We start from the raw sequence: 57,671 nt of genomic DNA on the forward strand, positions 1-57,671 counted from the left end.
ACACAACCAAAAATTTATATAATTAACTGGAATACAGATTACTAAAAACAAATTATAAAATCAAAAATTACATATTTATAAATTATATTAACTAGAAATTAATTATATTATAATGGACACAAAACTTTTCAACAATCTTGAAATAAATGTTGAAAAATATCAATTTTGTATAATTAAACATTTTCATCAATTTAAATTATGACAGCCAATTTTAGATAAACAATATTTTTAGCCCCCTTATTTTCATAATTCCATTATCATATTAATTTGAAATTGGTATAATATCCTGGATTTAATAATGACAAAATTAAACCTCTACAGATTCTTTAAGATTTAGTAACATATGTTATTCATTTTTAATTATATCTTGTGAAAATTAAACTTAATTTTTTAGGGTATTTATTTTTAAAATTTCACTTTTACTATGGCTATAAATACAAAAGAGTTTTTTAATAGAGATTTATCTTGGTTACGTTTTAATCACCGGGTATTACAAGAAGCTAGTGATATTAGAAATCCGCTATATGAAAGACTTAAGTTTTTGGCTATTTTCTCATCAAACTTAGATGAGTTTTTCAAAGTTCGAGTGTCTGATATTCGAAAAATAAAAGAGTTAGATAAACCTTTACGTAAAAAACTAATTACAAAGCCTAACAAATTACTCTCTAAAATTAAATCACAGGTAAATAAGCAACAAGAAGAATTCGGAGCTATCTTTTTTAATGAGATTTTACCTGAACTAGCAAAACATAACATTCATTTGCTTAAAATTGAAGATTTAGATAGTCAACAAATAAGTTTTATAATAGCATATTATGAAAGTATTAAGCACCAGTTTAAAATAATAAAAAATGAAGATTTTAAAACGCTTGAAAATGAGGTGCTATATCTTGTAGGCTCTAGTACTAAAGGAGATTTAATAGGTTTGAAAATTATAGAAGATATTTCTCGTTTTGTTGAAATACCTAATAAAAAAGGTGAAAACAACTTCATTTTTATCGACGATGTGCTACGTTTTGCCTTAAAAGAAAATTTTGAATCTGAATTTTATGCCCTTAAAATTTCAAGAGATGCAGGACTCTATATTGACAGTGAATATTCTGGAGATTTACTTGAAAAAATAAAAAATGCATTACCTAACAGAGAAACAGGTCAAGTGACTAGGGCATTAATTGATCAATTAATGCCTAATGATTTAATCTCCAAATTGGAAAAAACATTAGATATTAATGAGACTGATTTAGTAAAAGGTGGGCGTTATCATAATTTTAAAGACTTATTTGCTTTTCCTGAGGTAGAAAATGATGTATTGTATTTTAAAAACTTACCTCCTATTAAAAATGAGCGTTTTACAAATAAATCTTCTGTTTTTGAAGTTATTGAGCAAAAAGACCAATTATTAAGTTTCCCCTACGAATCATTTAATGACGTAATTACCTTATTAGAAACTGCAGCGACAGATAAAACTGTAACTAAAATTAAAATTACACTATATCGTGTTGCGACAGATTCATCAGTATCAAAAGCTATTTTAAAAGCTATTAAAAATGGTAAAGAAGTTTTTGTTTTTATAGAAACTAAAGCTCGTTTTGATGAACAAAACAACATAAAATGGGGTAAATTATTGCAAGATAATGGTGCAAATGTAAAATATAGTTATGCTGGTATAAAAGTACATTCAAAAATATTTTACATTGAAAAAATAGAAAATGACACTTTAAAAAGTTATGCATATATCGGGAGTGGTAATTTTAATGAAAAAACATCTAAAATATATACTGATTTTGGTTTGATGACTGCAAACCCTAAGATTACTTCAGAAATAGCTCAGGTTTTTCAAGTTTTAGAAGGTAATTTAATTATTCCTAAAACTAAACACTTATTGGTGTCTCCATTTACAACACGAAGCACTTTTACAAAACTTGTTGAAAATGAAATCGAAAATTCAAAATCAGGCAAGGAGGCTTATATCGTTTTAAAATTAAACAGTCTACAAGATGATAAAATGATTCAACTTTTATATAAAGCCAACAATGCTGGTGTAAAAATTCGCTTATTAGTGAGGGGTATTTGTTGCTTGGTTCCTGGTATTAAAAACCAAAGTGAGCATATTTTTGTGACCAGTATTGTCGATCGTTTTTTAGAACATAGTAGAGTATATATTTTCGCAAATGGTGGGCAAGAAAAATTATATTTTGGTTCTGCTGATTGGATGACTAGAAATCTTGATTATAGAATTGAGGTTATTACTCCAATTTTAGATGCTACTATATTTCAACAAATTAAAAACCAGTTAGAAATTCAATTAAACGATAATGCCAAAGCTCGAATAATTGATCATTTGCAAACGAACACTTATATTAATACTACAATTAAAGCCTCAGAAAGTTCACAACACATAATTTACAGGAGCTTACTTTAGTTTATAAAAGAATGTCAACCTAAAATTGTATCAAAAATATAACGTCAGACTACTTAGGTTACATGCTATTGGGTTAATTTAGTGTTGAGTAAAGCACATTACTTAATTTGAAATAGCAGATATTTGTTGGTTGAAATGAAGAAGAAACAAAAACGCATTTTTAGGCGAGTTTTAAGGATTTTTGCAGTTTTACTATTACTATTTATAGGTATTATTTTATTTATAAGAAGTCAGTGGGGGCAAGATATCATTGTAACCAAAGTTATAAAGTACGTTTCTGACAAAACAAATACTGAAATACGAATTGATAAACTCTTCGTTACATTTTCAGGGAATCTATATTTAGAAGGTCTTTATCTTGAAGATACAAAAGGTGACACATTAGTTTATTCAAAGACTTTAGAAGCTAATGTACCTTTTATGCCAATAATTACCGGTACTAGCGTTAGTTTAAATTCATTAACCTGGGAAGGCTTGAAAGCTAATGTTACTAGAGAAGAAGGTACGGAAGATTTTAATTTTAGTTTTTTAGTGAATGCATTTGCTACACAAGATACCGTACCAACTACTACAGAAAGTGAACCATTAAACCTTTCAATTGGTGATATAATTTTAAGTGATTTTGATATTACCTATAAAGATGATTTTTTAGGAATTGAAAGTGCCGTTAAATTGGGTACGTTTGAGGTAGTTTTTGATGAGCTTGATCTTGAAAAAATGCGCTATGTAATTGATGATATTGAATTACAAAATACAACTATCAATTACAAACAAACAAAACCTTTTATTACCACCGAAGATACCACTACCACACAACTGCCTTATATAGAAATTGGTGATGTAGAATTTAAAAATGTAAAAGCAGATTACAACTCAGTAATTGATAAACAAATTGCTAATGTTACAATTGGAAATTTCAATTTACAGTTAAATAAAGCAGATTTAGAAACTAATACTTTTGAGATTGATAGATTAGCCTTAAACAATTCCAACATTAGTTTTAAAGCTGAAGCACCCGCTACAATTACCAATGATTCTATAGCAACCGAAACCACTTCACCTTTTGAGTGGCCAGCATATAAATTTACACTTAATGAGTTAAACTTTGAGAATAATAATCTTAATTACCAAGCAGGAAACACACCAGCTGAAGTAGGTACATTCAATGCAAATGCTATTGAAATTTCTAACTTTAACTTAAAAACTTCTGACCTATCTTATGAAGCAGGGAAAGCTGCACTTTCATTAGAAACTTTTTCTTTTAAAGAAAAAAGCGGATTCATGTTAAAAGATTTTGCTTTTAATGCTAATTTAGAAGATACAGAAGCTACAATTACAGACTTAAAACTAAAAACAAATAATAGTGAGCTTTATGGTAAAGCTTCTCTTAAATACAATGCTCTCCAGCAGTTAATTGATGCACCTGAAAATTCTTTTTTTAATATTGAACTGCCAAAGTTTGCTATAAATATTTCCGATGCTTTTATTTTTCAACCCGATTTAAAGAACAATGAAAATATAGCTAAAACAGCTGAAAATAATATTACGGGAAATGTAACAGCTTCAGGAAGTTTAAAGGCTGTTCAAATACCCGATTTAATTATTAATTGGGGTGAAAACACACAAGTTTTAGCACAAGGTGAGCTAGGTAATTTAACGCAACCGGACTCTTTATCTTTTAATTTTAAAACTATCAAAGCCACATCAAACCGAAAAGATATCTTAAATTTTATTCATGAAGAAGACTTAGGTGTTTCAGTACCTAACACAATAAATTTAAATGCTATTGCTAGTGGAACAGCTACTGATGCTACTGGAGAAATACAAGTGAAAATACCTGAAGGAACTGCAAAAATCACAGGCAATTTTAAAAATACAAATCAAATTGCCTTTGGTGGAAATTTAAAAATAGACTCGCTTCAATTAAACAAATTACTTAAAAATGATCAACTAGGCGCTCTTTCATTTACTATGGATGTTTCAGGAAGTGGATCAAGTGTAAATACTTTAAATGCAAAATTAGCTACAGATTTTAGACAGTTAGAATTTAAAAAATATGACTTTTCAAACTTAAAATTAGATGGTGAAATTGTAAATGGAAAAGGAGCTATAAATCTAAATTTTAAAGACAAAAACTTAAACCTTAATGCAGACACCAATATTAATCTTGATTCTACTGCTTCTGCTATAAAATTAAATTTAAATATTATTGGTGCAGATTTATATGCTTTAGGAGTTACAAATGAAAATATTAAAATTGCTTCGCAACTAAATACAGAATTTAGTGGGAATGCCGATGACTTCACATTAAATGCTACAATTAAAGAAACTATAGCGGTATTAAATAATGAACAGTACCGAATGGGCGAATTAAATTTGGCCAGCAAAATTGATACTAGTAGTACCAAATTTGAAGTTAGTAGTAGATTCTTAAATGGTAATTTAAAAGCTAATAGTTCTATTAATAAACTTAATACCGCACTACAACAACAATTTAAATATTATTTTTCAGATTCTATCGTGGAAAATGAAACGACAAATCCTATTGTTTTAAATATGGATTTTAAACTAAGGCCTACTCCTATCCTAACTGAAGTATTCTTAAGAGATGTAGAGCGTTTAGATACAATTTCAATTTCAGCTGATTTCAATTCTATAACTAAAAACCTGAATGCATCGTTGATTTTACCATCTGCAATGTATAATGGCAGTTCGGTTGATAGCTTGCAAGTAAGTGTTAATGGTAGTGCAAATGATTTAAATTTTATAGCTAGTTTAAATAGTCTTTCCTCCGATCCTATTTTAATTAAGAAAACAGTTTTTGAAGGAGTTTTAAAAAATAATGCAATGGACCTAGATTTTACATCGTATGATGATGATCAGAAACTATTGCACATAGCATCAGAACTAATATTAGCAAAAGATACCACTAAACTGCATATTAACCCATCAGAACTAATTTTTAATAAGAAACAATGGAATATATATGAAGACAATAATATTTACATTGGAGAAAATATTCTAGATTTTAATAATGTAACTTTCTCTAATAACACCCAAGAACTAACTTTAAGTAACGCTATTGAAGGAATTGATAAAGAACACTTTGGTGTTGAATTTAATAATTTTAAACTGCAGACTTTCCTTAGTTTATTAAATCCAGAAGAAGCGCTAGCATCTGGTTTGGTTGATGGTAGTTTTGTAGTAGAAAATCCTTTTGGGGCAACAGGTATTATTGCTGATTTTAGTATCAATAAGCTAAATGCTTTACAAACACCTTTAGGGAACTTAAACCTAAAAGCCAATTCTGTTAGTAACACTGGTTATAACTTTGATATGGCCTTAAAAGATGGTAATATTGATTTGGACCTAACTGGTGATTATACAGCTGATGCTACTGGCGCCAAATTAAATTTAGATTTAGCGCTTAACAAATTAGGCTTAAAAGTATTAGAATCTTTTACAGATAATGCTGTTACTGACACTTCCGGTTCTATTTCTGGAAATGTAAGTTTAAGTGGCACTACAACAGATCCAATTTATGAAGGAAATTTTGCTTTCAATGACACCAAATTTAAAATCTCGGAATTAAATTCTGTTTTCAAAATTTCAAATAAAAATTTAAAAGTTGATAACTCAGGATTGTATTTAAATAATTTTACAATTAACGACAACAACAATAATAGCTTTTCTGTTGATGGAACTATAAAAACTGCTGATATTACAAACCCTACATTCAATTTAAGCTTAAATGCAAATGCTTTTCAAGTCATGAATTCTACTGAAGAAGACAATGAATTATTTTATGGTAAAGCAAGTATGGATGCTGATATTCTGGTTAAAGGCGATTTAAACCTGCCAATTGTTACTGGCAAATTTAAAATTGGTGAACTTACTGATATTACTTATGTGGTTCCTGAATCACAACTAGATATTGAAGAGCGTGATGGAGTTGTAATATTTGTAAACCAAAAAAATCCTGATGCAATACTTACCCGAAAAGAGGAAGAAGAATCATCATCAATATTAAAAGGATACAAGGTAAACACTATTCTACAAGTTGATAATAATGCCGTTTTTAATGTCATTATTGATAAAAAAACGGGTGATAATCTTCAAGTATCCGGTGAGGCTGATTTAAATTTTGGTATGAATGCTGTTGGAACAATGAGTTTATCTGGTCGTTATGAATTAAATAAAGGCCATTATGAGACTATTTTATACAATGTAGTAAAACGCAAATTCTCAATTAAAGAAGGAAGTACGATTACCTGGAATGGTAGTCCAACGGATGCTGACCTTGATGTTACGGCAATTTATAATGTTGATGCATCGGCCACTAATTTAATGAGTAGTTTAACATCTAGTGAAGATTCGAGTGTATCGAGTAAATACCAGCAAGTGCTTTCATTTATGGTGTATTTAAATGTTGAAGGAGAAATACTAGCTCCTGAAATATCTTTTAGCTTAGATATGGCTGAAGAAGACCAAAGCGCAATTAGTGGCACAGTTTACGAACAAGTGCAACAGCTAAATGAACAAGAATCAGAATTAAACAAACAAGTTTTTTCACTATTAACATTAAACCGTTTCTTCCCAAGTTCAGGCAGTGATGGTAGTAGTGGCGGTACCGCAACAATAGCACGTAGTAATGTGAGCAAAGTTTTATCAAGCCAATTAAATACCTTTTCAGATAAGTTATTGGGTAACTCTGGTTTTCAATTAGGTTTTGATTTTGACAGTTATACCGATTACACAGGTGATAACCCTGAAGATAGAACACAACTAAACATAAATGCACAGAAAAAATTATTTAACAATAGATTAATTGTTACCGCAGGCAGTACCGTTGACGTAGAAGGTAGTGCACAAACTGAAGATGAGGAAACACCCATAATAGGTAATGTGAGTTTAGAATATTTATTATCTGAAGATGGTAGGTATCGTTTAAAAGGTTTTCGCAAAAATGAATATGAAAACATTATTGACGGGCAACTAATTATTACAGGAGTCGCTTTAATTTTTAACAAAGAATTCAATAGTTTTAGTGAGTTATTTAACCCCTTAAAAGAAGATAAAAAAGAACAATACAAAGATAAAAGTGATACTGAAGATAATAATGAATAATCATCTAATTTTAAATTGATTATCTTATAAAACATATAAATTGAAAAAATATTTTAAATATAATTATATCGCAGGCCTATTCTTATTATTGGGTGCTTACTCTTGTGGTGTATCAAAATACCTACCTGAAGGAGAAGTTTTTTATACGGGCGCTTCAATAAATCTTGAAGCGGAAGAAGACACTTTAAAAACAACAAAAATTAAAGAAGAGCTACAATATTTAATACCAACACAACCAAATTCTAAATTCTTGGGCATTCGTTTAGGTTTATATTATCATTATAAGGCACAGCAAGAAAAGCCTGGTTTTTTAAATAAATGGTTGAATAAAAAATTCGGAGAAGAACCTGTATATTTATCTGAAATTAATCCGCCACGTGTTCAAGAATTAATGCGAAACCGATTAGAAAACAGAGGTTTTTTCTATAGTAACGTAAATTCTGAAATAACTACTACTCCTAAATACGGAAGCATTGAATATACAGCGAAACTACCTGAACCTTATCGCTTAGAAAAATTAGAGCTTAAAAATGATTCACTTCTTATCTATTCTGAAATTAGACAAATTTTAGAAAAAACACCAATTAAGTCTGGTAGTAGATTTGATTTGGCTTTATTAAAATACGAACGAGAACGCATTGACAATCAATTAAAACAAAAAGGATATTATAATTTTAATTCAGATTTCTTAATTTTTGAAGCTGACACTAATAAATACAAAACCCCAAAATTTGATTTATTACTTCGTTTAAAAAACAGTACTCCAAAAAAATCAACTATACCCTACACAATTGATTCAATTACTGTTTACCCTAAATATACCGTTGAAGATACTACCGCCGTTACTGAAAATACAGTTGTAAATGGAATAAATTTTATTCAGGAAAACGAATTTTTTAAACCGAAAAGATTAGAGCCTTATATTCTTTTTAAGAAAGGAGAAAAATATAATGCGAATACTGCCAAACTTACAAGTAATAGATTCTCATCAATAGGAAGTTACAAATACGTAAACATTCAATTTAAAGAAAAAGATACTGCGGCTGCTTTAGATGAAATTGGTTCGTTAGATATGGACATTTTTCTATCACCATTAACAAAAAGATCTGCTCGAATTGAATTACAAGGCTTAACTAAATCAAATGGGTTTACAGGTCCAGGAGTGTCTCTTTCATACAGTAACAGGAATGTTTTGGGTGGTGGTGAAACATTGAGTATTACGGGTAATTTCTCTTATGAAATGCAATTATCAGGCAGCAATAATAATACTAGTATTGGTGGTGGTTTAACAACAGATTTAGTTTTCCCTAGGTTAGTGCCTTTTTCTCCAAGTTTGTTTAAAGACAATGTTCCTAAAACTAAAATTAGCTTAGGTTTTGAGTTTTTAAATAGAACTGACTTATATACTTTAACTTCACTCTCAAGCACTTTTGGTTACTTATGGAATGAAAATAAATATGTATATCATGAGCTCAACCCTATAAGTATTAATTATGTAAGCTTAAGTGATACTACTGAAGAATTTGAAGAGATATTAGATGAAAACTCATATTTAGAAAGCAGTTTTGAACAGCAATTTATTGCAGGACTTACCTATAAATTTACTTTTAATGAGTTGGTTGATGAAGGTAAAACAAACCCAATTTATTTCTCTACCAATTTTGATATAGCTGGTAATGCTTTAAACCTTTTAAGTGGTGGTAATGATAAGGCTTTTGGTTTAGACTATGCACAATACGCAAAAATAGATGCAGACTTTAGGTTTTATCACAGATGGAAAAATGACAACACTTTTATTGCTCGTGCGTATGGAGGCTTGGGAGTACCTTACGGTAACTCAAGTACATTACCTTATGCTAAACAGTTTTTCTCTGGTGGCGCATATAGTGTTCGAGCATTTCAAATTAGATCATTAGGTCCTGGTACTTTTTTTACAGAAGATGATGATACTAGTTCGTATTACGACCAATCTGGTAATTTAAAATTAGAAGCAAACTTAGAATATCGTTTCCCAATTGTTCCCTACTTGAAAGGTGCTCTTTTTGCTGATGTCGGTAATATCTGGCTTACTTATGATGTAGATATATCAGAAGATGATGACGAAGATGATATTGCTTTTCTTGAAGAATTAAGTAGTAAAGGTAAATTTAGTAGTAATTGGGCCAAAGAACTGGGTGCTGGTGTAGGTTTCGGATTAAGAGTAGATATACAAAGTTTTGTTATTCGTTTAGATTTAGCTTCCCCGTTTAGAGTACCATATTATGATGAAGGTGAACGTAGTAGAATTCCATTTTTTGATGGTGGAGATGATAATTTAATGTTCAATTTTGCAATAGGGTATCCTTTTTAAAAAAGCATCATTTATTGACAACTATTAATTCTGTGAAAACAATAAAACACTGACTATCAGTTAAATTAACATTATACGAGACAAGATCATTTTGCAATCACATCAATATACTATTGATTTTCGTATTTACATTTAAAGGCAAATATTTCCAATATAATTTATTAAACTGTTTCTCATTTTTTTTTAAGTTAATTTTTCTCTTAGATAATGTACAGTCGCCTTAACTGTAGTCTTTCTGATAAATAGCTCAAACTAGAGTTTAAGCTAATTAGTTTTTGAACAATTTTTCCAATATTAAATTTGCTACATCTTAAATAACAATCAGCAAAAGCATAAATTTCAGGAACTTCTTTATAATTGCTAAGTAGGTAAATACTCTTGTTTATTTTCATTTACAACCTAAAGTTCCATAAAAATCGCCTTTATATTTCCTTGATCCTTTAAAGGCTCCTAACGTATATTAGGAGTCTCGTAAATTTCTTTATCAAGCAGTTCTATTACAGTATTTTTTATGAAGCTACGCACTTCCTGAATACACTAGAATATTTAATAAAACGAAGAGAAGAATTTAAATTTTACTAAAAAATATTTACAATTTAAATGAGCTTAAAATTCATAGCAATTGTTTAATACCTATAATATATTTCTATTATAAAATGAAAATCAATAGAAGTATCCTTTTTTCTTATTGAGTTAAACCAAGCTGTATTCATTCTATAATTTTGAATCATAAAAAAATATACTATGGATTTAAATATAAAAGGAAAAACAGCTTTAATCACTGGAGGTGATTCTGGTATTGGTTTAGAATCAGCAAAATTTTTAGCCCGTGAAGGCGTAAATATCGTTTTATCTGATAGAGAAGGAAATAAAGATTTAGAAAATGCTGTTAAGCAGGTAGAAAAAGAATGTACAGGTAATGCTAAAGTTATGGGTATTCCTGCTGATATATCTAAAAACGACGAGGTATTAGCACTAGCATCTAAAATTGATACAGAATTTGGTGGTGCGCATATAATTTTTCACTCTGCAGGTGCTCGTGGTGCAGCAGGTGATTTTTTAGAATTAACTGATGACGACTGGTCTAAAACTATTGATGTTGATTTAATGGGTGCTGTACGTATAGCACGTGCGTTTATACCACAAATGCAAAAATTAAAATGGGGTAGAATGTTAATGGTTGCCTCAGAAAATGCTTTTCAACCATATGTGGAGGAAAGTCCATACAACGCTTGTAAAGCAGCAATTATAAACTTATCAAAATGTTTATCAAGAGGGTATTCTAAAGAGAATATTTTATTCAATACAATTTCACCGGCATTTATTGAAACGCCGATGACTGACGCTATGATGGAAGAATTGGCTGAAAAAAGAGATTGCACTGTTGAGGAAGCAGTACAATGGTTTGTAAAAAATAATAGACCACATATTGCTATGCAACGTAGAGGGAAAACTGAAGAAGTTGCTTCAGTAATTGCATTTTTATGTTCAGAACATGCTAGTTATGTAAATGGAACAAATATAAGAGTTGATGGTGGTGCTGTAGAATCTGCTTTTGGATAGAAATTAATCTATATAAGTATTGATTGAGCAGACAAGATTACAATCTTTTATGAGCATTCTTTTAAAACCGACAGCAAGTTCTTGACTTTCAAAAATTAACGCTTCTGTAATGCTATCACTTAAAATAAGCTGTTTTAAGAGGTATTCAACAACATATTTATTGTCAGATGTTAACAGTACGTATTTTATGTTAGTCAAAGCCTTAAAACGTATTTAGTAATAGGCAAATATAACTAACTCGTAAATAATACCTAACTTTTTATTTTAACTTTTGTTGAATGGTATTTTTATTAGAGGAATGCTCTTAATCGCTCACAAGCTTGCTCTGCGGTAATGTCTCGTTGCGGTGTACCAAACATTTCATACCCAACCATAAATTTTTTCACTGTTGCACTACGTAATAAAGGAGGGTAAAAACTCATATGCCAATGCCAATGTTTGTTAGATTCATTGTTTGTAGGCGCTTGATGAATTCCACTTGAATATGGAAAAGAACACTCAAACAACTTATCATAAGCTTTTGTTATTTTTGAAATTGCATCAGCAAATGTATTAGCTTGTTTTTCTGACAATTCTGAAATTGACTTTAAATGCTGTTTTGGAGCTATCATCGTCTCAAAAGGCCAAACAGCCCAGTAAGGAGTCAACACCAAAAAATCTTCATTTTCATATACAATTCTTTCCTGTTTTTGTAGCTCTTGAATTAAATAATCACCCAACAAACTAGTTTTTTTGTTCTTATAATATTCAAGTTGATGACTGTCTTTTTTTTGAACTTCATTTGGTAAAGTAGACTGACTCCATATTTGACCATGAGGATGCGGATTACTACACCCCATTACGGCACCTTTGTTTTCAAATATCTGTACGTAATTAATATGTTCATTAGCGCCTAAAAGTTGGTATTCTTTTTGCCATGTTTGCACCACTTTTTCAATTGCGAAGACACTCATATCCGCTAAACTTTTTGAATGATTAGGACTAAAGCAAATTACCTTGCAAATACCCTTTTCGCTTTCTGCTTTAAATAAACCATCTTCTATTTCAAATGTTTTAGAGTCTTTTTGCAATGCAGCAAAATCATTCGTAAAAACGAATACATCATCATAATTAGGATTCACTTCACCATTGATTCTGGTATTTCCAGCACATAAATAACAATTTGGATCGTAACTATGCCTTTTCTCGTTTGATATAGTCTCTTTTTGACCTTGCCATGGGCGTTTTGCTCTGTGTGGAGAAACTAAAACCCACTCCCCCGTTAGTATATTAAATCGCTTATGTGAATAATCTTGTAAATCAGTATTCATTGTATAATTATTGATTTATTATAAATTTATTAAGTGAGTTCCTTTAGATAATTTTACACTGTAAAAACTACAATCTTTTTCAAACACATTCTTAAAAGCATCTGCTATATATGATTTAAATAAAGGTATTTCAGTATTCAGAATTAAATTAATAGTACAACCACCAAAACCACCACCCATCATACGAGCGCCTAAAATATTATTATTCCCTTTTGTTTTATCCACTAAATAATCTAGTTCTTTACAACTAACTTTGTATTGTAAACTCAACCCTTTGTGAGATTGATAAAGTAACTCTCCAAGTGTATTTAAATCACGCTTCGCTATTGCTTTTGAAAACAATTGAACACGATTATTTTCCTCTATAATATATAAAGCTTTTTGATAATCTTCTTCTGAAAGTTTATTTTTAATACGATTTAAATCTTCTATAGTAGCATCTCGTAAGGCATCAACATTTAATATTTGAGCTACATTTTCACAAACCTGTCTCCTATCATTATATGCACTTTCTGCCAATTCGTGTTTTACGTTTGAATTTATTAAAAGAAGTTCATACTCTTTAAAATCTATCTCAAAAGTAGAAGAATCTATATACCTACAATCAAGTAATAAGGCACTATTTTCAACACCAAACATACTAGCATATTGATCCATAATTCCACATTTTACAGCAGCATAATTATGCTCTGCTTTTTGAGAAATTAAAATCATTTCTTTTTTTGAAAGTTGCAAATTATACAACTCATTTAAAGCATAAACTACACTATTCTCCAACGCTGCAGAAGATGATAAGCCTGCTCCACTAGGAATATCACCTGAGAATAATATATCAAAATTACCAAGCTTAAATCCTTTTTTTATAATTTCAGCAACTACACCTAAAATATAATTACGCCAATTACCATTTTGAATTGTTGAAATACTATTTAAATTAAACTCATACAATTCATTCATATCATTAGCGAAAACTTGACATGAACCATTATCACTCTTCTGAATAGCTAAATAAATACCTTTATTAATAGCTGCAGGAAAAACAAAACCGTCATTATAATCCGTATGCTCACCTATTAAGTTTATTCTACCTGGAGAAAAAATTAAAATGGGTTCATTCGTAAATCTTTCTTGAAAATCTTCTTGAACTTTTACAATTAATTTTTTATCCATTTTACTGCTACTATAAAATTAAAATTATACGATAGTACTTGAATAGTGTAGCAAATATCTAAATTATAAATAGTAGAGACTAATAGAATATTTTATTTTTTCATTGTTAATAATTTATTGCACATGCATAGCATATAAACCTACGAGTGCTATTATTTTTACACACTTTTGAAAAAAATATGGAACTACTTAAAGTTGGAGATAAAGTTTATAATACAAAACAAAATGGGTTTAATGATTTTGTCCGCTATTCTTTTTCTGAAGTTGTTAGAGTTACAAAAACTTTAGCTGTTTTAAAAAATGGAATACGCTTAGTAAACCGTCCTGAAATCTCTTATATAACTGAGTCAATTGGATTTTCTGTATCAAGACAAAGAGGTGTTCATTGGCACTTGGTTTCATTACAAGCTATAAGAAACGCACAAATTGAAAATGAAAAAATTAGAGCTCACGATTGGTTTGAATCTAAAGAATTCTCTTTAAAAGAAAAGCAATTTATCTATAAAATGTTTAAAGATTTAAAAGATAAGAACTAATATTTTTTTTGCTAAAACACAAAAGGTTATTTTTATAAAGCATAAGGTTAAAAATTACAAAAAAATGGGTGTTACTTTATTTAATTTATCAGGAAAAATTGCTTTGGTAACAGGTAGTACTCATGGTTTAGGTATGGCTATGGCCAAAGGCTTAGGTAAAGCTGGAGCAACTCTTATTATAAATGGAAATTCGTCACAAGAAAAAATTGAAAAAGCATTAGAAACTTATAAGTCTGAAGGTATAAAAGCTTATGGGTATAAATTTGATGTTACTGATGAGAAAGAAGTAATAGAAGCTATCACTAAAATTGAAAAAGAAGTTGGTGCTATTGATATTTTAGTGAATAATGCCGGGATTATTAAACGTGTACCATTAGAAGAGATGGATGTTAATGATTTCAAACAAGTTGTTGATGTTGATTTAGTGAGTCCTTTCATTGTATCTAAACATGTAGTAAAGGGTATGATATTACGAAAAAACGGTAAAATCATAAATATTTGCTCTATGATGAGTGAACTAGGTCGTAATACAGTTGGCGCTTATGCTGCCGCAAAAGGCGGTTTAAAAATGCTTACTCAAAACATGGCTACAGAATGGGCTAAACATAACATACAAACTAATGGAATTGGACCTGGTTATTTTGCAACTTCACAAACAGCTCCTATTCGTGTTGACGGACATCCTTTTAATGATTTTATTGTAGGCAGAACTCCTGCTGGTAAATGGGGTGATCCTGACGATTTACAAGGTGCTGCTATATTCTTAGCATCAGAAGCTAGTAATTTTGTAAACGGACAAGTAATTTATGTTGATGGTGGCATATTGGCAACTATAGGTAAACCATCTAACGAAGATTAATTACAACCCAAGAGCAGAGAAAAATTCTGCTTTATGGCTATCACCTATCGGAATACGAACATCGTTAATTACAATTCTATTACGTTGTACAGTTTTTATTGAATTTACATTTACAACATATGATTTATGAACTCTTAAAAATTGATCTGAAGGTAATTTATCTAAAATCTCTTTAAAGTTCATTAATGTTAAGATCGTTTTATTGGTATTTAAGATGTGAATTTTTAAATAGTCTTTTAAACCTTGAATGTATTCAATTTCGTCTAAGTTTATTTTAATACTCTCGTATTCTGCTTTAACAAAAATGAATTTTTTGGGTTCACTAATTTCTCCAATAGAAGGAAATACATTACCCTCCATAGGTTTATCTTTTTTAGATAAAAATTCCTTAGCTCTAGAAACTGCTTTTATAAAACGATGATAAGGTATAGGCTTTACTAAATAATCTACCGCATTTAAATCAAAACCTTCTACGGCATATTGAGAATAGGCTGTAGTAAATATAAATAAAGGCCTATTATCTAATGACGTTATAAAATCTATACCACTAATTTGTGGCATTTGAATATCACAAAAAATAAGATCCACTTTAGACTCTTTTATAACTGAAATTGCATCTAAAGGATTTGTAAAAGTCCCTACAACATCAACAAAATCAAGCTTACTACAATATTCTTCAATAATATCAATCGCCAAAGGCTCGTCATCAATTATAATACACTTCATTTCTTAAATTTTAATAGTAAGTCTAACACAATAACTTTCTCCATCATTTTCTACGATTAAATCATGAGAGTCTGGATACAATAAATTTAGTCTATTTCTAACATTTTGAAGCCCTACACCAGAACTATCTTCTTCTTTTTTAAAAGAACCAATTTTATTAATGATTATAAAATGAATTGCATTAGGAAAAATAGTCAGATTAATCTTAACGTTAGTGATACCTTTAAAATCAGTCCCGTATTTAAAAGCGTTTTCAATAAATGAAATAAACAATAAAGGTGGCATTGCTACCCTACTATGCTCTCCTGAAATTTTTAAAATAACATTCTTACTATCTGACAAACGTAAACGCTGTAATTGAACATAATTTTTAATGTATTCAATTTCACGGGTTAAAAGCACTAAATCCTTATCTGCTTCATACAACATATAACGCATTAGTTCAGATAAATTTATAATCGCTTCAGAAGCTTTATCTGATTTTTTAACTGAAAGTGAATAAATTGCATTTAATGAATTAAATAAAAAATGTGGATTTAACTGTGTTTTTAAAAACTGTAATTCTGAATTTACTTTTTCGTTTTCAATTACTTTACGTAAATCTTCATTTTTATTCCATTCTATATAAATACGTAAAAGAGAACTCACTATAAAAGGAATACCCAAAGTAATAGCAGACATAAAAATTTTTCTAAATTCACGTTGTTCTACACTATAGGTATTGTCAGGAAGTAAATGATTAAAATCTGCAAAAAAGTTTTTCGCAATAATGTCCATTAAAATAATAAAACTTCCAATTAATAGAACAACAATAGTTATGTATAACCAAGTTTTCTTTTTTAATAGAACCTTAGGTATTAAATAGTAATAATTAAAATAGAAAAAAATGGTAGCTAAAAAAAGTCTTAAATATAAATCAGGAGGAACAAGTCTACCTTCACTAACAAACGGATACAATAACAAACCGTAAAACAAAATCCATAAAAATATGTGGATAAGTGTTTGCCATATGTTAGTTTTTTTTATTAGCATTTATACTATTATTCCTTAGAAATATCAATATTTAATTCAGAAAGTTCCTCTATAGTTACAAAAGGATTTTTTTTAGTTTTCAATTTATTTTCAACTAATTTTCCAATTAACAAAGCTTCTTCTTCTGTTTTAAAAGGAATATTACCTTGAACTGCAGGAATAATACTTTGCTTAATAAGCACTTTATTATTAGCTTTTATTATATAGCCATATCCATTTTCAACTTCAAAAACTTCAGTAGTTGTAGGAACTTTAGAAATTTCAGTTTGCGTTTCAACAGGCTTAGTTGATAAGTACATTACAAGAAAAATTACACCTACTAATAATAGAACTCCTAAAAGGATTTTCTTTATATTTTTCATAAAAGAAAACGTATTAAAGATAAAATAGGCCTGCGTTTTAAGACAGGCCTATTTTATTATAATTTGAAATATATTTTTATATTAATCATGAAACAATATCATGAATTAATCTTCGTCATCATATTCATCAAAAGGAAAGAATTCATCTAAATCATCAAGGTATAAGGTACCTGATTTTCCTAGTCCAACAAAAGCTCTACTACCATTAGTAAATGCTACAGCACCTTCTCTAGATGTACCTTCAAAACTAGTTTTATCATCCCAAGTATCATCAGAAGGGTCATATTCCCATACACTTGTCGTAGCACCACTTCTATCTCCAGTAGCTATATAACCATAACCGTTTAAATTAAATGCAACAGCATTATCTCTTGTTATAGCATAATCATCTTCTTCATCTAATTCTAATAATTCAGTCCATGTTTCTGTAGAAGGATCAAAATACCAAAAATCAGTAGGGTAAGAACCACTAGAAATACCTGTGCCTAAATATACTAGATCATTAATTGTAAAAGTTACAGCATTAACTCTTTTATCTCCACCAAAACCTTCTAATTCAGCCCAAGTATCAGTACCAGGTGTATATTTCCAAAAATCTTTTAAATCGTTATCACCATCATTACCAGTACCAAAATATCCTGCACCATTAATACCAAAAGCTACAGCTCCTCTACGTGCTTCAGTTTCTGGTAAACTTGCAATTTGAGTCCAAGTATTTGTACCTGTATTATAAGAGTAAAAATCATATAATTCATATTCTGTTTCATTATATCCAGAACCAATATACCCAGTTCCGTCTACTTGAAAACCGGCAGCAGAACTTCTTTCACTTCCTAAAAAATCAGCTTTTTGAGACCAAAAGTTACCAGCAAAGTCATATGACCAAAAAGAATTTAGATAATCATCTCCATCGTAACCAGCACCAATGTAACCTACATCATTAATTGTAAAGTATGCAGTACCACTTCTAGGACTACCATCAAACGTAGACATATCTACCCAGTTACCATCATCATCATCATCATCATTTGAACAACTAGTTAATAAAAGAGTAGCCATAAAAAACAATGACAGTATTCTAAATCGATATTCTATTTTTTTCATACGAAATTCTTTTTGTGTTTTTATAAGAAATACAAAATTACTTAGCGTGTTGCCGTATAGGAAACAGAATAGATAAAACAACATATTTAACATATCAACTAGCAAATTTAATCGACCAACAAGACTTTAGTTTTTATATTTAAAATTTAGGTATTTGTCTAAAAAAAATATAGTTTTGTCTATTCGGGTCTACACATTAATGTAGACTCTTATACTTTTATTGAATAAAATTATTTACATGAAAAAATTATTATGGTATTTCAATATCATTTTTTTACTTACGCTCATAATTTCCTGTTCAGATAGCACTATATATGACACGGATTTTGTAGCAGGAGAATTTTTTACTAACTCTTCAACAAATGTAGTTGTAGTTGACACAAATACAATTTACATGTCCACAATCAAATTTGACAGTATTATCACTTCTAGCCCAGATAGAATGTTAGTAGGCAAATATACTGACCCTGTTTTCGGTGAAGTTAAAGCCGCTAACTATATGGGTTTTATACCAAGTTCTTATGAAATTGATGATGATGCAAGATTTGATAGTATTATAATGTTTTTAGATTATGATGAATATTATTATAATGATACAACTCTTACAAATACTATTCACATAAGAAAGCTTACTGAAAATTTTGACCCTGATGATGATGATTACTTTTACAATACTAGTACAGTAAAATCTGAAGAGGACGAAGTCGGTTTTGCTGTTTTTTCGCCTAGACCTTTTTCTACAGATTCATTAGAAATTAGACTTAACGATGATTTTGGACTTGAATTTTTTGAAAAATTTCAAGAAGATGAAATTTCAACTTACGATGAATTTGCTGCATTTTTCAAAGGTTTAACTTTTCAACCTGATGATGATGATAATGGGGCTGTTATAGGGTTTACAACTGAAAGTATATTTAGATTATATTATTCAATATCTGATGAAGATGATTTTGATGATTACTATATAGATTTTTCTTTAAATACAGTTGAATCTCCAAATCCACTATTTAATCAAATTAGTTCTGTTAATGCTATTGAAGATTTACAAACATTAACCGATGTAGAGGTAGAGTTAGATGAATCTGATAGTAATAATCAAACCTACATGCAATCAGGAGTTGGTATTGCCACAAAATTATCATTTCCATTTATTGAAACCATAAATAATGTTGGTGGTTTAGGAACAATACTAGAAGCTACTTTAAAAATATACCCTGTTATTGGTTCTTATTCTGATGAATTAGAATTACCTGAATCATTACTTATTTATACTGTAGATAAAAACAATGATATATCAGGTACACCAACTTATTTTGATGGCTCTACTTCAATTACAGCAACATTAAATACAGATGAAGAGGAATTTGGTGATATTTATTATGAAGTGACAATTACTAGTTTTATTGAAGAAATTTTAACTAATGGCTCAACTCTTGATGAAGAGTTAATATTTTTCCCGTCAGATTATACAACAACTGTTGACAGAACAATACTAAATGGAATTACAAAAACAAATTATACTACAACCCTTGAACTTACATATGCTGTTTACGATGACGAAGACTAAAATAAAATATTTAGGTTTAGCTTTAGGTTTGTTCTTTTGCTCATTCAATGGTTTTGCTCAATCAGAAGCGCTTACCAGCTCACCATATTCTTTATACGGTTTAGGCGTTATTAACCAGACAAGTATTGGCAAATCTAATAGTTTAGGGTATACTGGAATTGGTATAAGTTCAAATTCAGAAATAAACAACCTAAACCCTGCAAACTTTGGATCAATACCACAAAATTCATTTTTTTATGACATTGGTATGAATGCTGAAATAAATAAGTATTCTAATTCAACTTCAGATGATACAAATACTACTGTAAATTTCTCTAATTTAGCATTTGCATTTAGAATTGCAGAAGGGTTAGGTGCGGGTATATCTATGGTTCCTTATAGTGATGTAGGCTATTCCGTTTTAAGCGAAGAGTCTAATATTGAAGGTAGTACAGATACTTACCTGAGTTATGTTACTGGAATTGGTTCTTTAAGTGATTTAAAATTAAACCTAGGTTACAACGTAATGGATCAATTAAGAGTTGGTCTTAGTACATCTTTTCTTTTTGGAAGTATTGACCAAGAAGAATTAATTGCAATTAGTAGTAGTACATTTGAATTAACTGAAACTACAAATTACACAGGTGTAAGATTTGGTCTAGGTTTGCAATTTGACCCAACAGAAAATATTACTTTCGGAAGTATTATGAACCTCCCTACCACTTTAAAAGGTGATATGACGCGTTCTGCTGTAAAAACTGTATCAGGTTTCGAAATAACAGTAGAAGATGAAGTTGAAACAGATGCTGATAATTTTAGCCTACCTCTTGAAGTTGGTATGGGTGTTAGTGCCAAATTAAAAGATAAATACACTGTTAGTCTTGACTATAGAAAAAATTATTGGAGTTCAACAGATCAAGAAGATGAAGCTGGAACTTATGTAGATCAAGATATTGTAGGTTTTGGACTTGAGTATATCAAAAATAAAAAGAGTTACAAATACAAAGACCGTATCAATTATAGACTTGGTTTTAATTACGATAATGGTTATTTAGAAATCAATGAACAAAAGATTGATGGCTATAGCATAACTACTGGTCTTGGTTTACCATTAAGTTTACGTAGTAACTCAATAATTAACTTATCATACAGCTACAGTTCAAAAGGTCGTGTAGAAACAGTTTTAGTTAAAGAGAATTACCATGTTATAACTTTAAACATGAGTTTAGAAGATTTATGGTTTAGAAAAAGAAAAATTAATTAAATTTTCTTTTTCATGGTGGTCTTATTTTTATAAAGTGCATTTAAAATAAGACCACCAATAATCATTACCATACCCAATACACTCCACAAAGTATATACTTCATTAAACCAAAACAAACCAACTACTACTGTAAACAATACTTCTAAGTATTTTAATGGTGCAACTTGTGTTGTTGTTGCTAATTGAAAAGCTTTTGTCATATACAATTGACCAAAGTAACCAAAGATACCTATTACCGATAGTAATATCCATTCAATGCCTTCTGGTGTTTTCCAATCGAAAATCATAAGTGTACCACCAACTAAGGTTGCTATAAACATAAAATAATTTACAACGACAACTGGGTGATCTTGTTTTCCTATTTTACCAATTAAAACATAAACAAGTCCGCTAAAAAATGCAGCTATTAGTATTAACAATAGACCTGTATTATTTACTTCTCCATCAAAACCTTTTAAAATTAAAACACCACTAAAAGCTATTCCAAAAAACAACCATTGCATTGGTTTAATTTTTTCTTTTAGTAAAAATATAGCAAAAACCGCAGCAAAAATTGGAGCTATATATCGTAATGAAACTGCTGTACCTATAGATAAGTATTTAAGAGACATAAAAAATAAAGTCATTGATGTCACACCTACTACACCTCTTAAAATTAAAAGTTTACGCTTATTTCCTAAAATTGATATTTTATTTTTTAATAAATAAGACATGGTTAAAACCAAAGTACCTAATGATCTAAAAAACACAATTTCATAAGCAGGTATATGCACAAGATATTTTACAATAGTATTCATTAAAGTGAATGACATTGTACTTAATATCATAAAACCTAGTGCTTTTTTTATATCCATTTAAAAGTATTTTTATTTTAAAATATTAATTTGAATAAAAGTAAAATTATAAACTATTCATTTACAAAACTTTAGTTTGTTATACTGTTAAGAGTCCTACTTTTTTTAATGTATTAATCGGTTTAGAAAACCAAAAAAGCTCAAAATTATTAAAGCTTTTTTCAAAATCAGTTTTCAGATTTTTAAATGACGACAGCTTTTCATTAGTCGGCAATAAATACTCTAATTGATTTATAAACCACTCCCCTTCATCTTTATTTAAATTAATTACTGTAATAGTTCTTTTATGATGAAAAGTTAATTTTAAAAGCTCCCAAGTTTGCCCTTTTTTAGATTTTTTATATTCCTCAACCAAAGGTAGACTACCAAGCCAAACTATTTTAACGTTAGGTTTTATATTAAATTCAGGCTGCACATTCAAGCAATTTTCAATGTAATTAAATTTGATTTTTGACTTAGGTATTTTAAAATCGAACCAATCTTGCAATGGAATTTCAAATCCAATACCGTGCATATAATTAAATAATGATTTTTTTAAACCATAGCTAAACTTACTGTGATCAATACCTGTTGAATCCTTAAAATCAATATCATTATTTGCAAATGTAATTTCTTTAACATCAGGTACAATACCATATTCAGATGGGTTAATGCCAACAGGACTATGCGCAGTTAAGGCAAATTGATGCCAAAAACCAGATTGTAACACTCCCAACTTAAACAATTGACGTACCATTTCTAAACTATCAACTGTTTCTTGTACTGTTTGTGTAGGATATCCGTACATTAAATAAGAATGTACCATAATATTTGCTTCAGTAAAATTTTGAGTCACTTGAGCAACTTGTGCAACTGTTACACCTTTATCTATTAATTTTAAAAGTCTATCTGAAGCCACTTCTAAACCACCAGACACGGCTATACAACCTGATGCTTTAAACAATTGACACAAATCACTCGTAAAATTTTTCTCAAAACGAATATTTGTCCACCACGTAACCGTTAGATCTCTCTTTATTATTTCTAAAGCTAAAGCTTTCATTAATGACGGAGGCGCCGCTTCATCTACAAAATGAAAACCATTCTCACCTGTCTGCTCAATTAATTGCTCCATCCGATCTACAAGAATAGTTGCGGCAATAGGCTCATAAATTTTGATATAATCTAATGAAATATCACAAAATGTACATTTACCCCAATAACAACCATGAGCCATGGTTAGTTTGTTCCACCTACCATCACTCCACAAACTATGCATTGGATTAGCAATCTCTATTACAGACACATAATTATCTAATAATAAATCAGAATAATCAGGTGTACCAACCTCACTTTGTTTATAATCTGGCTTAGTACTATTATTTTTAAAAACTACAACATCATCTTCAAGTAGAAAAGTGCGTTTAAATTCTCTTAATTTTGTCTTAATTGAGTTAACTAACAATTCTATTGGTAATTCTCCATCATCAAGTGTTATATAATCAAAAAAGTCAAAAACTCTTTTGTCTGTAATAGAACGTAATTCCGTATTTGGGAATCCACCTCCCATTGCTATTTTTACCTCAGGGTACTTATTTTTAATATATTGAGCACATCTAAAAGCACTATATAAATTACCAGGGAAAGGGATTGAAAAACATACCAATTTTGATTGTTGCTTTTGAATATGGTCCTCTAAAATTCTTAAACTAATTACATCAATATACGTTGGTTCTTCTTGTAACTTAGCATACAATTCATCAAATGAATTAGCACTTCTCCCTAAACGTTCGGCATATCTACTGAATCCAAAATTATCATCGATACATTCTACTATAAAGTCTGATAAATCTTCTAAGTACAATGTAGCTAAATGTTTAGCTTTATCTTGCATTCCCATTGCTCCAAAAGCCCAATCTAAATCATCCAATTGTTCAAACCTTGAAGCTTCAGGCAAAAAACCTTCAGTACAAATTTGACGTGCAAAAGTTTCATTTTTTCCCTGTAAAAATGCAATTACTACATCTATTGTTTTTAAATAAGAATCTCTTAAAGCATATATACGTTCGCAATTTTCAGAAACTATAGTTTCATTTTCAAACGCATAATTAAAAATCTTAGTAAATTCTTTTTTCGAAAATAAATTTAAAATTACTTCTATACCTAAATCTAACTGAAAACTCGTTATGTTTTTCGTATTTAAAAAACCTTTTAAATATGCAGTTGCAGGGTACGGCGTATTTAATTGTGTAAAAGGTGGCGTTATAAGTAAAAGTTCTTTCAAATTAGGTTGTTACATATGAATAAACAAAGGTAAGCTTAACTATAAAAACAACTTATTTAATTACTCATTCTTTCTTTAAAATTTCGCTCACTGCATTTTTATAAGCAACAGGATTACTTGCCTTTTTAATAGCCTTATATGTTTTCTGAGGATTAGAGAATGATTGTGAAAAGAATTCCCAAAAACCTAACATTTTCATTTTTATAGGTGTTGGCCCTGATAAAAATTCATCATATTGTTTATAAATAGTGTCATGAAATTCTTTAAAAACCACTAATCTATTTTCAGGGTACTCTGTAGTATTAGCTTTTATCATACTTGGCAAAAACGGATCTGCAATTAAGCCTCTACCAATCATCCAATGATTGATACTTGGGAAACGTTCCTGCATTTCTTTAAACCTAGAAACTGTTGTAATATCTCCATTATAATACAATGTATGTTTTGTATAATCAATACAACGCTGAAAAGCATCTAAATCTACACCTCCTTTGTAAAGTTGTTTTCCTATTCTGGCATGAATAGCTATATTCTTAATGGGGTATTTTTCAAGAATGGGTAGCGTGTCTAAAATCTCATCACTATTATCATAGCCCATACGCATTTTCATAGAAACAACAACATCGGTTTCAGAATGAACACGATCTAAAATATGATCTATTTTAGATGCTTCTTTAACCAAACCGGAACCCATGCCACGTTTAGTGACCATAGGATAAGGGCAACCCAAATTCCAATTTAACTCTTTATAACCAAGCTCTTGAATATATTTTACAACAAATAAGAATTCATCAGCATCGTTCGTCATCACCTGTGGAATAACATCTAGCGTTGTATTATTTTCTAATTGCAAATCTCTTTGGTAAGATGATTTAATTTTAAATTTACCATCTAAACGAATATATGGCGCATAGAAAGTATCTATTCCCCCAAAATAATGATGAAATGCATTTCGAAAACGAAAATCTGTAAAACCTTGTAAGGGTGATGATAAAAGTTTAAAACTCATTAGACATAAAATTGGCTACAAATGTAGCAACTTGTTTTCATACTATGTGCTTTAAATTAATTAGCTTCTATTCAAAATTTTATTGAAATCGTAATCCTCAGGATTATCAAGGTACTTTTTAGCTGCTTCGTAATCTGACTCTTGTATATAATGTAAATTTTGGAAGCAAAGTTGTGCAAATTCTGAATTCACATTTACTAACCTTGGAGCAATTTTACCATCTTCACCTTTTAAATCAGATAAATATAATGGCGTAACTTCACCTTTAGAATTAGCAGAAACGATACAACCGCTAATACCTTCATCAAACATTTTTTTAACACCTAAACCTAATAAAGTACATAAGGTAAGATCAAAACCAATAGGTCTACAACAACGTAGTTCATAACCAAGTTCAACAGGTCTACTCTTAATATCAAGTCCTATTTCTTTTAATTTTGTCTGCAATAACATATTAAAAATATGTGATTTACTAACGTTACCAAGTTCTGGATGGCCATGTGCATCATATGTAAAATTAATATCACATTTATCTAATTCAGAATCTGGTAAAATATGGAAAACACCTTCACTAATTAAAGCCACACCGTAATGAATGTTTTCAATTTTTCTTTTTACGATTGATGAGATGATTAAATTAACAACCTTTTCAAAAGTGATGTCTGTGTCATCAAACATTTCAGGAATAACTAACATTGGAAAGTGACAACTAGTTGCAATACCAAAAGCCAAATGCCCTGCAGAACGCCCCATTGTACTCATTACAAACCAGTTTTGGCTTGTACGAGCATCTTCATAAGTAGTATTACCTATACGAACACCTTCATCTTTAGCAGAGTGAAAACCAAAAGTAGGATTGCGATCAGGTAATGGTAGATCGTTATCGATAGTCTTTGGAACGTGAATATTCGAAATAGCAATGTTTTCGTCTTGTAAATAACCTGTAATTCTATTGGCAGTAGAGGCGGTGTCATCACCACCTATACTTACCAACAGTTTTACATTGTTATCTAAAAAAAGTTTAGTATTCAACTTTTCATCAGTAGGTTTAAACCTACTCATAATTAATGTTGAACCACCTCTACTAAAAATACGATCGGCGTGATCAAAATCAAATTCTTTAATTCGAGGTTCTTCAGAAAAAATTCCTTTAAACCCTTCATGCAAACCTAGTACGCGATATCCATCTTTAAGAAAAATTTTAGCAACAGTACTAATTACAGCATTAATTCCTGGAGCAGGGCCTCCACCACAGAAAATTAGAATTGATTTTTGAGCCGACATATTATATATGAAATTTGGTTAAGTTATTTATTTTTAATTATCTAGCAACTCTACCTGAAGCATCACCTCCCATTAGTTTTTCAACTTCTGAAACTGTAACTAAGTTAGCGTCACCTTTAATTGTATGTTTCAAACAAGAAGCAGCAACAGCAAAATCAAGTGCATTTTGATCATCTTCAGGATACTTTAATAATCCGTAGATTAAACCTCCCATAAATGAATCACCACCACCTACTCTATCAACAATATCAGTAATTTGGTACTGACGCGTTTCATACATTTTTTTACCATCATATAAAACACCAGCCCATGTATTGTGTGAAGCAGAAATTGAACCTCTTAAAGTGGTAATAACTTTTTTAGCTTTTGGAAATTTCTCCATCATTTGCTTACAAACAGATAAGAAAGCTTCAGCTTTAACATCATGACCGTGTTTATGAACATCTAAACCTTCAGGGTGAATTCCGAAATGCTTTTCAGCATCTTCTTCATTACCTAAAACAACATCACAATATGCAGTCAATTCTGTCATAACTTTTTCTCTATGAGCATCATCACAGTACGTCCATAATTTAGCTCTATAGTTTAAATCTGTAGAAATTGTAACACCCATTTCACTAGCCACTTTCACAGCTTCTAAACAAGCATCTGCAGCACCTTGAGAGATTGCTGGTGTAATACCAGTCCAGTGAAACCAAGCAACATCTTTAAAAGCCGCTTTCCAATCAACCATACCTGGCTTAATATCAGAAATAGCAGAATGAGCTCTATCATAAACAACTTTACTACCTCTACTTACAGCACCAGTTTCTAAGAAATAAATACCTAAACGATCTCCACCGTAAACGATTTTATCAACACCAACACCTCTTTTACGCATTTCCATCATTGCACATTCACCAATGTCGTTCTTTGGTAATCTTGTAACAAAATCAACTGGAACACCATAATTTGCTAAAGAAACTGCAACGTTTGATTCTCCACCACCGTAAACAACATCAAAGTTAGATGCTTGTGAAAATCTTAAAAAACCTTGAGGAGCCAATCTTAACATTATTTCTCCGAATGTTACTACTTTTTTCATTCTGAATATTAATTTAATTAATTATAAATATTTTTTGCTTAATCGTTTAAGCCAGTTTTTAAAAATAAATCAAAACACGAATGTTTTGATTGCTATTGTTAAATATACTATTTTTGCTTAATCGTTTAAACAAATATAAACAACTTTAGGTGAAAAAAAAAAGAATAACGATAAAAGACATAGCAAATGTTTTAAGCATTTCACCAGCGGCAGTTTCTAAAGCCCTGAATGATGATTCACGTATTAGTGCAAAGACTAAAGAAGCCGTAAAAAGAGTAGCCAAAGAGCTAAACTACCAACCGAACCACCTAGCCAGCGCCTTAAGAAGAGGGAAAAGTAATTTAGTTGGTGTTATTGTACCTAAAACTAATAGCAATTTTTTCTCTTCTGTTATTGAAAATATTGAAGCTGTACTTAATAAAGCTGGTTATAATATTATAATTACCCAATCAAATGAATCTTTTGAAAAAGAATGTAAAAATATAGACACGCTTTTATATACTCAAGTAGATGGTATTATCGCTTCAATGGCCAATGAAACTGTAGATTTATCTTTCTATGAAAAAATAAAGTCTAAAGGAATTCCTTTAATATTATTTGATAGAGGTGAAAATGATTTAAACGTAGATTATATTGGAATTAACGATTACGAAAGCAGTCATATGATTGTAAACCATTTGGTTGAAAGAGGATGCAAACGTATCGCACATATTGGAGGATTTAAACGAACTCGAATTTTTAACAACAGAATTAAAGGTTATGTTGATGCTTTAAAAAAACATAATTTACCTTTAGATAACGAACTTTTGCTAGAGAGTAGCTTAACTACTGAAGATGGCAGAAATAAAATGTTAGAATTGTTAGCACTTGAAAACAGACCAGATGCTGTATATATTGCTGGTGATTATGCCAGCTTAGGTGCACTTCAAGTTTTGAATGAAAAAAAAATTAAAATTCCTGAAGATATTGCTTTAGTAGGTTTTGGTAACGAACCTTTTACCGCTATGGTTACCCCTACTATTACTAGCGTAAAACAACATAGTGAAGAAATAGGAAAACTTGCTGCGAAGAGTTTTTTAGATCATGTAGAAAAAACTACTGTAACTCAAAACTTAAATAAAATAATTTTAGATGCTGCTCTAATTATTAGAGATTCTTCTAAAAAATAAATAAGCGTATTTGCACAAAACAAATACGCTTATTATAAATTATATTCTAGTATTTATTAGATACCTAAAGCTTGACCACCACCAATTTGGATAGTTTCTGCTGTAATAAATGCAGCATCTTTACTAGCTAAGAAAGAAACAACACCAGCAACATCTTCTGGCTGACCTAATCTTCCTAACATAATATTGTTAGCCCAAGAAGCAAAAACTTCTGGTTTAGTAGATTTAATTTGTGCATGGAAAGGAGTATCAATAGTACCAGGAGATACTGCGTTAACTCTAATGCTGTATTCAGCTAAATCTTTAGCTAAAGCTCTAGTAATTGCATGAACACCTGCTTTAGAAGTACCGTAAATTCCTGCACCAGGACCACCTGCAGTCCAACCTGCATTAGATGTATAGTTAATAATTGAAGGATGCTCTCCATTTTTCAAATAAGGGATTGCAGCTCTTGAAGCAAAGAATACAGAATCTAAGTTTAAAGCCATAACAAATCTATAAAATTCAGTTGTCATTTCTTCAAATCTAGATCTACCACCTAAACCACCAGCATTATTTACAAGAACATCAATTCTACCGTATTTTTCACCAATTTTAGTGATATTTGACACTACCTCTTCTTCTTTAGTAACATCAAAACCGTAATATTCAGCAGTAATACCTTCTGCAGTCAATTCCTTAACTCTTTCTGCTCCTATTTCATCTTCAATACCATTTAAAATAACCGTATATCCGTCTTTTCCTAATCTTTTTGCTACTTCAAATCCTATACCTCCGGTTGCACCGGTAACAATAGCAACTTTTTTTTCTGAACTCATTTTTATTTATTTAGTGATTGTTATAATATTTTATTTTATTTGTTAGCTTTTAAAGGCTCAATTTTAGGACATAATACCCAAACAGCCACCAATGCTATTACAGCTAGTGTTCCTCCAATTAAAAATGCAGGAGTATAATTACCACCGGTTGTTATAAAAGTAACTAATGCAGTAAGTCCTGCCGCACCTAGTTTAGCAGCCATTCCAGCAAAACCCGATAAGGTACCAACTATTTTTCCACTGTATAAATCACTTGGTAATGTTTGAATATTTCCAATTGCAACTTGAAATCCAAAAAGCAATACAGCCATAATAATTACTGCATTCATTGCCGTTCCAGGTGCTTTTAAAAGAAAGAAACAAGGAATCATCAATGCAATACCTAAAGTGATTGTCATCTTTCGTGTTTTATCTACAGACCAACCTGCTTTTATTCTATTTTTAGCAAGTAAACCACCAAATATCGCTCCAATCATAGCACCTACATAAGGTACCCATGCAGAAAATGCAATTTGTTTCACGTCCATACCAAAAACTTCAGACAAGTAAAGAGGAATCCAAACTATAAATAACCACCAAATAGGATCAATTGCCGCAGATGCAATAATTACTCCCCAGCTTTCTTTATGTTTAAATAATTGAGATGTAGTTGGCGTGTAACCTTCATCATAGTTACCATCTTTATCTATATCTTGATTTCTTTGACCTGAAAGAATATATTTTTTTTCATCATCTGATAGCCATGGGTGATTTTTTGGATCACCTTTAACTACAAATAACCAAGGAAGTAACCATAAAAAACCAAGTACAGCTACTACGATAAAAATTGCTTTCCAATCAAAATAATATGATAATAATCCAATTACTGGATATGCCACTATACCACCTATAGCAGCCCCTGAATTAAAGATACCTTGAGCAAGAGCTCTTTCGTTAGTTGGAAACCATTCCGCATTTGCTTTAGCTGCACCAGGCCAATTTCCTGCTTCAGCAATACCTAAAATAGATCTGAATATAGAAAATGATAACATACCTTGAGCAAAAGCATGTAATAGTGTGGCAATAGACCATACTCCTATTGATAACGCAAAACCTATTCTAGTACCTATCCAATCGAAAATCTTACCAAAAAGAGCTTGACCTCCAGCATAGGATAGTATAAAAATTGTTGATATTGTACCATAAATAGCTTTATGTCCGTCTTTATCCATCTCTGGAAATAATTCATTTGCAATATCAGGCCACAAAGCACCAAAAGCTTGTCTATCAATATAATTTACAATTGCAGCTAGAGCCACAAGACCTACAACCCACCATCGTAATCCTTTTACTTTCATATTCAATAAATTAATTTATTATTTATCAGAATGGTAGCAGTATTGATATAATGTACCAAAGTGAATTTTCATTTTTTCTTTTGCTAATTGAGGGTTTTGAGATTCAATTGCTTTGTAAATTTCTTCATGTTCTTTAATACCTCTTACAGATTGATTAGAGTCACAAACATGATATTTTTCAAAATTTGTAATAATTTCTGGTGTAATGATTAACATAAATGTATTCATTGTGCTATTACCACTTGCATTCGCAATTGCTAAATGAAAAAGCAAATCTTCTTGTACAGCATCTTCACCATTCTCAACTTTTTCAGCATAAGCTTCTAAAGCTTCACGTATTTTTTTTAAATCTTCATCTGTTCTTCTTAAAGAAGCCAACCTTACTGTTTTCAATTCAAGTAAAATTCTAGTTTCTACAAGTGATTTAAAATCTGGATCTTCTAAATTTAAGATGTCATTTAACATTCCATCCATTGCAACCGTTCCAATTTCTGCTATAAAAGTTCCACTTTGAGGTTTAGAAACTAAAATCCCGTAAAATTCTAATTTTCGAATAGCCTCTCTAATGTTACTTCTACTTACTCCAAACTTTTCTGAGAGCATTCGTTCTGAAGGCAATTTATCTCCTGGTTCTAAATTTTTAAAGCTGATTAACTCCTTAATATTCAAAATAATTTGATTTTGAATATCATTTTGATCTGATTTTGTAACAATTTCTAATTTCATACTCCTAAAACATTCTTGAAAATTGGTTAACCAGATTGGTTTCCCAAAACTATAAAAAAAATTTTTAACAAAAAAAGATTATTTAATTCAAAAAAAAATAAAAAATCTTGTTAAAATAACAATAAATGTATATAACTTATTCCCAAGAGTTTATGCCTAAAAATTAAATAAATATTTTATGCAAATTTTAATGCGATACTTCTAATTCATAGATATTAACCTTTGAATAAGCACCCTTATCTCTTGATTGAAAGTAATTTCCTGCTTTAAAATAATTTTCAAAAACACCCCATTTTTTAATATGGATACCTTCATAAACTTTATATTCGTTACCATTTAAAACGATAACCATCTTGCCGTCTGATATTTTCACTTCAAGAACAAATTTTCTAAAATCAACTTTTTGCTCAAAATTGAAACCTTCATCATCATCCCAAGCATCATCATGCAACATTTCTTCGTAAGTTGCATTTAAATTTTTCAAAACCTTAGTCTTTACTCTAATTTTACCTTTATCCCAATAAATTTTTAAAATTGGTGGCGCATTATTATCATCTTCACCAATTAAATCTCTTTGCTCATTGGTCAACCTACCATGAATTTGCATAATAATTGTTCTATGGTATTTTCCATTTGAATCTCTGCTTGTCTCTTCCATAGAAATTTTGCCTTTCATATATGCTCCATCTGCAAAAGTCCAGTTCACGTTATTATTACCAGGAACCATTTGCTCTCTTAATTCTGAACGCGTATACTTTGTATTTGCCGTTTTAGAATCAGTTGGCATTGAGTGAAACACTATAGAACCTTTCGTAGAATCTATATACATATAAGGTTTAGCAATCTCATTATTAGCAAAATCTAAAATTTCAGGCGGTTCAATATTATAAGGTTTTCCCTTTTCATTAGTAACTGGAAGTGTAACTTTCCAATGACTTAAATCTATATTAGGTAATCTTACTTTTTTATTCCTTTTCTTCTTCTTCTTTTTCTTTTCAATTTTAACATCCGATTCTGCAACGCTACTCTCACTTACTTGTGAAGTAGCGGTTACAGAAAGAAATGCTATTATTAAAAAGCTTACTATTTCATTTCGGAAATTCATCTGCAATTCAATTTTATAATTCTTTTAATTCTAATACAACTAGTGTGCTAAATTTAAAAACCAGGAGTAATAATATCAATATTATCTATAAATACATCTGTACTACTATCAACAGCACCTAAAGCTCTTACATATATTACAGCTATATCTGACGAAGCTGTAAATTGAAATGTTGTTGTTGTGAAATTATCAACACTTGAACTACTTTTATCCGGATTAAAATCATTTGTAATATTAACATAAGCGTCTGCAAAATCATCTATTCCAACCTCAGTCGTGATTTCTGTATTTAAAATCCAAACCTCTGTATTAATACCTTCTGCTTCAGAACGAGTTTGTATAGTAAATGTATATTCAACACCAGGCTCTACAGCTACAACCTGATAAAGTCTGCGACATGGATCATCAAATTTTAAACCTCTAGTTTTTACTCCATCTACAAAGTTACCATCACTTGTTGACCCTGGCTGTTCATCTGTGCAGTAAGTAGCATCTATATAATCATTTAAGTCAGTATTTCTCCAAATTGCTCTATACGGACTATCTATTGTAGCTCCTGAATTATCAACAACAGTACTATTAGGTGTCATATCCCAAGCATCAGCATTATCTCCAGTTTCAGTAGTATATTCATCACCTGTCCCATTTAGAACAACAGCAGCAAAAGTAGCCTCAACTCCTCCTACAGGAACTGCTTTAGTAACACTTTTTGAAACTCCCGCTTCATTCTCTGTAGTTAAAGTAACATCATAAGTTCCGTCAGCTGCAAAAATGTGTATAGGGTTCATTTCTGTTGATGTATTACCATCGCCAAAATCCCAACTATAAGATACTGCTAAAATTGATTCATCTGTAAATTCAGCAGTTAAAGAAGATGTTGTAAAAGAAAAATCTGGTACTGTAGACAACACTAAACCTTCAATATTTTTAGACAATGAAACTTCTTCTCCTAAAAAATTAGTTATTGTTAATGTAGCCACAAATACATCTTCACTTGAATAAATATGAGTAGGACTAAAATTAGCATCTTCTTCAGTGTCTTCAACTGAATTCCAACTAACAACTTCTCCATCTCCAAAATCCCACTCTAATTCACTAGCACCAGAACTTAAATTTTCAAAAGAAACTTCTGAATCAACTATAGAAAAATCAAAATCTATAAACACAGGTGAAACATCAGATGAATCTACTGCTGTTAAACCATCAGAACTAGTTGTTGTTAATTTAACGGTATACAAACCTCCTGTACTATAAGTATAGTCAGGGTTAGCTTCTGTTGATGTATTACCATCACCAAAATCCCAATTATAAGAAACAGCGTCAGTTGAGTAACTTCTAAACACCAATGCTAAATCATCTTCAGCACTAGAACTTACAGTAAAAAGTGTATTGGGTTCTATGTTGTTTACATTCCCTGTTGGTGGTTCAAATTCTTCATAACCTGTATCAAAACAAGACACTAAAGTAAATGTGAACAGAAATAACAAAGCAATACTACCTTGATATTTATTTATTAATTTATAATTCATAATATTAAATTTTAATGTATAACTTATTGTTTTACTATTATATCAAAAGCATCTAACCTAACTTCATCTCCAGCAACAGTTCCATAAATTATAACAGATTCATTCTCCCCTGCTTCAAATGTAATTGCATGTTTTTGAAAAACATTTTCAGTTCTTCCTACACTCGTATCTGTTCTAGTTGCAAGAATATTTTCTTCTAATTTAGATTCTGCATAAGTTGAAGTATTAGGGTTTAAAATAGAAACTGTTACTTCACCAAAATCTGTATCCAAAGAAAAAGCTGAAAAATAAGTTAGCACATATGTTACGCCTTGGGAAACCTCTATCTCTTGATAAATAACTCTATCCCCTGAAGCTGGTAATTTAGCAGCCTGTACTCCTTCTGGCAAAGCCGCTAAATCACTTTCATTAGTAGGTGCATTAATCTGAATAACAGTTGTACCCCCTGTAGTTGGACTCCAATCTGCATTACTAGGAACTCTCCAAGAATCTCTTCCATCCCCTGAACCATCAAATAAGGTTCCAACTTCAAATCCTGGCTCTCCAATTTCAGGAACTGGAATTGTTGGCACAGCTTGATTAACCGTAATAATTTGTTCTGTTGAAGCTGATTTACCTAAGTTATCAGTTACTGTTAAACCAACAGTATAAGTACCGGGTTCAGGGAATGAGAAAATTATTTCTCTATCATTTAAAGTACCTGCCTCTAATTCTTGAATTTGAGTTTCTAATGCAGCTACATTTGCTAATGTTTCGTCAGAAAGTGATGCTTCAGCATCTAATAAAGATTCTTCTAGCGCAGCTAATTCAGCTTCCATTACATCAATTACATCTTGATCAGTTTCACAAGGCAACTTAAATTCTATAGCAGCAATATCCTCTTCTAGGGCGACAACTTCTGCTAATTCAGCATCAATTAAAAGTTCAAGAATTGGCAAGTCTTTATTAATCAAAGAAACACCTTCAGAAGGTTCTATGCTCCATTCGTAATTAGTACCGTTTACGGCTAAATTTGAACCTGCTAAAAAATTAAAATCATAATTAGCAGCTAATTCAACGTCATTACAATCAAATTCTGAAGTCGTAACATCAGTTACAGAATAAAAAGGTGTTGGACCTGTAATATCTTCCAGATCACCTACATCAGCTAAATCATCACTGACACAAGAAGTTAGAGATACAAATGCACCTAAAACCATGTATTTTAATGTATATAAATATTTTTTCATAATTATAATTTTTTAATATCCACTATTTTGAATGTAGAAACCTGGTAAATTGTCAATCTCGGTCTGTGGAAAAGGAAGGTACTTCTTTTCACTAGTGTAAAACAAACTGTTTGCATTTGAAAATGCTGTTAAAACATTATCAGCTTCACCAAATCTTATTAGATCATATAAACGTTGATTTTCATATACAAACTCAACTCTTCTTTCTTCTAATAACTCATCTTTAGTTAAGTTCACAACTTCTTCAAGACCTGCTCTTTGCCTAACAAGGTTAAAAGCATCAATAGCTCTAGAATCTGTTGTACTATTTCCACCTGCTAAAATAGCTTCAGCATAAAGCAACAAAACATCTGCATACCTTAAAACAATCCAATCATTATCACCAATTTCACCATCTGTTGGAAATTTAGCATTAAAAGTATCGTTTGTTTCATCTGTAGGATCATATGATAATGCATCAATACTTGCGTAGAAACGTACTGGTTGTAATTCAGGGTTCATAACTTCTAAAAAGTCAAGTGTTGCTATATTTACACCATTAGAAGGACCTTGTAATGTCATAGCAAAACTATGAGACTCAGAGTCTGTTTCAACTTGATCATCTAAACCACTATCACTAGTAACATAATTATCACTACTAACTAAATCGTAAGCAATTGAAAATATAACTTCGTCATTAATCTCTAAAGCATCATTATTAGACCATGTACCTTCTAAAACTCCATCAGAATATCCGTCTGAAATACTATTACCAAATACTTCACCATAATCTATAACCAAATTAGCATTGTACTCATCATCAGTAATAACATCAGGATCTAGATCAAAGTTCTCTGCATTTGCTCTTTCTGTATAGATAAGACTATAGCCATATGAAGAACTATTTTCTACAACTGATGCTAGTAAAAGTTCAGCCTCAGTATAATCAGGATTAGGTTGACTTAAATAAGCCTTAGCTGCAAAAGTAATAGCTGCCCCTTCTGAAGGTCTGTATCTATTTTGTTCAACACCATTTAAATAAGCAATTGAAGTTTTGAAATCATCAATAATCTTTTCGTAAACTTCAGCTTCAGGTAATTGAGGATAATCTAAGGCTTCTTCAGTATTAACATCTAAAACTTTGTCAATAAAAGGAACATTTTGATATGCTCTCACAAGGTTAAAGTGACATAAAGCCCTCATAAAATAAGCTTCACCAACTACGTACTGCTGATCTTCAGGAACTAAAAAACGACTATCAATAATTGTATTTGCATGTTTAATAGTTGACATATTATTAGAGTAATATGAAGACACATCTCCATTATTAGCATCAACATTATATGCATTTATCGCTGGGAAGTTTCCGTTTTCAGAATTTGCTCTAACATTGTCAGACCTTAACTCTGTTAACAAAAATTCATTAGCTGGTATTTTTTGATACGCATCTAAAACACCGTTTGCCAAAAATTCAAAACCGTCATCTGTTTGAAGTAACTCTTCATTTGAAAGTGCTGTTGGGTTACTTAAATCTAGTTCTTCCTCACAACTGGTTAATAAAGTCGCAAATGAAAAACAAACTATTATATTTTTATATATCTTTTTCATAACTAATTAAAATTGGAAGTTAATACCTGCTGAAATTGTTCTAACTACTGGTCCATCACCTCTTTGGTAACCAGCCGTTAATGGCGTATTGGCATTGTTAGATGTTTGTCCAGCTGCCTCAGGATTAAAACCTTCATAACCTTTAGCTGTAAAGAATAATAGGTTTTCACCTGTTATATAAAATCTAAGTTTATCAAACTTATTTTTTTCTGTAAATTTCTTTGGAAAAGAAAAACCTAAGGTTACATTTCTTAAAGCTACAAATGAAGCATCTTGAATGTGATCGTCTGTAAATCTTCTATGAACTGTTAAATCAGCATCAGGGAAATTAGCAACTTCATTTACCGCAGATTCGCTAGCATAATACAATTGATCTAAATCTGCCACTCTAACTTCTGCTCCATGAGAACCTTGCCATTGCAATGAGAAATCAAAATCATTATATGTAAAATCAGAATTGAAACCCCAAGTAAAATCAGGATAAGGACTACCTAACTCAGTTCTATCTTCATCGTCAATAACACCATCGTTATTTAAATCTTTTACATAAACATCTGCAAAATCATTATTAAATCTATTAAACGGATTATCTACCCACTCTAAAGGAATTTCTCTATCATAAACCCATCCATAAAATGATGTAATTGGTTGTCCAACCTTAGCAATAAATTCTGTTGGTCTTGTATCTTGGTCAATACTAGAAATAATTTGATCATTATTACCTAAGTTTTTAACAATGTTTCTATTTAAAGCAAAATTACCACCAGCAATCCAGCTAAAATTCTCATTTGATAATACTCTAGCATTTAACTCTAATTCTACACCCTCGTTTTTAACCTCACCTATATTCTGTAACCAGTTATCAGTACCATAAGTTGCTGCAACGGGAGCAAAAAGAATTAAATCTTTACTGGTTCTTGTATAATAATCAGCTGAAAAATTAATTAAACCTCTACCAAAAGTTACATCAACTCCAGGGTTAAATTCTATTAAACTTTCCCAACCTAAATTTTCATTAGCTAAAGTTGTAGCTTTTACACCTGTTTGGTTGTTATAACCAATTGTACTAAATGTTTCTTCAAACCTGTACAATGATTCGTAAACGTCGTTTGAAATTTGATTTGAACCAGAAACACCATAACTAGCTCTAACTTTTAAAAAGGTTACAAAATCACTTGAAGATAAGAAATCCTCATTTGACATTACCCAACCTGCAGAAGCTGCCGGGAAAAATCCAAATCTAGAATTTTGACCAAATCTTGTACTTCCATCAGTACGAGCAGACACTTGTAATAAATATTTTTCATCGTAGTTATAATCTACTCTACCAAAATAAGACACCAACTTATCAGTTCCGTTATCTGTATATGTAGTACCACCATCTGCAAGTGCTATATTATTATTAAAATCATTCGTAAAACCAACAGCTTCAGATTCTTGCCTGTAAAAATCTCTTTGTGTAAATTCAAAACCAAGTACTGAGTTTAAATTATGCTTACCCAAACTAGTATTGTATTTTAATATAGATTCAATAGCATATTGGTTTAACTCATCTCTTCTTTCTAAACGGTAAGATTCTTGTTCTCTATTTTCTTGACCCAACAAGAAGTCAGCCTCTGTAGTTGTTGTTGTTCTGAATACTCCAGAAATACCTTGTCTGAAATTAAGACCTTTTGCTAATTTTACATCAAAATAAGAAGATGCATTTAAACTTAGTTTTTTCTTTAATCTAGATCTTTCTAAATAATGTACTAATGGGTGTACATTTTTAGTAGTAGATAACGTTAAACCTCCTGAAGTTAAATCACTTACTAATGGCAAACCTGTATTTGGATCTCTTGCGATTGATCTTGAGTCAGTATCAGACACTGTAAATACATGATCAAATGCTCTTGAAAAACCATAACTACCAACACCTATATTCTCAAATTGAGAACCTGCATCACCTGGATCAGATTGTGTAATATAATCTAAATGATCTTCATTTAAATACAATGGAATATGACCATATTGTCTTAATGGATCTGTAAATCTAGTCGGAACTCTCACTTGGTCATTATAATTTGCACGAATATTGGCACCAAATTTAATTTTACCATTTTTTGATTTACTATCAACTTTAACCCTTGCATTATACTTTTTAAAATTATCTGTAAGCACAACACCTTCATCATCAAGATATCCTAAGGATGCAGTATAACTAGTTAACTCTGTACCACCTCTTACTGATAAAGAGTGACTACTAATTACACCTCCATTAAAAATTTCATCTTGCCAGTTAGTCCAACCACCACCTAATGAAGCGATAAAATCCATTGCCTCAAGCTCAGCATAAGCAGTATTGTAATCTCCATTAATTCTATCATAATTTTCACTGTCAACTGAAATTGCACTAACAACATCTTGTAAGCCATCTAACCTAGAACGTTCTTGACTAATATTAGTATTAAAGTTGGTATTCTTATTAGTATACTTATACCCTGTAAAAGTATTGTATGAAAATCTTGTTTTACCTGCAACACCTTTTTTAAGTGTTACCAATATTACACCATTTGCTCCACGTGAACCATAAATTGCTACTGACGAAGCATCTTTTAAAACACTTATTGAAGCAATATTATTATTATCAATAGAACCAAGTATATCAGAATCTGTACCTAAAACAACACCATCAACAACTATTAATGGAGAAGAAGAACCTGTAATTGAACCAGGACCTCTTAATGTAATTTTTGGATCACCACCAGCTTCTGAAGCTACTGTTTGTATTCTTAAACCAGCAACCTTACCTCTAAGCGCATCTTCTACACGAGAAACAGCTACGTTTTCAATATCGTCACTAGATACTTTAGTTAAAGCACTTGTTACATTTTTCTTTTTCTGATCACCATAAGCAACTACTACAATTTCATCTAGCTCTGCTAAGTCTTCGGCCATTGAAACATTTATAGTTTTTTCTGCTCCCACAATTACTGATTGAGCTTTGTACCCAATGTAAGAGAATTGTAAAACATCATCTTTTTTGACAGTAATTTTGTAAATACCATCAAAATCTGTAGATGTACCTTTTGTTGTTCCCGCGATAACAACATTTGCACCCGGAATTGGAACGTTGTTCTCATCTGAAACAACACCAGAAACCTGGTAACTGTCTTGCGCATAAAGCGAGATGTTAAGCAACGTAATTGCAATTAATAAAAGTTTTGATTTTAATTTCATTTGTTGAGTTTGTTACGTTAAAATTAATAAGCGTGTTTTATAGGCAGATAAAAACCTATATAAATAATTCATCCCTTTACAACAAAAAATAAGCCTGAGTTACTAACTTAAATTCTGATATTTTCTAAAAAAAGAAAAACAATAAAGTAAAAAGGATAAGGTTTAAAATTCACTCAAAAAGCAAGCTTCATTTAAAAAATTTGAATGGAAAAATCTTTTTTACAAAATGACAAGCGTCATTTTGTTTTGTTTTTTTGCCTGAGTTTTTATCATATCAATTGAGTTTTTTTTGGTTATCCAAACTGGTCTACCAATTTGGATAACCAAATATATGTTATTAGTATGTTAAATAAAAATGCAATTATAAATTTTAACAGAAGAAAATAGGATTAAAATAAAATTAAGGTGCTTAAAATAAGAAATTACTATCAGCGATTGTTATAAAACATAATACAACACACCGATTGAATAAAAAATACAACTGATAGTTTATGAGAAATTAAAAAAATCCACTTTTGAGTTTATTATTCTCAAAAGTGGATTAATAAAATTTAATTAAATTTCGCAAAAGGTCCTACCCATTTGTAGTCCTTGCCTAAAATTGATAAGTTATGGTTAGTGTTTAATGAATTGTCTTTATTAGAAACAACAAATACTAAAGTAGAATTATCATTATTTACTATTTTAATGGCAGTATAATTTTCTGTGTCAACCAAAAGACTAATTGTTTTAATTGCACTATAAGCGTTTACCGCCGATTCAGATACAGGGCTATACGAACCATGTGACTCTGTTACTGAAACAAATGTTGCATTTTGAGCATTCTTTTTTCTTATAATAAAACCAGGGTCTTTTCTTAAATTGAACTCTGGATCGTTTGCTCCAATTCTTGCAAACAAAAGCTCATCTCCTTCTGATGTAATACTTGTGTTGGTGTAAAATTTATTATTTGACAACCAATTTAATGTCACGTTTTCTCCTTTAGAAATTCCTTTTGCTTCTAAATACAAATGCTGATATCCATTTTTATCACTCAATGGTTTAAGTGTATTAAATGCTTCATACTCAAAATTAGTTTTCATTATTTGACCCAAATAATAAAACGGCAAATCATATTGATGTGTGCTATCAGATAACACTCTAACTATATCTAAAACAATTGGCTTTATATATGCCTCATATTTAATAACTGCCATTGTTCTATGCATTTCCGTACCTGGATATGCATTAATTTCTTTTGCACTAGCAACTTGAAGGTCTTCATTTTTAATATCAAAAATATATTTTTCAGGGTAATACTGACTTCCAATATCATATGTGCCTTTAAAATGAGAAGTTTCATCTTGAATAATTGTATTATGAGCAATTGTTTGTTTAGCCCAGGTCTTATTTTCTTTTAAATAATTACCACCTCCTTTTTGCTCTATATTTACAAAACGTGCAAGTCCGTAATCTTGTGCAACTTCATCACCATCTTCATATAAAGAATATGATAATTTGTCATAATGCCCATGACTTGAACCTTGTGAAGCATATTTAAAAACAAGTTCAATATCATCACTTCTAATAATACCTACTCCACCTTGTTTACCATCTGACCCATCAGATAGATTAATTGATTTTTTATCAAAAGGTTTCGCTTTTCCATTTTTCACACCTAAAGCAACCGCTAAACCAGAATCATCCAACAAAACTTTTCCTTGTTGCTCAGCTATTGAAAGTAATCCTGGGTTATTTCCTCCAAAATGATATGAAATATCCACAGCAGTAACTAACGCACTATTGTAATAAGACATTCCTTTTTGACCATCATTAAGTGGAAAGAAATCTCCATCTGCATCAGATAAATTCAATAATGCATTTATAGATTTTATAAGTACTCCTTCTTTATATTCAAAAATCTTTAATTCTGGTTTTACATTATGAAGTCCTTCTGCAAAAATTAAAAAAGGATACATTGCGTAACGTTGATAATATGGACCTTCATTATAATAGCCATCAGGTGAAAACGGTTCTTCAATATTTGCTAAAAAACCAGCTTTACCATCTTTATTTAAAAAACCACCATCATCATCTTTTGCTGATTTATCTAAACTAACACCCTTAATACCATATAAAGCACGATCAATTAATTCTTGATCATCCATTACTAAACCAATCATACCAACTGCCGCATTACCCCATGTACTGTGATTGTGAACTCTTTGATAAAATTGCGGGCTATCAACCGAAATATGATCAGCAAAAGGTCTAAATAAATTATTCTCTAATTTTTTTCGCTCCTTTTTTGATAAATAATCATAAATACAATCATAGGCTTGACTCACATAAACCAACCAGTTAGAATCATTTAGACATTGCCAAAATAACTTACCTCTAGCATAAGATCTTGTTTTTGGATGCAATGGTAATGTTTTGTACATCATCTCATATTCCATCAACATATCTTTTACATATTTGGCATACTTTTCATCTTCAAGTATTTGGTATAATACACCTGCTTTTTGTAAAACGATAAAATTACGTTTATGCCTATCATGTGTATAACCTCCTGAATAATCTTTAGGAATCGGAACCTCAATTCCTGAAGCAATCTCTGCATCAATTTCTTTTTTAATTTCTTCTAAAGAAGCATCAAAAAGTGGAATATTACCTAATTGTTCTCTAATATTCTTAACACCCTCCTTAGTTAAAATTAATTTAGGATGGTCTTGCGCACTACTCATTAAAGAGATAAGAAATATGCATGTTAAAAGTAGCACCTGAAAACATTTATTTTTCTGCTGTTTAGTTTTTAAATTCATTGTTAGTAAGGATAATGTTGAGTTACACCCATTTGGTTTAAATAAATATTATTAATGTTAAAAGTCGAATTTTACTTTAAACACCAACTAACTGGTTTACCAAATTGGTTCACCAAATATATACATATTTATTTAGTACGCAAAAGTTTCAGGCAAATTCTAATAGAATCACAAAATACAACCATTAAAAATACATATTCAAAAATAACAAAAACTATTAATGTTTTTCTTCTATTTCGTCACACTTATTTTAACAAAAAAAATAAAATATTTAGTACATTTATTAACTTAAAAAACATCATAAAATGCAACAACAGTTTTTAGAAAACTATAGTAATATATTTGAGAACAAACTTATAGAAGAAATAATTTCTGTTGGTGTTTTGAGAAACGTAAAAGGAGGTGATACTTTAATTGAAATAGGTAATTACATTAAAAGTATGCCCCTTTTAATATCAGGAGCCATAAAAATTTTACGTGAAGATAATGATGGCGATGAACTATTATTATATTATTTAGAAAAGGGTCAAACTTGCTCAATGACTTTAAATTGTTGCATGTCTTCTTCTAAAAGTGAAATTAGAGCAATAGCAGAAACAGATACAGAATTAATTATGATTCCTATTGAAAAAATGGAAGAATGGACTGCGAAATACAAAACATGGAGGAGTTTTGTATTTGACAGTTATGACACAAGATTAAAGGAACTTTTAAACACTGTAGACTCTATTGCTTTTCAAAACATGGATAAACGTTTAATAGATTTTTTAAAAGAAAAATCTCGTATAACTAATACTAAAACCATACATAATACTCATCAAGAAATTGCTTATGATTTACATAGTTCAAGAGTAGTAATATCTAGACTTTTAAAAAAATTAGAAGAGCTTGGTAAAATAAAATTATATCGTAATTATATTGAGATCGTAGCCTTATGATTTGGTTTTCTTAAATCCATGTAAATTTTGCTTAATAAACCCTTTCGGGAAAGTATGTTCATCATCAAAACCTAGCTCAATTGTACCACTATCTTCGGGCACGTAATTTGTTCTAAAAATATAATCCCAAAGACTTAAACTTATACCAAAATTTACTCCGTATCTACCTTTTGGTAATTCGTATACATGATGGTATAAGTGCATTACTGGGTTATTCAAAATATATTTTAAAGGCCCCCAAGTTATTTTAATATTAGAATGGTTAAAATGACCTATAGTTATGGCAATAAAATGAACAATATAAGCTTGTTCAGGCTCAAAACCTCCTAAAATCATTACTGCAAATGTTTTTAAAGGTTTGTATAAAACATTTTCCATCCAATGGTAGCGCATATGTGCTGCAAAACCCATTTCTTTCACACTGTGATGCACTTTGTGAAACTCCCACAAAAACTCATATTTATGAAGTAGTGTATGCGTAAACCATTGCACAAAATCTAGTAATATAAAAAAGATAAGTAATTGACTCCACAGAGGCCATGCGGAAAAGTCTATTAAAGCAAAACTATCTGCTGATATACCAACATGAGAAAACACCTTTTCTAAGACCTTATAAAATCCACTAATAATAATTGCAAAAACAAAAAAATTAAAAAACATATAAAAAGCATCAAGCCAAAAATCTTTTCTAATAATTGCTTGATTTTTTCTCCAAGGAAACAACACTTCTAATGCCCAAATTATTAATGATATAAAAATTAATCCCCAAAAATAATTAGTGTACCATGGCACATTAAATAGTACTGAATTCCAGGTCCATTTTAAAGTACCCAAAAAAGAATTTATAAAAACTTCTAAATATTCCATCCACTCAAAACTTTCGCATAAAAATAGTCACACATTTATTTTAAACCTTACAATTTATTAGGTTATAAAGACCAAATTTATGTTTTAAAAAATTTAATTTATAAACCTCAAATTTAACTGATCTTATTTTTAAACTTTGTAACATAAGTTACGTTGTTTTATTTTTTGAGCCTTATTTTTGTTAGTAGAATGTATAAAAACAAATAAAAGTCGAGACCTTATGGAAGATATGCTTTTTTACGATAGAATGCAGTTTGCTTTCACTATTACTTTCCATTATTTATTTCCGCAACTCACAATGGGTTTATCACTCATAATTGTATATTTCAAAGGGAAATTTTTATACAATAAAATTGAAAAATATAATGACGCTGCCAAATTTTGGATGAAAATATTTGCCTTAAATTTTGCCATGGGTGTTGTTACTGGTATACCTATGGAATTTCAATTTGGAACCAACTGGGCTAAATTTTCAGAGCTTACTGGCGGTATTATTGGTCAGACCTTAGCTATGGAAGGTATGTTCTCATTCTTTTTAGAATCTTCCTTTTTAGGGTTATTTATTTTCGGAGAAAAATTACTTGGCCATAAACTACATTTTGTAACCGGATTCTTAGTGTTTTTAGGCTCTTGGGCAAGTGGATATTTAATTATTGCTACACATTCGTGGATGCAACACCCTGTCGGGTATGAAATATTAGAAAACGGGAAATTTGTACTTAATAATTTTGGAGCATTATTTTCAAACCCATGGTTACTTCCCTCCTATTTACACAACCAAGTCGCATCACTTATTACGGCATCATTTGTAGTTGGTGGTATTGGTGCTTTTTACATTTTGAATAATCAACATAATGAATTCGGAAAAATATTTTTAAAAACCGGAGTTGTTTTCGGTTTTATATCTAGTATTTTAGTGGCGTTTCCAACAGGAGATTTAGTTGCAAAAAATGTAGTTAAACACCAACCTGTAACCTTTGCTGCTATGGAAGGTATTTTTGAAACAGAAGAAGGCGGATCAGAAATTATTTTAATAGGACAACCTAACATTCAAGATAAAAAATTAGATAATAAAATAGCTGTACCCAACATATTAAGCTTTTTAACCTACCAAAAATGGGATGCAGAGATTAAAGGACTAAATGAATTTGATGCCGATAAATATCCTTTAAACATACCTGGCTTATATTACGCTTATCATATTATGGTTGGTTTGGGCACCATATTTATTGGTTTATTATTTTTTGCTGTTGTTCAACTATTTAGAAAAAAATTATACCAAACAAAATGGGTTTTATGGTCTATTTTATTTTTACTTCCATTTCCATATATCGCAAATACAATGGGCTGGTATACAGCAGAATTAGGGAGACAACCATGGTTGGTTTATAATTTACTAAGAACATCAGCTGGTGCTTCACCTACAGTATCATCTGGTAATACATTATTTACCCTATTAGGCTTTATTGGCCTATATCTATTGCTAGGCCTGCTATTTTTAATATTGGTTGGTAAAATAATAAATAAAGGACCACAACTTTTAAAAGATTAAATTATGGAACTATTTTGGTATATTGTTTTAATGACCATGTTAGCGGTTTATGTAATTTTAGATGGCTATGATTTTGGTGCAGGAATTATTCATTTATTTTTTGCAAAAACTGAAAAAGACAAAAAAGCTATTACGAATGCTATTGGTCCTTTTTGGGATGCTAATGAGGTTTGGTTAATTGCATCAGGTGGTGTATTATTCTTTGCCTTCCCTACACTATACGCATCTTCTTTTAGTGGTTTTTACTTACCACTAATTATGATTTTATGGCTATTAATTTTCAGAGCAATTGGCTTAGAATTACGCGGGCAAATACACAACAAAATGTGGGAAGCTGTTTGGGATAAAGCTTTTGGAATATCAAGCTTACTATTAGCATTATTTTTTGGCGTAGCTTTAGGTAATATAGTTAGAGGTGTAAATTTAGGTATTGTAACTGACGGTGTTTCTACGCACGAACCGCACTACTTTTTTCTTCCATTATGGAACCCAACTTTTAGTCCTACAGCAGAGCATTTAGGTATTTTAGATTGGTTTACAATACTATTGGGTATTATTGGTGTTGTTTCATTAACCATACATGGTGCAAACTGGATTATTTTTAAAACAAATTCTGATTTAAATAACAAGCTAAAAAAAGTAGTCTTTAATTTAAATATTGCGTTATTAGTTTTAATAATTATATCATTATCAGTATGGCATGTAATTGATTACAAACCATTTAAAAACTTTTTAAATGATCCTTGGTTATGGATTTTTCCGTTGATTACATTTATTGGCCATTTCGGACTTTTTAAAGTAAAATCATTTAAAAAAGATGGATTAGGATTTTTATTCTCTTCATTGTTTTTATTTGGTGGTATTACAACTACAGTTGCTTCAATTTTCCCAAAAGTATTGCCCTCAACAAATGATGTAAACCCTAGTTTGACAATTTATAATGTTGCCGCTCACGAATACGGTTTAACTGTAGGCGTGTATTGGTTTGTTATTGCTGTTGTATTAGTTGCAATTTATATGGTAATACAGTATAAAGTATTTAAAGGAAAAATGGATGATGTTGGTTACGGAGAACATTAAAAAAGTTTTAAAATTCGACTTTTAAACCTAATCTAGTAAATGCTTTAAGTTTTCGTATTTTTGAAACGACTAAGTTTTAATAAAATACAAAAATGAATAAATTACCCTTATTCGTTGTTTTACTAGCAATGGCTTGTAATTCATCGCAAAAAACTGTTGCCAAAAAGTCAACAGTAACTCCAGAAATGAACCCTAAACCCTTTGCGGAAACCATTACTGAAGCTGAACTCAAAGAACACTTATATATTTATGCATCAGATGAGTTTGAAGGACGAGAAACTGGCGAGCCTGGACAAAAAAAAGCTGTTGAATATTTAGCTGAGCAATACAAAAAACTAGGCATTCCTGCGGCTCAATCAAATGGGGCTTATTTACAGAAAGTACCTTTAGAAATAAGTAAAGTTCCTACAGGATTAATTGTTATAAATGGCAAAACCTTTAAAAACGGAGAAAACCTCTTAACTTTCAGTGCTGCTACAGGTGATTATACTGAAATTATTTATGCAGGTTTTGGTATTGAAGAAGACAATTATTCTGATTACGCTGATATTGATGTAGCAGGAAAAATTATTCTAGTTAAAACTGGAGAGCCTAAAAATACTGATGGAACTTATGTATTATCAGGTTCATCAGAAAAATCTAAATGGAGTAATTTATCTGAATCTATAAGTAAACGTTTTGAGTTGGCAGAACGTAAAGGCGCAAAAGGAATACTTTATTACGATACTAATAACTTTTCTCGCTATAAGAGCAGGTTTGACTATATGAAGAAAAACGATAGTGGCAGAATGTCTATAAAAGACAATTCAGAAGCTGACCTGCTTACCTTTTTTATCCAAAAAGATGTAGCAACGACTATATTACCTTCAATTGAAACTGATAACACTGCTAAAGTTATTTCTACGCCAATAAAACTGGCTATAGAAAGCAGTAATGACCAAATTGATTCAGAAAACGTTGTTGCCATTTTAAAAGGCTCTGAAAAACCCGAAGAATATGTTATTATATCGTCTCATTTAGATCATATTGGAGTTACTAAAGATGGGCAAATTAATAACGGAGCTGATGATGATGGTTCTGGTACTGTTGCATTATTAGAAATTGCTGAAGCATTTAAAAAAGCTAAAGATGCTGGTAAAGGTCCTAAACGATCAATAGTATTTTTACATGTAACTGGTGAAGAAAAAGGCCTATTGGGATCTAAATATTATACAGATTATGATCCTATTTTTCCTTTAGATAAAACAGTTGCCGACTTAAATATAGATATGATTGGTCGTATTGACCCAAAAAGAGATGGCGAACGCAATTATATTTATTTAATTGGTTCTGATAAACTGAGTACAGACTTACACAATATATCAGAAGAAGCTAATGAAAAATATATGAATATTGAATTGGATTACACCTATAATGATGAAAATGATCCTAACAGATTTTATTACAGAAGTGATCATTACAATTTTGTAAAAAATAATATTCCTATAATATTTTATTTTAATGGCACACATGCAGATTATCATGCTCCTGGTGACACACCTGATAAAATTAATTATGATTTATTAGAGAACAGAACTCGACTTGTATTTTATACCGGCTGGGAAGTTGCAAACAGAAATGATAGACTTATTGTAAATAAAGCAAATAAGTAAATATTAATAAAAATGATATTAAAATGGCGGTGTACAAATCTTATCGCCATAATTTTTTACAAAAAGTTTAAAGCACAAAAAAAGCCTTATCAAAATTGATAAGGCTTTGTATTTCTGGGTGGAAGACCGGGTTCGAACCGGCGACTTTCGGTACCACAAACCGACGCTCTAACCAGCTGAGCTACAACCACCATTTGTAAGCGGGTGCGAAGATAATTTTTTACTTCCTATCTACAAAACAAATTTATAAAATATTTTCATTTTTTTTATTTCAAGTATTTTTTAATCTTTATTGATAGCTTAATAGTACATTGCTTGTAAGATTAAATTTGATAAATCGGTATTTTTTTCATTACTTTATAAATTGTAAATAAAATCCTACACTTATTACAGCTATGCAAAAATTATCTTTGAAGTTAGTTTTTCTAATTTTAATATTTTTCTTCAAATCCCCGGAAGTAATTAATTCACAAACTAAAAATAAAAATGAATTAGTAAATGAAATAATTCGTTTTGAAATGGAAAACGTTAATTTCAAAAAAGACACTAATTATATAAAACTTTTAAATAAATTAAGTTTTAATCTAAAATACATAAACTCTGACTCTGTTCGCCTATTAAGCAAAAAAGCAATATTGTTAAGTAGAGAAATAAATTATGATAAAGGAAAAGCAAATGCCTATCTCAATAAAGGAATTAACGAAATTATTCAATCTCCGAATAAGGCAGATAATTTTTGTATCGATTCCACTATAGCCATTTGTAAAAAAATAAAATATGATTCGTTATTAAGCGTAGCTTATAACGCAAAAGCTATTAACAATCTTAACACCAATAATTATATAGATGCATATACAAACTACTTAAAAGCCTTAAAAATTTCAGAAAAACTTAATGACACAATTTTTCAAACAGTATTAAATACAAATATTGCTACCCTATTTACTGTTTTCAAAAATGAAAAAGAATCTATTAAATACTTCAAAAGATCTTTAAAGTTAGCAAAAAATCAAAAAAATTCGCAAAATCTTGGTCAAATAAAATGTAATCTAGGCAGTTTATATTTAGAAAAAGGAGATTTAGAAAAGGCTAAACAATTAACAGATGAAAGTATTGAAATTTTTAAAAAATTGAATTTTGATCCTTGGCTCTCTTTTTCTTACACAACCAAAGGAAAAATTTATTTAAAAAAAGACTCATTAGATAAAGCTTTAATGTATTTTAAACTTAGTGACACTATTTTAAATAAAATTGATAATAAAATTGGGAAGGCAGATTTATTTTTGGGTTTTTCTAAACTTTACTTAAAAAAGAAATGGTATTCTAGTTCATTTAAATATGCTAAAAAGGGTTTAAAATTATCTCAAGATATTAAATATCAAAGTTCTGAAGCTAATTTTCACAAAATTCTTTATGAGCTATATAAAATAAGAGGGTTAACAAAAAACGCTTTAGAAAATTTAGAACAAAGTAATAAGATATATGATTCTATTTCATTAAAAGACAAAGAAATAGAATTAATGGTTTTAAATGCAAAAGAAGAATTTGATAAAGAAAAAACAGAAATAAATATAACCACAAATAAGGTTATTAAAAAACAACAGAGCTACATATCCTATATTCTAATTGCACTATTTATTGCAATTGCATTTTTGTACTATGTCTATATTTCAAAAAACACCATTAAAAACTTAAATCAGCAATTAAAACAAAAAACTGAAACTCTTGAAGAAAATGAAGTTCGCTTGCAAAGTATTAATGAAAATCAAGAAAAACTTTTTTCTATTATTGGCCACGACTTAAAAGCCCCAATAATAGCTTTAAAAAACATTTTAAAGCTCATTAAAGATGGTGGTATAAAGCCAGAGGAATTTATGCCATTTGTTCCTAAATTACATAATGATGTTGATGCAATTTCATTTACTCTAAACAATCTTATATACTGGGGTAAAACACAAATGAAAGGGTTTAAAATTTTTCCTAAACAAATTGATTTAAAAGATAGTATTGATGAAAGCATCAAATTTTTATCTGAATTTGCACATCAAAAAAATATTAAAATAATTAATAACTCTACCGAGAACAGCAATGTATTAGCTGATAAAAACCATATTAATTTAATTATTAGAAACTTAATTAACAATGCTATTAAATACTCCAATCCTAAAGATGAAATTGAAGTAAAAACTACAGAATTACCCAACCATCATGAAATTATTATTAAAGATAACGGTGTAGGCATATCTAAAGAGACTATTGAAAAATTAAACTCCGTAGAATCTTTAATTGAAAGTTCATATGGCACAAACAAAGAAAAAGGTACTGGTATTGGACTAAAACTTTGTTATGAAATGGTTGAAATTAATGGAGGGACAATACGCGTTGAAAGTAAAGTAAATAAAGGAACAAGCTTTTTTATTACCTTCCCAAAAGCAGAAAAAGAAGCTTAAATTAAATCATCTAAACTGTCTACAGCTACAAAACGCTCTGTTGTAAACCCTTCGGCATATTCAACCCCAATAAGCCTTCCTAAATCTCTAGCTCGGTAATTTACACTATCAATAAAATTTCTGCTTGTAATAGGCGTTTCTGGTTCATTACTCTTCGGATCATAAAATTGAGATGTATAGGCTAAAATAGCTTCAGTTTTTTTCTCAATAAAATTACTTACATCAACAACAAAATCTGGTTCAATATTTTTCCATTGAATATAATGATACACTTGCTTAGGCCTCCATTTCTCTTGAACAGTATTTTCTATTTTGGTTTCAATTTTTAATAAACCACTTAAAAAACAAGCATCACTTACTAATTTACTTCCTTTACCATGATCAATATGTCTATCATCAATAGCATTACACAAAACAACATCTGGCTGATATTTGCGTACCATTTTTATAATTTCTAATTGATGCTCTTTATCATTTAAAAAAAAACCATCAGCAAATGCTAAATTCTCTCTAACAGATACTCCTAAAATTTTACCGGCATTTGCAGCTTCAATATCTCTAATATCTGCGCTACCTCTTGTACCTAGCTCTCCCCTAGTTAAATCAATAACACCAACTTTTTTACCGTTAGCTATTTCTTTTGCTATAGTAGCACCACAACCTAATTCTACATCATCGGGGTGCGCACCAAAAGCTAGTATATCTAATTTCATATATAATTTATTTTTTTGAATAGTACTTTTTATACTTCCAGAAGCTAAATCCTCCTAAAATAAATACTCCGGCCACGGTATAATAAACAAAAGTAGGCGTTATTACTTGAGCTCCGCTGGCATAACTATGTAATCCTGCTAAATAAAAATTAACTCCAAAATAGGTCATCATAATACTTGCAAAAGCAACGACACTCATAAAATTAAATAACCATCTGCTACGCATTCCGGGCACTAAACGCATGTGAATAACAAATGCATATACCATAATTGAAACTAAAGCCCAAGTTTCTTTAGGGTCCCAACCCCAGTAGCGTCCCCAGCTTTCATTTGCCCATTGTCCACCTAAGAAATTTCCAATGGTAAGCATTACCAAACCTGCGGTAAGCGCTAATTCATTTACAATGGTAATTTCTTTTAAATTAAGTTCCATTCTTTTCTTGTTCTTCTCATTAGTTAAAAGAATAAGTATTAAACTTACAACACCTAAAATCATACCAACAGTTAACGGACCATAACTACCAACAATTACTGCTACATGAATCATTAACCAATAACTATCTAAAACAGGCTGTAAATTCGCTACAGCGGGATCCACCCAGTTACCATGTGCAATCCATAATAACATTGACGCAACAAATGCTGTGGAAGCAATAGTTAAGTTACTACGCGTACTAAATGCCAAACCAATACCCATTGTAGCCCATGACACGTATAAAATACTTTCATAAGCATCACTCCAAGGTGCGTGTCCTGATATATACCAACGTAAAATTAATCCTGCAGTGTGTAGAACAAATAGCACCCAGATAATTACTTTAAAACTTTTAATACCAATCCTAAGCCCTTTTCTATCTTTAAATATTTGAAAAATTAATAGGAAAAACATAATTAAACCTACTAACGCATAATACTTATAGAGTTTATTAAAAATATCTGCTTTGTTGTAAAAAACCTCAGTGTTTATTTTAGTTTCAGTAGGTAAAACTTCTGCCCCATTATTTCTTTGGTTCTGTTTAAACGCTTTTAACAGCTTATCTGCTTCAGAGTAATCCCCAGATTTTATTGCTTTTTTAACAGTTAATAAATAAAACGGTAGTGCGTTTTTCATAAAGTTCCCGTAAAGAGAATCTTTTACAGGGTAATTCCCTGATCGGTATTCTACTGGTGAAATCCATTTATTATTTTCATCATCTAATAATGGGAATACTTTTATTATTTCGCCACCTAAAGCTCTATTTAAAAGCCCTAATCTTAAATACGTATCTTTTATATCTGTTTGAAACTTATTAGGATTTGTAGTTGAAAATGCATTTTCTAAAAATGGGTCAAATTTTGAAATTCCTTTCTCATCAAAAAAGTCAGTAGCCTTAACATAACGTTGATCACTTGGTATTCCTATGATTTTTCTAATACTGTCATTCTGACCTTTCTTATCTAATGCTATAAACTCTGTATTATACCATAATGCAGGACTTAGCATCATTGACAAGAAGACTTGATCAGAATTTAAATCTTTATATTTAGCTTTAAAACTAAGCTTACGTAGTAATTCAGACGAATAGGTGTTTATTGGCTTCATACGACCACCATCATCTTGAATCACTAATTTACCAAAATTCTCTGCATGTTCTTTTGATACCGTAGTAGATTTTAAAATAGAATCTATCTGAAACTCAGTAGGACCTGAATTATGGTCATGCCCATCATCATCAGAGTGTATTTCTTGAGCATTAACGCTAAAACCTAAGGTTAAGAATAAAGCGAAAACCGTCAGCAATTTTCTTTTCTTTTCGTTTAATTTATCTAATGAAGCGGTCAAATCTTTAAATCTAGTTTTACCAAAAAACATAATACCCATTAAACCGATGTACAATAAAAAATACCCAATATAGGTAATCCATGTTCCCCAAAAATCATGATTTACAGATAAACCAGTACCTTTTTCATCAGGATCAAAATTTGCTTGAAAAAAACGATACCCTTGATGGTCTAAAACATGATTCATATAAATATCATAATCAAAAGGGCGTTCATCTTCAATGGTAACTTTACTCATAAAAGAAGAGAAACCCTTTTCGGTACCAGGGTATTTTTCCGCAATAAAATCGTTTAATTTTATACTAAAAGGCAATTCGTATTCTTTTGAACCAAACCGAATTGAAAAATCTAAACCTCCAACATTAAAATTATCTGTAAAATTAGCAGAACCCTTACCTCCTAGAACGGTTTTTTGTACTGTTTCTCCATTCGAAGTAATATCTAAAACAATAGCATCTCTGTCATTCTCAGTAACTTCTTCTTCTGGAATTTGAACAATACCATATGAACCTTTAATTACTGGATCAGGAATCACAAATTGCATACCTGCAGTATTGTATAATGACCTTAATTGTAAAGTTTGTAAACTATCTTTCACCAAATCACCCCTAAATTGGTCAGCCATACGCATAAAATCACCATCAAAAGGTGAATTTATATGATACTCGCCATTTTCAAACAAAATATTAATAGCACCATCTGTAGGCTTATTTAATGAGAATAACACGTTATGAATACTAGTAACTTCACCGCTTTCTATATAGTGATCATGACGCTCACCATCACCTGCTTCAACTATTTTTAAATACTCATTTCCATTATCATCAGCTACCAAATCTTCTTTTGCCCCTTCAATAAACTTTACAAAAGAAACCGTGAATGGTTGCCCATCAAAATCCATTTTCCAAGGTAAACTAGATTTTATTCCTTCTGTGGTAACAATAATATCTTCTTCTAATGGTTTTCTTAATTTTTCGCCATTTATTTCACCTTCAACATTTACGTTTAAAAATGCTTTATCTGAATAAAAAATATTTGAAGATTCTCCTTCTCTAATAGGCATCATACCTTCAAAACTGATATATCTTGTAATAAATGCTCCTAGAATTATCAAAATCCAAGAAAGGTGCAAAATTAGTGTTGCCCACTTTTCTATTCGCAACAATTTATACCGAAACATATTCCCAATAAAATTGATTACAAAAAATACCATGATGGCCTCAAACCAGGTGGTATTATAAATATAAATTCGGGCAGTATCTGTACTATACCAACTTTCAATAAAAGTACCTAAGCCCATGGCTATAGCAAAAACAATAAATAAAACAGACATTAATCGTGTAGAAAAGAAAAACTTTTTCAGAAGTGCTTTCATGGAGAATATACCCTTTGGAATTTGGTATGCAAAAATACGGCCTTTTACCCCTATTTTAAAATCAACATTATGAAAAAGACACTCTTATTTGTTAATTATTTCTTATTATTCAAAAATCTATATCCTATAAAAATTATCAATAGAATTAGTAATACTAAAAACAGAAACTAGATTTTTATTAAATCATTAAAAAAAACACCTTAGTTTTTTTAAAATTTGTAGTTTTGACTATGGTTTCAATTGTACTTATCGGTACCGGGAATATCGCTACCCATTTATATGATACTTTTCTTTTACACAAAGCAATAAATGTTGTGCAAGTTGTAGGCCGCAGCGAAAAATCACTCTCTTTTTTTGCTAAAAAAACAGAGACTTGTTTAATTGATGAAACCATAAAAACTGCTGCAATTTATGTTATTGCTGTTAGTGATGATGCTATTAATAGTGTTTCAAAAAAATTGCAAAACAAAAAAGGACTAGTAGTTCATACTTCTGGAAGTGTCCCACTTAGCAGTTTAACCTATAATAAAAATAGTGGTGTGTTTTACCCTTTACAAACATTTACTAAAGGAAAAAAAATTGATTTTAAAAACATTCCTATTTGTATTGAAGCTTTACAAAAAGATGATTTTTTACTTATTGAAAAACTAGCAAAAATTATTTCAAACAAAGTATATACAATTTCAACTGAAGAAAGACAGCATTTACATGTTGCCGCTGTTTTTGTAAATAATTTCACAAATTATATGTTTACACTTGGTAATGAAATTTGTGAAGAACATAAAGTCCCGTTTGATATTTTAAAGCCCTTGATCAATGAAACGGTGGAAAAAATAGCAGATTTAACTCCAAAAAACGCACAAACAGGCCCTGCAAAACGCAATGATTTTGATACAATGCAAAGGCACATTGAGCAATTAAGATCTAAAGAAAAAAAGAAGATTTATAAATTATTAAGCGAATCTATTTTAGAAAAATATGGAAAAGAGTTATAAAGAGTATTTAAGCAATATCACCACTTTTGTTTTTGATGTTGATGGTGTTTTTACTGATGGTAGTGTTTTAGTGATGACTAATGGAGATTTATTACGTAAAATGAACGTAAAGGATGGTTATGCACTAAAAACAGCTTTACTGAAAGATTATAATGTTTGTATTATATCTGGTGGCACTAACGAAGGTGTTCGCACTCGTTTAAAAGCTCTAGGAGTAACTGACATTTACTTAGGTGCGCATAATAAAATAGACCAATTAAACGACTATTTTGAAGGAAAAAAAATAAATCCTGAAAATGTATTATATATGGGTGACGATTTACCTGATATACCACCAATGCAAATGATTGGTTTACCAACATGCCCACAAGATGCTGTGCAAGAAGTAAAGAGTGTTAGTAAGTACATTTCACACAAAAAAGGTGGCAAAGGTTGTGTACGTGATGTTATTGAGCAAGTTTTAAAGGTTCAAAATGATTGGTATGATAATTTTGATGCTAAAAATGCTTAATTTATGTGGATAGATAAATTAAAGAATTTAAATATTATTCTAGCCTCGGGTTCACCTAGAAGAAAACAATTTTTTGAAGATTTAGATATTCCTGTTACTATTGATGTTAGACCAGTTGATGAAGTTTACCCAGAGCATTTAATAGCTAGTGAAATATCTGATTATTTAGCAGTTTTAAAAGCTTCGAAATTTAAAGAAAATATTGATAGTAATGCTGTTGTTATTACCTCTGACACAGTTGTATGGCACAAAAATGAATCTTTAGCAAAGCCTTCAGACGCTGCTGAAGCATATAGTATGCTTAAAAAAATATCTAACGATTCACATGA

40 protein-coding genes and 1 tRNA gene (1 of these 41 running past the window's edge) are annotated in these 57,671 nt (G+C 30.4%); 17 read left to right on the forward strand and 24 right to left on the reverse strand.

What is annotated here, in order from left to right:
• The first annotated feature begins 424 nt into the window (after positions 1-424).
• From ppk1 to KO500_RS12560, 4 genes are all read left to right on the forward strand, one after another.
• Positions 425-2,422, forward strand: a complete 1,998-nt coding sequence (gene ppk1, locus KO500_RS12545) for a polyphosphate kinase 1 (RefSeq protein ID WP_215956895.1) — start codon at positions 425-427, stop codon at positions 2,420-2,422.
• Between the two features lie 135 nt (positions 2,423-2,557).
• On the forward strand, positions 2,558-7,549 hold the full coding sequence (locus KO500_RS12550; RefSeq protein ID WP_215956896.1) for a translocation/assembly module TamB domain-containing protein: 4,992 nt from the start codon (positions 2,558-2,560) through the stop codon (positions 7,547-7,549).
• Positions 7,550-7,589: 40 nt separating this feature from the next.
• On the forward strand, positions 7,590-9,899 hold the full coding sequence (locus KO500_RS12555; protein WP_215956897.1) for a BamA/TamA family outer membrane protein: 2,310 nt from the start codon (positions 7,590-7,592) through the stop codon (positions 9,897-9,899).
• 744 nt (positions 9,900-10,643) lie between these two features.
• On the forward strand, positions 10,644-11,462 hold the full coding sequence (locus tag KO500_RS12560; protein WP_215956898.1) for an SDR family NAD(P)-dependent oxidoreductase: 819 nt from the start codon (positions 10,644-10,646) through the stop codon (positions 11,460-11,462).
• 290 nt (positions 11,463-11,752) lie between these two features.
• On the opposite strand, the gene KO500_RS12565 is transcribed toward KO500_RS12560, so the two are convergent.
• Complete coding sequence (locus KO500_RS12565) at positions 11,753-12,772, reverse strand: UDP-glucose--hexose-1-phosphate uridylyltransferase (RefSeq protein WP_215956899.1); 1,020 nt, start codon at positions 12,770-12,772, stop codon at positions 11,753-11,755.
• 18 nt (positions 12,773-12,790) lie between these two features.
• A complete protein-coding gene (gene galK, locus KO500_RS12570) occupies positions 12,791-13,942 on the reverse strand; it encodes a galactokinase (RefSeq protein ID WP_215956900.1) in 1,152 nt (383 codons plus the stop codon).
• Positions 13,943-14,121: 179 nt separating this feature from the next.
• Between galK and KO500_RS12575 the strand changes: the two genes are divergently transcribed.
• Both KO500_RS12575 and KO500_RS12580 read left to right on the forward strand, forming a co-directional pair.
• Positions 14,122-14,478, forward strand: a complete 357-nt coding sequence (locus KO500_RS12575) for a pyruvate kinase (RefSeq protein WP_215956901.1) — start codon at positions 14,122-14,124, stop codon at positions 14,476-14,478.
• 64 nt (positions 14,479-14,542) lie between these two features.
• A complete protein-coding gene (locus KO500_RS12580; RefSeq protein ID WP_215956902.1) occupies positions 14,543-15,337 on the forward strand; it encodes a gluconate 5-dehydrogenase in 795 nt (264 codons plus the stop codon).
• Here KO500_RS12580 and KO500_RS12585 read toward each other — a convergent pair whose 3' ends face one another.
• From KO500_RS12585 to KO500_RS12600, 4 genes are all read right to left on the reverse strand, one after another.
• Positions 15,338-16,063: a LytR/AlgR family response regulator transcription factor gene (locus tag KO500_RS12585; protein WP_215956903.1), complete on the reverse strand. Its 726-nt coding sequence runs from the start codon at positions 16,061-16,063 to the stop codon at positions 15,338-15,340.
• 3 nt (positions 16,064-16,066) lie between these two features.
• Positions 16,067-17,095, reverse strand: a complete 1,029-nt coding sequence (locus KO500_RS12590) for a sensor histidine kinase (RefSeq protein ID WP_215956904.1) — start codon at positions 17,093-17,095, stop codon at positions 16,067-16,069.
• Positions 17,096-17,103: 8 nt separating this feature from the next.
• Positions 17,104-17,457 carry a DUF4907 domain-containing protein gene (locus KO500_RS12595; RefSeq protein ID WP_215956905.1) on the reverse strand — a complete coding sequence of 118 codons (354 nt, stop codon included), beginning with the start codon at positions 17,455-17,457 and terminating at the stop codon, positions 17,104-17,106.
• Positions 17,458-17,562: 105 nt separating this feature from the next.
• Entirely contained in the window at positions 17,563-18,561 is a 999-nt protein-coding gene (locus tag KO500_RS12600) for a Kelch repeat-containing protein (protein WP_215956906.1), read from the reverse strand.
• A 238-nt stretch (positions 18,562-18,799) separates the two neighbouring features.
• On the opposite strand from KO500_RS12600, the gene KO500_RS12605 reads away from it, so the two are divergent.
• Together KO500_RS12605 and KO500_RS12610 are read left to right on the forward strand one after the other, a co-directional pair.
• Complete coding sequence (locus tag KO500_RS12605) at positions 18,800-20,128, forward strand: DUF4270 family protein (protein ID WP_215956907.1); 1,329 nt, start codon at positions 18,800-18,802, stop codon at positions 20,126-20,128.
• Positions 20,115-21,371 (forward strand): OmpP1/FadL family transporter, encoded by a 1,257-nt coding sequence (locus tag KO500_RS12610; RefSeq protein WP_215956908.1) that lies wholly within the window; start codon positions 20,115-20,117, stop codon positions 21,369-21,371. Before KO500_RS12605 ends, KO500_RS12610 begins: the two co-directional genes overlap by 14 nt.
• On the opposite strand, the gene KO500_RS12615 is transcribed toward KO500_RS12610, so the two are convergent.
• From KO500_RS12615 to KO500_RS12635, 5 genes are all read right to left on the reverse strand, one after another.
• A complete protein-coding gene (locus KO500_RS12615; protein WP_215956909.1) occupies positions 21,368-22,225 on the reverse strand; it encodes a DMT family transporter in 858 nt (285 codons plus the stop codon). The two genes, KO500_RS12610 and KO500_RS12615, sit on opposite strands and share 4 nt — an antisense overlap.
• A 79-nt stretch (positions 22,226-22,304) precedes the next feature.
• Entirely contained in the window at positions 22,305-24,488 is a 2,184-nt protein-coding gene (locus tag KO500_RS12620; RefSeq protein WP_215956910.1) for a B12-binding domain-containing radical SAM protein, read from the reverse strand.
• A gap of 64 nt (positions 24,489-24,552) precedes the next feature.
• On the reverse strand, positions 24,553-25,497 hold the full coding sequence (locus KO500_RS12625) for a tRNA dihydrouridine synthase (protein WP_215956911.1): 945 nt from the start codon (positions 25,495-25,497) through the stop codon (positions 24,553-24,555).
• Positions 25,498-25,557: 60 nt separating this feature from the next.
• Positions 25,558-26,781: a 6-phosphofructokinase gene (locus KO500_RS12630; RefSeq protein WP_215956912.1), complete on the reverse strand. Its 1,224-nt coding sequence runs from the start codon at positions 26,779-26,781 to the stop codon at positions 25,558-25,560.
• Between the two features lie 37 nt (positions 26,782-26,818).
• Complete coding sequence (locus KO500_RS12635) at positions 26,819-27,865, reverse strand: sugar kinase (protein ID WP_215956913.1); 1,047 nt, start codon at positions 27,863-27,865, stop codon at positions 26,819-26,821.
• Positions 27,866-28,014: 149 nt separating this feature from the next.
• Between KO500_RS12635 and KO500_RS12640 the strand changes: the two genes are divergently transcribed.
• Positions 28,015-29,034, forward strand: a complete 1,020-nt coding sequence (locus tag KO500_RS12640; protein WP_215956914.1) for a LacI family DNA-binding transcriptional regulator — start codon at positions 28,015-28,017, stop codon at positions 29,032-29,034.
• Between the two features lie 56 nt (positions 29,035-29,090).
• Here KO500_RS12640 and KO500_RS12645 read toward each other — a convergent pair whose 3' ends face one another.
• The 9 genes from KO500_RS12645 to KO500_RS12685 form a co-directional block, all read right to left on the reverse strand.
• A complete protein-coding gene (locus KO500_RS12645) occupies positions 29,091-29,852 on the reverse strand; it encodes an SDR family NAD(P)-dependent oxidoreductase (RefSeq protein WP_215956915.1) in 762 nt (253 codons plus the stop codon).
• Positions 29,853-29,887: 35 nt separating this feature from the next.
• The gene (locus KO500_RS12650; protein WP_215956916.1) at positions 29,888-31,189 is read right to left on the reverse strand and encodes an MFS transporter; all 1,302 of its coding nucleotides are present in this window, start codon (positions 31,187-31,189) and stop codon (positions 29,888-29,890) included.
• 18 nt (positions 31,190-31,207) lie between these two features.
• On the reverse strand, positions 31,208-31,915 hold the full coding sequence (locus KO500_RS12655) for a FadR/GntR family transcriptional regulator (protein ID WP_215956917.1): 708 nt from the start codon (positions 31,913-31,915) through the stop codon (positions 31,208-31,210).
• 187 nt (positions 31,916-32,102) lie between these two features.
• The gene (locus tag KO500_RS12660; RefSeq protein WP_215956918.1) at positions 32,103-33,020 is read right to left on the reverse strand and encodes a polysaccharide lyase family 7 protein; all 918 of its coding nucleotides are present in this window, start codon (positions 33,018-33,020) and stop codon (positions 32,103-32,105) included.
• Between the two features lie 53 nt (positions 33,021-33,073).
• Positions 33,074-34,549: a PKD domain-containing protein gene (locus KO500_RS12665; RefSeq protein WP_215956919.1), complete on the reverse strand. Its 1,476-nt coding sequence runs from the start codon at positions 34,547-34,549 to the stop codon at positions 33,074-33,076.
• A 23-nt stretch (positions 34,550-34,572) separates the two neighbouring features.
• The gene (locus KO500_RS12670) at positions 34,573-35,778 is read right to left on the reverse strand and encodes a PKD domain-containing protein (RefSeq protein ID WP_215956920.1); all 1,206 of its coding nucleotides are present in this window, start codon (positions 35,776-35,778) and stop codon (positions 34,573-34,575) included.
• Between the two features lie 12 nt (positions 35,779-35,790).
• Entirely contained in the window at positions 35,791-37,365 is a 1,575-nt protein-coding gene (locus KO500_RS12675) for a RagB/SusD family nutrient uptake outer membrane protein (protein WP_215956921.1), read from the reverse strand.
• 6 nt (positions 37,366-37,371) lie between these two features.
• Entirely contained in the window at positions 37,372-40,584 is a 3,213-nt protein-coding gene (locus KO500_RS12680) for a SusC/RagA family TonB-linked outer membrane protein (protein WP_215956922.1), read from the reverse strand.
• Between the two features lie 551 nt (positions 40,585-41,135).
• The gene (locus KO500_RS12685; protein WP_252732500.1) at positions 41,136-43,310 is read right to left on the reverse strand and encodes an alginate lyase family protein; all 2,175 of its coding nucleotides are present in this window, start codon (positions 43,308-43,310) and stop codon (positions 41,136-41,138) included.
• Positions 43,311-43,693: 383 nt separating this feature from the next.
• On the opposite strand from KO500_RS12685, the gene KO500_RS12690 reads away from it, so the two are divergent.
• Positions 43,694-44,326: a Crp/Fnr family transcriptional regulator gene (locus KO500_RS12690; RefSeq protein WP_215956924.1), complete on the forward strand. Its 633-nt coding sequence runs from the start codon at positions 43,694-43,696 to the stop codon at positions 44,324-44,326.
• On the opposite strand, the gene KO500_RS12695 is transcribed toward KO500_RS12690, so the two are convergent.
• Positions 44,321-45,193: a sterol desaturase family protein gene (locus KO500_RS12695; protein WP_215956925.1), complete on the reverse strand. Its 873-nt coding sequence runs from the start codon at positions 45,191-45,193 to the stop codon at positions 44,321-44,323. The two genes, KO500_RS12690 and KO500_RS12695, sit on opposite strands and share 6 nt — an antisense overlap.
• Positions 45,194-45,413: 220 nt before the next feature.
• On the opposite strand from KO500_RS12695, the gene KO500_RS12700 reads away from it, so the two are divergent.
• The 3 genes from KO500_RS12700 to KO500_RS12710 all read left to right on the forward strand — a co-directional run bounded on the left by KO500_RS12700 (position 45,414) and on the right by KO500_RS12710 (position 49,477).
• Positions 45,414-46,745 carry a cytochrome ubiquinol oxidase subunit I gene (locus KO500_RS12700; protein WP_215956926.1) on the forward strand — a complete coding sequence of 444 codons (1,332 nt, stop codon included), beginning with the start codon at positions 45,414-45,416 and terminating at the stop codon, positions 46,743-46,745.
• 3 nt (positions 46,746-46,748) lie between these two features.
• A complete protein-coding gene (gene cydB, locus KO500_RS12705; protein ID WP_215956927.1) occupies positions 46,749-47,825 on the forward strand; it encodes a cytochrome d ubiquinol oxidase subunit II in 1,077 nt (358 codons plus the stop codon).
• Positions 47,826-47,917: 92 nt separating this feature from the next.
• The gene (locus tag KO500_RS12710; protein ID WP_215956928.1) at positions 47,918-49,477 is read left to right on the forward strand and encodes a M28 family peptidase; all 1,560 of its coding nucleotides are present in this window, start codon (positions 47,918-47,920) and stop codon (positions 49,475-49,477) included.
• 116 nt (positions 49,478-49,593) lie between these two features.
• Here the strand turns inward: KO500_RS12710 and KO500_RS12715 are convergent.
• Positions 49,594-49,669 (reverse strand) — tRNA-His (locus KO500_RS12715).
• A 203-nt stretch (positions 49,670-49,872) separates the two neighbouring features.
• Here KO500_RS12715 and KO500_RS12720 point away from each other — a divergent pair.
• Positions 49,873-51,927: a tetratricopeptide repeat-containing sensor histidine kinase gene (locus tag KO500_RS12720; RefSeq protein WP_215956929.1), complete on the forward strand. Its 2,055-nt coding sequence runs from the start codon at positions 49,873-49,875 to the stop codon at positions 51,925-51,927.
• Here the strand turns inward: KO500_RS12720 and bshB1 are convergent.
• Both bshB1 and ccsA read right to left on the reverse strand, forming a co-directional pair.
• Positions 51,924-52,640: a bacillithiol biosynthesis deacetylase BshB1 gene (bshB1, locus tag KO500_RS12725; RefSeq protein ID WP_215956930.1), complete on the reverse strand. Its 717-nt coding sequence runs from the start codon at positions 52,638-52,640 to the stop codon at positions 51,924-51,926. The genes KO500_RS12720 and bshB1 overlap by 4 nt on opposite strands.
• A 7-nt stretch (positions 52,641-52,647) precedes the next feature.
• A complete protein-coding gene (gene ccsA / locus KO500_RS12730; RefSeq protein WP_215956931.1) occupies positions 52,648-55,836 on the reverse strand; it encodes a cytochrome c biogenesis protein in 3,189 nt (1,062 codons plus the stop codon).
• Between the two features lie 230 nt (positions 55,837-56,066).
• Between ccsA and KO500_RS12735 the strand changes: the two genes are divergently transcribed.
• The 3 genes in view from KO500_RS12735 to KO500_RS12745 are tightly spaced (at most 3 nt apart) and all read left to right on the forward strand, a layout consistent with a single transcriptional unit that may run on beyond the window.
• Positions 56,067-56,831 (forward strand): Rossmann-like and DUF2520 domain-containing protein, encoded by a 765-nt coding sequence (locus KO500_RS12735; protein ID WP_215956932.1) that lies wholly within the window; start codon positions 56,067-56,069, stop codon positions 56,829-56,831.
• Positions 56,815-57,342, forward strand: coding sequence for a KdsC family phosphatase (locus KO500_RS12740; RefSeq protein WP_215956933.1), 528 nt, complete (start codon positions 56,815-56,817; stop codon positions 57,340-57,342). The genes KO500_RS12735 and KO500_RS12740 overlap by 17 nt, the downstream gene beginning before the upstream one ends.
• Before the next feature lie 3 nt (positions 57,343-57,345).
• A protein-coding gene (locus KO500_RS12745; protein ID WP_215956934.1) for a Maf family nucleotide pyrophosphatase crosses the window boundary here: on the forward strand, positions 57,346-57,671 show its 5' portion. The gene runs 262 nt beyond the window's last position; the window shows 326 of its 588 coding nt (coding positions 1-326); its start codon is at positions 57,346-57,348; the stop codon falls past the right edge of the window.

The sequence above is a fragment of the Cellulophaga baltica genome (assembly GCF_018861125.1).
Taxonomy (GTDB): Bacteria; Bacteroidota; Bacteroidia; order Flavobacteriales; family Flavobacteriaceae; genus Cellulophaga; species Cellulophaga baltica_A.

What these genes read in the sequence shown, in the direction of transcription:
- KO500_RS12590 (WP_215956904.1), bottom strand. Translation starts at nt 17,095, where the DNA reads ATGCTAATAAAAAAAACTAACATATGGCAAACACTTATCCACATATTT.
- KO500_RS12610 (WP_215956908.1), top strand. Translation starts at nt 20,115, where the DNA reads ATGACGAAGACTAAAATAAAATATTTAGGTTTAGCTTTAGGTTTGTTC.
- KO500_RS12625 (WP_215956911.1), bottom strand. Translation starts at nt 25,497, where the DNA reads ATGAGTTTTAAACTTTTATCATCACCCTTACAAGGTTTTACAGATTTT.
- KO500_RS12740 (WP_215956933.1), top strand. Translation starts at nt 56,815, where the DNA reads ATGGAAAAGAGTTATAAAGAGTATTTAAGCAATATCACCACTTTTGTT.
- KO500_RS12645 (WP_215956915.1), bottom strand. Translation starts at nt 29,852, where the DNA reads ATGAGTTCAGAAAAAAAAGTTGCTATTGTTACCGGTGCAACCGGAGGT.
- KO500_RS12710 (WP_215956928.1), top strand. Translation starts at nt 47,918, where the DNA reads ATGAATAAATTACCCTTATTCGTTGTTTTACTAGCAATGGCTTGTAAT.
- KO500_RS12575 (WP_215956901.1), top strand. Translation starts at nt 14,122, where the DNA reads ATGGAACTACTTAAAGTTGGAGATAAAGTTTATAATACAAAACAAAAT.
- KO500_RS12580 (WP_215956902.1), top strand. Translation starts at nt 14,543, where the DNA reads ATGGGTGTTACTTTATTTAATTTATCAGGAAAAATTGCTTTGGTAACA.
- KO500_RS12615 (WP_215956909.1), bottom strand. Translation starts at nt 22,225, where the DNA reads ATGGATATAAAAAAAGCACTAGGTTTTATGATATTAAGTACAATGTCA.
- KO500_RS12630 (WP_215956912.1), bottom strand. Translation starts at nt 26,781, where the DNA reads ATGTCGGCTCAAAAATCAATTCTAATTTTCTGTGGTGGAGGCCCTGCT.
- KO500_RS12720 (WP_215956929.1), top strand. Translation starts at nt 49,873, where the DNA reads ATGCAAAAATTATCTTTGAAGTTAGTTTTTCTAATTTTAATATTTTTC.
- KO500_RS12700 (WP_215956926.1), top strand. Translation starts at nt 45,414, where the DNA reads ATGGAAGATATGCTTTTTTACGATAGAATGCAGTTTGCTTTCACTATT.
- ppk1 (WP_215956895.1), top strand. Translation starts at nt 425, where the DNA reads ATGGCTATAAATACAAAAGAGTTTTTTAATAGAGATTTATCTTGGTTA.
- KO500_RS12665 (WP_215956919.1), bottom strand. Translation starts at nt 34,549, where the DNA reads ATGAATTATAAATTAATAAATAAATATCAAGGTAGTATTGCTTTGTTA.
- KO500_RS12560 (WP_215956898.1), top strand. Translation starts at nt 10,644, where the DNA reads ATGGATTTAAATATAAAAGGAAAAACAGCTTTAATCACTGGAGGTGAT.
- KO500_RS12605 (WP_215956907.1), top strand. Translation starts at nt 18,800, where the DNA reads ATGAAAAAATTATTATGGTATTTCAATATCATTTTTTTACTTACGCTC.
- galK (WP_215956900.1), bottom strand. Translation starts at nt 13,942, where the DNA reads ATGGATAAAAAATTAATTGTAAAAGTTCAAGAAGATTTTCAAGAAAGA.
- KO500_RS12600 (WP_215956906.1), bottom strand. Translation starts at nt 18,561, where the DNA reads ATGAAAAAAATAGAATATCGATTTAGAATACTGTCATTGTTTTTTATG.
- KO500_RS12695 (WP_215956925.1), bottom strand. Translation starts at nt 45,193, where the DNA reads ATGGAATATTTAGAAGTTTTTATAAATTCTTTTTTGGGTACTTTAAAA.
- KO500_RS12565 (WP_215956899.1), bottom strand. Translation starts at nt 12,772, where the DNA reads ATGAATACTGATTTACAAGATTATTCACATAAGCGATTTAATATACTA.
- KO500_RS12595 (WP_215956905.1), bottom strand. Translation starts at nt 17,457, where the DNA reads ATGAAAAATATAAAGAAAATCCTTTTAGGAGTTCTATTATTAGTAGGT.
- KO500_RS12690 (WP_215956924.1), top strand. Translation starts at nt 43,694, where the DNA reads ATGCAACAACAGTTTTTAGAAAACTATAGTAATATATTTGAGAACAAA.
- ccsA (WP_215956931.1), bottom strand. Translation starts at nt 55,836, where the DNA reads ATGAAAGCACTTCTGAAAAAGTTTTTCTTTTCTACACGATTAATGTCT.
- KO500_RS12685 (WP_252732500.1), bottom strand. Translation starts at nt 43,310, where the DNA reads ATGAGTAGTGCGCAAGACCATCCTAAATTAATTTTAACTAAGGAGGGT.
- KO500_RS12650 (WP_215956916.1), bottom strand. Translation starts at nt 31,189, where the DNA reads ATGAAAGTAAAAGGATTACGATGGTGGGTTGTAGGTCTTGTGGCTCTA.
- KO500_RS12680 (WP_215956922.1), bottom strand. Translation starts at nt 40,584, where the DNA reads ATGAAATTAAAATCAAAACTTTTATTAATTGCAATTACGTTGCTTAAC.
- bshB1 (WP_215956930.1), bottom strand. Translation starts at nt 52,640, where the DNA reads ATGAAATTAGATATACTAGCTTTTGGTGCGCACCCCGATGATGTAGAA.
- KO500_RS12585 (WP_215956903.1), bottom strand. Translation starts at nt 16,063, where the DNA reads ATGAAGTGTATTATAATTGATGACGAGCCTTTGGCGATTGATATTATT.
- cydB (WP_215956927.1), top strand. Translation starts at nt 46,749, where the DNA reads ATGGAACTATTTTGGTATATTGTTTTAATGACCATGTTAGCGGTTTAT.
- KO500_RS12675 (WP_215956921.1), bottom strand. Translation starts at nt 37,365, where the DNA reads ATGAAAAAGATATATAAAAATATAATAGTTTGTTTTTCATTTGCGACT.
- KO500_RS12670 (WP_215956920.1), bottom strand. Translation starts at nt 35,778, where the DNA reads ATGAAAAAATATTTATATACATTAAAATACATGGTTTTAGGTGCATTT.
- KO500_RS12660 (WP_215956918.1), bottom strand. Translation starts at nt 33,020, where the DNA reads ATGAATTTCCGAAATGAAATAGTAAGCTTTTTAATAATAGCATTTCTT.
- KO500_RS12635 (WP_215956913.1), bottom strand. Translation starts at nt 27,865, where the DNA reads ATGAAAAAAGTAGTAACATTCGGAGAAATAATGTTAAGATTGGCTCCT.
- KO500_RS12550 (WP_215956896.1), top strand. Translation starts at nt 2,558, where the DNA reads ATGAAGAAGAAACAAAAACGCATTTTTAGGCGAGTTTTAAGGATTTTT.
- KO500_RS12655 (WP_215956917.1), bottom strand. Translation starts at nt 31,915, where the DNA reads ATGAAATTAGAAATTGTTACAAAATCAGATCAAAATGATATTCAAAAT.
- KO500_RS12735 (WP_215956932.1), top strand. Translation starts at nt 56,067, where the DNA reads ATGGTTTCAATTGTACTTATCGGTACCGGGAATATCGCTACCCATTTA.